56 protein-coding genes (2 of these 56 cut by a window edge) are annotated in these 57,671 nt (G+C 51.8%); 18 read left to right on the top strand and 38 right to left on the bottom strand.

Annotated features, from left to right (window positions below; all coding sequences use genetic code 11):
* A protein-coding gene (locus HQN87_RS12115) for a PucR family transcriptional regulator (RefSeq protein WP_173132921.1) crosses the window boundary here: on the bottom strand, positions 1-315 show its start. The gene continues 1,200 nt to the left of window position 1, outside the view; 315 of the gene's 1,515 nt are visible here — the first part of the coding sequence; the start codon lies at positions 313-315; its stop codon lies beyond the left edge, outside the window.
* 207 nt (positions 316-522) lie between these two features.
* Between HQN87_RS12115 and HQN87_RS12110 the strand changes: the two genes are divergently transcribed.
* Together HQN87_RS12110 and HQN87_RS12105 are read left to right on the top strand one after the other, a co-directional pair.
* Complete coding sequence (locus tag HQN87_RS12110) at positions 523-1,308, top strand: acetoacetate decarboxylase family protein (protein WP_173132918.1); 786 nt, start codon at positions 523-525, stop codon at positions 1,306-1,308.
* Between the two features lie 13 nt (positions 1,309-1,321).
* The gene (locus HQN87_RS12105) at positions 1,322-2,086 is read left to right on the top strand and encodes an SDR family NAD(P)-dependent oxidoreductase (RefSeq protein ID WP_173132915.1); all 765 of its coding nucleotides are present in this window, start codon (positions 1,322-1,324) and stop codon (positions 2,084-2,086) included.
* A gap of 148 nt (positions 2,087-2,234) precedes the next feature.
* Here the strand turns inward: HQN87_RS12105 and HQN87_RS12100 are convergent, their stop codons facing one another.
* The 5 genes from HQN87_RS12100 to HQN87_RS12080 are packed head-to-tail and all read right to left on the bottom strand — an operon-like array spanning position 2,235 to position 4,776.
* On the bottom strand, positions 2,235-2,852 hold the full coding sequence (locus tag HQN87_RS12100; protein ID WP_173132912.1) for an HAD family hydrolase: 618 nt from the start codon (positions 2,850-2,852) through the stop codon (positions 2,235-2,237).
* A gap of 30 nt (positions 2,853-2,882) precedes the next feature.
* The gene (locus HQN87_RS12095; protein WP_173132909.1) at positions 2,883-3,488 is read right to left on the bottom strand and encodes a class I SAM-dependent methyltransferase; all 606 of its coding nucleotides are present in this window, start codon (positions 3,486-3,488) and stop codon (positions 2,883-2,885) included.
* 22 nt (positions 3,489-3,510) lie between these two features.
* Entirely contained in the window at positions 3,511-4,143 is a 633-nt protein-coding gene (locus HQN87_RS12090; protein WP_173132906.1) for a pyridoxamine 5'-phosphate oxidase family protein, read from the bottom strand.
* A gap of 1 nt (position 4,144) precedes the next feature.
* Positions 4,145-4,537, bottom strand: a complete 393-nt coding sequence (locus HQN87_RS12085) for a VOC family protein (protein WP_173132903.1) — start codon at positions 4,535-4,537, stop codon at positions 4,145-4,147.
* A gap of 26 nt (positions 4,538-4,563) precedes the next feature.
* Complete coding sequence (locus HQN87_RS12080; protein WP_173132900.1) at positions 4,564-4,776, bottom strand: hypothetical protein; 213 nt, start codon at positions 4,774-4,776, stop codon at positions 4,564-4,566.
* A 197-nt stretch (positions 4,777-4,973) separates the two neighbouring features.
* Between HQN87_RS12080 and HQN87_RS12075 the strand changes: the two genes are divergently transcribed.
* A complete protein-coding gene (locus HQN87_RS12075; protein WP_173132897.1) occupies positions 4,974-5,345 on the top strand; it encodes an iron chaperone in 372 nt (123 codons plus the stop codon).
* A 65-nt stretch (positions 5,346-5,410) separates the two neighbouring features.
* Here HQN87_RS12075 and HQN87_RS12070 read toward each other — a convergent pair whose 3' ends face one another.
* The 10 genes from HQN87_RS12070 to HQN87_RS12025 all read right to left on the bottom strand — a co-directional run bounded on the left by HQN87_RS12070 (position 5,411) and on the right by HQN87_RS12025 (position 15,032).
* A complete protein-coding gene (locus tag HQN87_RS12070; protein WP_173132894.1) occupies positions 5,411-5,908 on the bottom strand; it encodes a YcxB family protein in 498 nt (165 codons plus the stop codon).
* Between the two features lie 74 nt (positions 5,909-5,982).
* Positions 5,983-6,906: a DUF7638 domain-containing protein gene (locus HQN87_RS12065; RefSeq protein WP_173132891.1), complete on the bottom strand. Its 924-nt coding sequence runs from the start codon at positions 6,904-6,906 to the stop codon at positions 5,983-5,985.
* 16 nt (positions 6,907-6,922) lie between these two features.
* Entirely contained in the window at positions 6,923-8,047 is a 1,125-nt protein-coding gene (locus HQN87_RS12060) for a PTS transporter subunit EIIC (protein WP_211720109.1), read from the bottom strand.
* 112 nt (positions 8,048-8,159) lie between these two features.
* Positions 8,160-9,716, bottom strand: coding sequence for an ABC-F family ATP-binding cassette domain-containing protein (locus HQN87_RS12055; RefSeq protein WP_173132886.1), 1,557 nt, complete (start codon positions 9,714-9,716; stop codon positions 8,160-8,162).
* Positions 9,717-9,831: 115 nt separating this feature from the next.
* The gene (locus HQN87_RS12050) at positions 9,832-10,230 is read right to left on the bottom strand and encodes a hypothetical protein (protein ID WP_246552779.1); all 399 of its coding nucleotides are present in this window, start codon (positions 10,228-10,230) and stop codon (positions 9,832-9,834) included.
* 40 nt (positions 10,231-10,270) lie between these two features.
* On the bottom strand, positions 10,271-10,798 hold the full coding sequence (locus tag HQN87_RS12045; protein WP_173132883.1) for a hypothetical protein: 528 nt from the start codon (positions 10,796-10,798) through the stop codon (positions 10,271-10,273).
* Positions 10,799-10,931: 133 nt separating this feature from the next.
* Entirely contained in the window at positions 10,932-11,744 is an 813-nt protein-coding gene (locus tag HQN87_RS12040; RefSeq protein WP_173132879.1) for an ABC transporter permease, read from the bottom strand.
* Positions 11,741-12,763 carry an ATP-binding cassette domain-containing protein gene (locus HQN87_RS12035; RefSeq protein WP_173132876.1) on the bottom strand — a complete coding sequence of 341 codons (1,023 nt, stop codon included), beginning with the start codon at positions 12,761-12,763 and terminating at the stop codon, positions 11,741-11,743. The genes HQN87_RS12040 and HQN87_RS12035 overlap by 4 nt, the downstream gene beginning before the upstream one ends.
* Positions 12,764-13,464: 701 nt before the next feature.
* Complete coding sequence (locus HQN87_RS12030) at positions 13,465-14,313, bottom strand: GNAT family N-acetyltransferase (protein ID WP_173132860.1); 849 nt, start codon at positions 14,311-14,313, stop codon at positions 13,465-13,467.
* 98 nt (positions 14,314-14,411) lie between these two features.
* On the bottom strand, positions 14,412-15,032 hold the full coding sequence (locus tag HQN87_RS12025) for an immunity protein Imm33 domain-containing protein (RefSeq protein WP_173132857.1): 621 nt from the start codon (positions 15,030-15,032) through the stop codon (positions 14,412-14,414).
* A gap of 428 nt (positions 15,033-15,460) precedes the next feature.
* On the opposite strand from HQN87_RS12025, the gene HQN87_RS12020 reads away from it, so the two are divergent.
* Positions 15,461-19,306, top strand: a complete 3,846-nt coding sequence (locus HQN87_RS12020) for an S-layer homology domain-containing protein (protein ID WP_173132854.1) — start codon at positions 15,461-15,463, stop codon at positions 19,304-19,306.
* 90 nt (positions 19,307-19,396) lie between these two features.
* Here the strand turns inward: HQN87_RS12020 and HQN87_RS12015 are convergent, their stop codons facing one another.
* From HQN87_RS12015 to HQN87_RS11985, 7 genes are all read right to left on the bottom strand, one after another.
* Complete coding sequence (locus HQN87_RS12015; RefSeq protein ID WP_173132851.1) at positions 19,397-20,278, bottom strand: AraC family transcriptional regulator; 882 nt, start codon at positions 20,276-20,278, stop codon at positions 19,397-19,399.
* 115 nt (positions 20,279-20,393) lie between these two features.
* The gene (locus HQN87_RS12010; protein WP_173132848.1) at positions 20,394-20,918 is read right to left on the bottom strand and encodes a DNA topology modulation protein; all 525 of its coding nucleotides are present in this window, start codon (positions 20,916-20,918) and stop codon (positions 20,394-20,396) included.
* 25 nt (positions 20,919-20,943) lie between these two features.
* Positions 20,944-21,297 carry a DMT family transporter gene (locus tag HQN87_RS12005; RefSeq protein WP_173132844.1) on the bottom strand — a complete coding sequence of 118 codons (354 nt, stop codon included), beginning with the start codon at positions 21,295-21,297 and terminating at the stop codon, positions 20,944-20,946.
* A 2-nt stretch (positions 21,298-21,299) separates the two neighbouring features.
* Complete coding sequence (locus tag HQN87_RS12000; RefSeq protein ID WP_173132841.1) at positions 21,300-21,623, bottom strand: DMT family transporter; 324 nt, start codon at positions 21,621-21,623, stop codon at positions 21,300-21,302.
* Between the two features lie 12 nt (positions 21,624-21,635).
* Complete coding sequence (locus HQN87_RS11995; RefSeq protein WP_173132838.1) at positions 21,636-22,169, bottom strand: TetR/AcrR family transcriptional regulator; 534 nt, start codon at positions 22,167-22,169, stop codon at positions 21,636-21,638.
* A 138-nt stretch (positions 22,170-22,307) separates the two neighbouring features.
* On the bottom strand, positions 22,308-23,444 hold the full coding sequence (locus tag HQN87_RS11990; protein WP_173132835.1) for an SGNH/GDSL hydrolase family protein: 1,137 nt from the start codon (positions 23,442-23,444) through the stop codon (positions 22,308-22,310).
* Positions 23,441-23,695 carry a hypothetical protein gene (locus HQN87_RS11985; RefSeq protein WP_173132832.1) on the bottom strand — a complete coding sequence of 85 codons (255 nt, stop codon included), beginning with the start codon at positions 23,693-23,695 and terminating at the stop codon, positions 23,441-23,443. The genes HQN87_RS11990 and HQN87_RS11985 overlap by 4 nt, the downstream gene beginning before the upstream one ends.
* A 178-nt stretch (positions 23,696-23,873) precedes the next feature.
* On the opposite strand from HQN87_RS11985, the gene HQN87_RS11980 reads away from it, so the two are divergent.
* Both HQN87_RS11980 and HQN87_RS11975 read left to right on the top strand, forming a co-directional pair.
* The gene (locus HQN87_RS11980) at positions 23,874-25,748 is read left to right on the top strand and encodes an LTA synthase family protein (protein ID WP_173132829.1); all 1,875 of its coding nucleotides are present in this window, start codon (positions 23,874-23,876) and stop codon (positions 25,746-25,748) included.
* Positions 25,749-25,885: 137 nt separating this feature from the next.
* Positions 25,886-26,683 (top strand): lipase family protein, encoded by a 798-nt coding sequence (locus HQN87_RS11975; RefSeq protein ID WP_173132826.1) that lies wholly within the window; start codon positions 25,886-25,888, stop codon positions 26,681-26,683.
* Between the two features lie 30 nt (positions 26,684-26,713).
* Here the strand turns inward: HQN87_RS11975 and HQN87_RS11970 are convergent, their stop codons facing one another.
* Complete coding sequence (locus HQN87_RS11970) at positions 26,714-28,483, bottom strand: glycoside hydrolase family 2 protein (protein WP_173132823.1); 1,770 nt, start codon at positions 28,481-28,483, stop codon at positions 26,714-26,716.
* A gap of 230 nt (positions 28,484-28,713) precedes the next feature.
* Here HQN87_RS11970 and HQN87_RS11965 point away from each other — a divergent pair, with 230 nt between their 5' ends.
* Positions 28,714-29,442 (top strand): SDR family oxidoreductase, encoded by a 729-nt coding sequence (locus HQN87_RS11965; RefSeq protein WP_173132820.1) that lies wholly within the window; start codon positions 28,714-28,716, stop codon positions 29,440-29,442.
* 20 nt (positions 29,443-29,462) lie between these two features.
* Complete coding sequence (locus HQN87_RS11960; RefSeq protein WP_173132817.1) at positions 29,463-29,903, top strand: MerR family transcriptional regulator; 441 nt, start codon at positions 29,463-29,465, stop codon at positions 29,901-29,903.
* A gap of 105 nt (positions 29,904-30,008) precedes the next feature.
* On the opposite strand, the gene HQN87_RS11955 is transcribed toward HQN87_RS11960, so the two are convergent.
* From HQN87_RS11955 to HQN87_RS11925, 7 genes are all read right to left on the bottom strand, one after another.
* Positions 30,009-30,959 carry an ArsR/SmtB family transcription factor gene (locus tag HQN87_RS11955; RefSeq protein ID WP_367272709.1) on the bottom strand — a complete coding sequence of 317 codons (951 nt, stop codon included), beginning with the start codon at positions 30,957-30,959 and terminating at the stop codon, positions 30,009-30,011.
* Positions 30,960-31,009: 50 nt separating this feature from the next.
* Positions 31,010-31,735: an MOSC domain-containing protein gene (locus HQN87_RS32975; protein ID WP_173132814.1), complete on the bottom strand. Its 726-nt coding sequence runs from the start codon at positions 31,733-31,735 to the stop codon at positions 31,010-31,012.
* 172 nt (positions 31,736-31,907) lie between these two features.
* Entirely contained in the window at positions 31,908-33,851 is a 1,944-nt protein-coding gene (locus HQN87_RS11945; RefSeq protein WP_173132811.1) for an FtsX-like permease family protein, read from the bottom strand.
* Entirely contained in the window at positions 33,848-34,603 is a 756-nt protein-coding gene (locus HQN87_RS11940; RefSeq protein WP_173132808.1) for an ABC transporter ATP-binding protein, read from the bottom strand. Before HQN87_RS11940 ends, HQN87_RS11945 begins: the two co-directional genes overlap by 4 nt.
* 99 nt (positions 34,604-34,702) lie before the next feature.
* Positions 34,703-35,707 (bottom strand): sensor histidine kinase, encoded by a 1,005-nt coding sequence (locus HQN87_RS11935; RefSeq protein ID WP_173132805.1) that lies wholly within the window; start codon positions 35,705-35,707, stop codon positions 34,703-34,705.
* A complete protein-coding gene (locus HQN87_RS11930; protein WP_173132802.1) occupies positions 35,704-36,393 on the bottom strand; it encodes a response regulator transcription factor in 690 nt (229 codons plus the stop codon). Before HQN87_RS11930 ends, HQN87_RS11935 begins: the two co-directional genes overlap by 4 nt.
* 102 nt (positions 36,394-36,495) lie before the next feature.
* A complete protein-coding gene (locus tag HQN87_RS11925) occupies positions 36,496-37,455 on the bottom strand; it encodes a LacI family DNA-binding transcriptional regulator (RefSeq protein WP_173133664.1) in 960 nt (319 codons plus the stop codon).
* A gap of 189 nt (positions 37,456-37,644) precedes the next feature.
* Here HQN87_RS11925 and HQN87_RS11920 point away from each other — a divergent pair, with 189 nt between their 5' ends.
* On the top strand, positions 37,645-38,193 hold the full coding sequence (locus tag HQN87_RS11920; RefSeq protein ID WP_367272716.1) for a DUF5677 domain-containing protein: 549 nt from the start codon (positions 37,645-37,647) through the stop codon (positions 38,191-38,193).
* Positions 38,194-38,238: 45 nt separating this feature from the next.
* Here HQN87_RS11920 and HQN87_RS11915 read toward each other — a convergent pair whose 3' ends face one another.
* Positions 38,239-38,979 (bottom strand): SDR family oxidoreductase, encoded by a 741-nt coding sequence (locus HQN87_RS11915; RefSeq protein WP_173132796.1) that lies wholly within the window; start codon positions 38,977-38,979, stop codon positions 38,239-38,241.
* Positions 38,980-39,140: 161 nt separating this feature from the next.
* Here HQN87_RS11915 and HQN87_RS11910 point away from each other — a divergent pair, with 161 nt between their 5' ends.
* From HQN87_RS11910 to HQN87_RS11895, 4 genes are all read left to right on the top strand, one after another.
* Positions 39,141-39,713 (top strand): TetR/AcrR family transcriptional regulator, encoded by a 573-nt coding sequence (locus HQN87_RS11910; RefSeq protein WP_173132793.1) that lies wholly within the window; start codon positions 39,141-39,143, stop codon positions 39,711-39,713.
* 100 nt (positions 39,714-39,813) lie between these two features.
* Positions 39,814-40,029 (top strand): DUF6199 family natural product biosynthesis protein, encoded by a 216-nt coding sequence (locus HQN87_RS11905; RefSeq protein ID WP_173132790.1) that lies wholly within the window; start codon positions 39,814-39,816, stop codon positions 40,027-40,029.
* Between the two features lie 83 nt (positions 40,030-40,112).
* Positions 40,113-40,694, top strand: coding sequence for a LysE family translocator (locus tag HQN87_RS11900; protein ID WP_173132787.1), 582 nt, complete (start codon positions 40,113-40,115; stop codon positions 40,692-40,694).
* A 16-nt stretch (positions 40,695-40,710) separates the two neighbouring features.
* Positions 40,711-41,484 (top strand): AraC family transcriptional regulator, encoded by a 774-nt coding sequence (locus HQN87_RS11895; protein ID WP_173132784.1) that lies wholly within the window; start codon positions 40,711-40,713, stop codon positions 41,482-41,484.
* Positions 41,485-41,602: 118 nt separating this feature from the next.
* On the opposite strand, the gene HQN87_RS11890 is transcribed toward HQN87_RS11895, so the two are convergent.
* The 3 genes from HQN87_RS11890 to HQN87_RS11880 all read right to left on the bottom strand — a co-directional run bounded on the left by HQN87_RS11890 (position 41,603) and on the right by HQN87_RS11880 (position 49,319).
* Complete coding sequence (locus tag HQN87_RS11890) at positions 41,603-47,143, bottom strand: DUF8202 domain-containing protein (protein WP_173132781.1); 5,541 nt, start codon at positions 47,141-47,143, stop codon at positions 41,603-41,605.
* Positions 47,144-47,907: 764 nt separating this feature from the next.
* Positions 47,908-48,597, bottom strand: a complete 690-nt coding sequence (locus tag HQN87_RS11885) for a hypothetical protein (RefSeq protein ID WP_173132778.1) — start codon at positions 48,595-48,597, stop codon at positions 47,908-47,910.
* 167 nt (positions 48,598-48,764) lie between these two features.
* Positions 48,765-49,319: a hypothetical protein gene (locus HQN87_RS11880; RefSeq protein WP_173132775.1), complete on the bottom strand. Its 555-nt coding sequence runs from the start codon at positions 49,317-49,319 to the stop codon at positions 48,765-48,767.
* Between the two features lie 243 nt (positions 49,320-49,562).
* Between HQN87_RS11880 and HQN87_RS11875 the strand changes: the two genes are divergently transcribed.
* The 4 genes from HQN87_RS11875 to HQN87_RS11860 all read left to right on the top strand — a co-directional run bounded on the left by HQN87_RS11875 (position 49,563) and on the right by HQN87_RS11860 (position 53,239).
* The gene (locus HQN87_RS11875; RefSeq protein ID WP_173132772.1) at positions 49,563-50,057 is read left to right on the top strand and encodes an RNA polymerase sigma factor; all 495 of its coding nucleotides are present in this window, start codon (positions 49,563-49,565) and stop codon (positions 50,055-50,057) included.
* Positions 50,058-51,053, top strand: a complete 996-nt coding sequence (locus HQN87_RS11870; RefSeq protein ID WP_173132770.1) for an anti sigma factor C-terminal domain-containing protein — start codon at positions 50,058-50,060, stop codon at positions 51,051-51,053.
* Between the two features lie 187 nt (positions 51,054-51,240).
* Entirely contained in the window at positions 51,241-51,885 is a 645-nt protein-coding gene (locus tag HQN87_RS11865) for a DEAD/DEAH box helicase family protein (protein WP_173132768.1), read from the top strand.
* A gap of 406 nt (positions 51,886-52,291) precedes the next feature.
* On the top strand, positions 52,292-53,239 hold the full coding sequence (locus HQN87_RS11860; protein ID WP_173132766.1) for a serine hydrolase domain-containing protein: 948 nt from the start codon (positions 52,292-52,294) through the stop codon (positions 53,237-53,239).
* An 850-nt stretch (positions 53,240-54,089) separates the two neighbouring features.
* Here HQN87_RS11860 and HQN87_RS11855 read toward each other — a convergent pair.
* A complete protein-coding gene (locus HQN87_RS11855) occupies positions 54,090-54,848 on the bottom strand; it encodes a CPBP family intramembrane glutamic endopeptidase (protein WP_173132764.1) in 759 nt (252 codons plus the stop codon).
* Between the two features lie 163 nt (positions 54,849-55,011).
* On the opposite strand from HQN87_RS11855, the gene HQN87_RS11850 reads away from it, so the two are divergent.
* Complete coding sequence (locus tag HQN87_RS11850) at positions 55,012-55,374, top strand: hypothetical protein (protein WP_173132762.1); 363 nt, start codon at positions 55,012-55,014, stop codon at positions 55,372-55,374.
* A gap of 119 nt (positions 55,375-55,493) precedes the next feature.
* Here HQN87_RS11850 and HQN87_RS11845 read toward each other — a convergent pair whose 3' ends face one another.
* Positions 55,494-57,488, bottom strand: coding sequence for a chemotaxis protein CheA (locus HQN87_RS11845; RefSeq protein WP_254075467.1), 1,995 nt, complete (start codon positions 57,486-57,488; stop codon positions 55,494-55,496).
* Positions 57,489-57,503: 15 nt separating this feature from the next.
* Positions 57,504-57,671, bottom strand: the end of a protein-coding gene (locus tag HQN87_RS11840) for a chemotaxis protein CheW (protein WP_173132760.1). It continues 258 nt past the right edge of the window; 168 of the gene's 426 nt are visible here — the last part of the coding sequence; its start codon lies off the right edge, out of view — the gene reads right to left on this strand; it ends in the stop codon at positions 57,504-57,506.

The raw sequence follows: 57,671 nt of genomic DNA, 5'->3' as shown, positions 1-57,671 counted from the left end.
GCCGGCGACACAGGCTTGAAGCATTCTGCCCTTGACCTGCTCCCGTTCAGCCTCTTCCAGGAACAACTCCCGGACCTGATTATACATCTCGAACACATCTTCTTCCGCTCCGAACTCAATCCGGTTCTGTCCGCTGTACATCTGCCGGGGCTGCCCGGAAGAAGGTTCCGCCGCATCATTGATCAGCATCAGACTGGCCTGCTCCATCCCTTCTGCGTGATCCGGTAACCGCGACCGGTTGCCCACATAGATAAATTCAGGCACGAAATGAGTCAGGCTCTTCGTAATCAGGATCGTATCCGTATAATCTGCCATTCCCTCTGTATTCCTCTGAATATGTACCGCTTGCTTGGCAAAAAGTCTGCTAATTTGTTCAAAGTTAACACTCATCGCTCTCACCTATTGCTTATTATAGTGCGCCGCGCACAAAATTCCCATTTATTTTTATATTTACCATATATATAATCAATGGAATGTTAATGTTACATTATTCTTGACCCTAAATCACAGGAGGCGCTTCCGATGAGCAGCTTTGTCAAAGATGTGAATGAGATTGCCATAAGAACCAATACACCAACGACCTTCTATAATGCCGAGACTTTAACCGTTTATTGGGAGACTTCTCCCGAGGTGATCCGCAGGATTCTGCCGGCACCGCTTACGCCGGGTCCACGGCCGCTTGTACATGCTTTTGTAGCCAACTATCCCCGCACCAGCTTCAGCGAGCCTTACCGTGAAGCCGCAGTCTTCGTCCTGGCAGCATACAACGGGCAGCCGGGCACCTACTGCCTGTCCATGCCGATCAGTGATGATATCGCTATGGGCCTGGGGCGTGAGATTTACGGCTTCCCAAAGAAGATGGCCGACATCAGTCTGCAGAAGGAGGATCAGCATATAGCAGGCAGCGTCTCCCGGCGGGGCACTGAATTCTTCCATGTAGAGGCTGCACTTAGTGGTAAAATGAATGCCGCAGACGGACAGCACATCATTTCCGAGCATTATGGTGACGGACTGCCTGTCTTCAATATGAAGTATTCCAAGTCTCCGGATGGCCACGGATTCGATCTTGGACCGCTGCTGATCCGGCAGACAGCCTCAATGGATATCAGTGTGCGCACAGCGGCAGAAGTTGATATTCACCTGCTGGATTCTCCGCATGATCCTTGGGCCGAACTGGAAGTCGTTCATATGCTGGGCGGCATCTACACCGTCAGTAATACCGTACTTGAGCGCGGTGAGGTCTTAACTGCCGTTGATCCAGTAAAGTTCCTTCCCTACTCCAACTTACGCTGGGATTGGTGGACCTAAAGGAGGTGTTGCAGTGAGAAATTTATTGGATTTGAGCGGAAAAGTAGCAGTAGTGACAGGAGCGGCCGGGGGGATTGGCGCGCAATTGTCCCAGGCTTTGGCCGGGCAAGGGGCGGACGTTGCCCTGCTCGATTTGAGCGTGGACGAGCTGGATACGACCAGACAGCAGATTGAATCCCAGGGCCGCCGGGCGCTTCCTCTGCGGTGCGACGTAGCCTGCGAGACGGAGATTGCAGCGGCAGTCGCAAGCATTCTGGAGTATTTTGGCCGATTGGATATTCTGGTGAATAATGCCGGAGTGGCCTCCGCAGGCTCTGTCGAGGAATTGGCGGAAGCCGAATGGGACCGGGTAATGGATATCAATGTTAAAAGTATTTTCCTTATGTCTAAAGCTGTGATCCCGGCGATGAAAGAACGCCAGCAGGGCCGCATTATCAACATGGCTTCCATCTGCGGGGTGAATGGCAGCAAACTGGCCGCCCTTCATGCCTATAATGCCTCCAAAGGCGCTGTTGTGAATCTGACCCGTGGCATGGGGGCTACTCTGGCTCCTTACGGAATTACAGTGAATGCTATTGGACCCAGCCTGTTCCCCAGCGTGATGACCCGCGGGCTCTATCAGGACAGCTTCCTGGAGCAGTACAATACCTTATGCCCCATGGGCCGCCCCGGCAACCCCGATGAATTGAACGGCGCCGCCCTCTACTTCGCCTCCGATGCTTCCAGTTACACAACGGGCCAGACGCTATATGTGGACGGGGGCTGGACAGCAATCTAATCCAGGCGTACCTATGTATACTATCCCCTGCGTATCCGCTGCTGTCTTCGCCAGACGCAATAAGGAGCTGTCTTCATAGCCATGAAATGGCTGTAAGACAGCTCCAGCTTTTTGCAGGAAGAGGTTATCCCTTATCCCAGGGGCGCTTTCAGAACAATTCCAATAACCCATCCAGCCGCTCAAGCACATAATCATGACTGCTTACCTCGCCGAATCCATAACCCGCATAGACAAACGGAATCCCCGCGAACCTAGCTGCCTTCATATCCCCTTCTGTATCGCCCACATAAACAGGACTAGTTAGATGATTCCTGTCCATGACCAGCTTGATATTCTCTCCCTTGCTGAGTCCGGTTCTCCCCGGATTCTCGTAGTCTGTGAAATAATTCTGCAATTGATGATACTCATAAAAGGCCTCAATGTACCCCGCCTGGCAGTTACTTACAATGAACAGCTTATATTGAGCCGATAATGCCTTAAGCACCTCTTCCAGCTGCCCGTATAACCTTCCGCCTTGCTTTGCCAGAACAAGACATTCCATATCACAACATTCATCCATAATCTTCTGCCGGATCTCCTCATCTGCATCAGGAAACAGCTTCCGGCCAACCTCCGGTACCGGCAGACCCATAATCCCCTGTAAATCTGCTATAGTTACTTCTTTTGCGGCTCCCTTGTAGCGGCTAATCACATGATTCCATCCTGCCACTACAGTCTCTGTCGGGTCCCATAACGTGCCATCCAGATCAAAGATAATACTGTCCATTGTGAAGTTCTCCTAACGTTAATCTCGTAGTTACTGCTGCGGCGCAGCCCAAATCAAATGTACCATATTCAGCGAATAACGCTCCGCTCTCTGGATCAACATCCCTGACTCCCGGACCAGTCCGAGGATATCCCTGGTATGATGGCATCCGTAGATACGGTAGAGCAGCGGATTCAGCGCCCGTTGCAGCGTAGACACCATGAAGTTAGAACCGATCCCATGCTCCATGAGCAGGATGGTTCCGTCCGGCTTACACCAGCGGTTAATCTTCTCCAGCATCCCAAGCGGGTTCTTATAGCTGCACATAGACAACGTTGATACCACCGTATCAAATGATTGCGCGGGGAAACTCATGTCTTCCATATCTGCACAGATACAATTGGCATCCAGATGATAATGTCTGGCGGCCTGCCGGGCCTTCTCCACCATTGCTCCGCTGAAATCCGCAGCCGTGATCCTAACTCCCCGGGGGTAGAACGGGAAGTTCGCCCCAGCCCCGACGGCAAGCTCAAGTACATCGCCCTTTGCATCACTGATAAGATTCCGGCGCCACCGCTGCTGCTGCGGATCTTCTCTTTTGCGGTCATAGTCCGTAGCCTGTCTGTCAAAAATCCGTATAAGCCTCTCTTGATCCATTCTTCACCGATCACTCCATTCCTTAATAGAGCCGTTTCTCATAACTCTCCTGTATGCCCTGCCGGACTACTTCCACCGTGAACTCAGGAGAATTCACATGATCCGCGATAATAGCCGGAGCAGACGGAAGCGCGGCTTCGGCGGGCCAAGTGGCCGGGTCCCAGGCCTGCGAGCGTTTGAAGGCTTTGGCACAGTGCATATAACATTCCTCCACCTTCACCCCGATGCCCAGCATAGGCCGTTTATCTCTGGCCTTCATTCGCTCCAGAATCGGCTCATCTCTGATTACATACGCTTGCCCGTTAATCCGCAGGGTCTCTTCAAGGCCGGGGATGATGAAGATTAGACCGATGTTCGGGTTAGCAAGAATATTCAGCAACGAGTCCATTCTGCGGTTGCCCGGCCGCTCCGGGATCACCAGATGCCCGTCATCCAGCACCAGCACCGAACCGGGGGCATCTCCGCGCGGAGAGACATCGCAAGAGCCGTGTTCATCTGCTGTGGACAGGAATAACAGCGGGGACATCGCTATGTAATCACGGCAATGCTGATCCAGATGCCGGATCGACTTGCGCTTCACCACTTCACTCGGATACCCCAGAAGCTCTCTAAGCTCCTGTTCCGACGTCAACAGTTCATTAAAGGGAGTATTCATCTCACACCCAAACCTCCATCCGTTCATCCAAGGTTGAAGTATGCAGCTCCAGCTGAATTCCATCCGGGTCCAGGAAATTCACCGACCAGCCGGTTCCCCGCTGAACAGGTCCTCTGACGATCTCAACTTGATGCTTGTTTAAAATAGCTACGGCTTCCTTGAAATCATCCTCTGCGATATAAAAAGCTACGTGGTCCATCCCGGCGAATCCGCCCGGCTGCTGCCCGGCCTCCGTCCGTTCCACCAGACATACCCAGGCGCTGCCCCACTCCAAATAAGCATCTAGTCGGCCGTGATGTCTAAGATTCATCCCCAGAATACCATGATAAAACTCCAGGGATGTCTTAAGATCGCGTACCTGGAGTGTGATGTGACTGAATCCGCTGACTTTCATATAAAGGCCCTCCTTAGCTAAGTAAATTACAGCCATCTGATAAATTTTTTATGCAGTACTTCGATCTGATGCCGCTCTGCCCATTCCGTGAGTGCCCGTATCCCCTGATCTTCTTGGTCGGTGAAGCGGAAACAGTAGGAATAAGGGACCAGCAGGCGCGCTTTGGGCTTCACGGCGATTACGGGCATGAAGTATCCTCTGATGAAAATCCGCTTCACATTCCGGGCTCTCCACCCCATCCCCCGCTTTCCTCATCCTGCAAGATCTTTAGATGTAACCTTATAATACAGGTAAATGATGGAATGAGGAAGCGGGGCGCCCTATACGATGACAGATCTGCGAAGCCTGCAATTGGGGTATTAAAGTTTTTGACTATCCTCTGGCTACAAGATATTATAGGTTGCATAAGGGCTGATACAGATCAGGAGGAACAATCATGGATGTGTTTGCAGAGTATTTAGCGAAGATAGATAACCCGGTCCATCAGGTAACGGTGGAGGAAGTACTCGCCTGGGTGTTGCAGGAGTTCCCGCAGCTCGAACCGAGAATTGGCTGGAACCAGCCGATGTTCACCGATCACGGAACCTATATTATTGGCTTCAGTGTAGCCAAAGGGCATATGGCTGTCGCCCCGGAGAAGGCAGGCATGGATCATTTCGCCGAGGTCCTGAAGCAAGGCGGGGTTGATCACACCAAGCTGCTGATCCGCATGAAATGGACGAATCCGGTGGATTACGGCCTGCTGAGACAGTTAATCGAGTACAACATTGCCGACAAGGCGGATTGCACAAGCTTTTGGCGGGTATAGCTGCGGTATTCATCCGCTCCCAGGTGCAGAAAAGGACATGCCATATGGCATGTCCTTCTTTTTCATCACCAAATCACGCCACTGACAATCTTGCGGTGATCTGACACATACGCTCTGAATTTATGCTCCTGTGCAGCATCCTCGAACGATTGCTTCGCAACGAACCAATACTCCTGTGGCCCATGGAACAGCAGATAGTAGCTCTGGTTCTCCCATACCCGGGTGAAAGAGCCCCATGTCATGACGGACGCGTCCTTCTCCGGACTGAAATTGATCCCCTCTGCATCGAAAAGATATTCAAATTCCTTATTGTACCTTGTATCTGCCGACAATATCTTCGGTAAAAGCAAGGTTCGCATCACGATTGACATTCCCATGGTCAGAACCAGCGTAATTGATATGCCGAGCAGAATGACCGATTGGTTCTGAGTATACAGAATCATGCACACCGCTATAAATACCGCTTGAACGCCAATGGACAGTATAGATTTCCACGAGTGGAAATATAATGCCCGCGCCACCTTGGAAATATGCCGTCCATAATGAAAGCTGATTGTCTCCATCCTGCCACCCTCTATCTCTTCACTTCATCACTTATAGTAGTATAGCATCCAGCGCGTAGAAAATCCTGGCCCGTTCACACTTCACGTGTCTCTTCAGGATGATACAGAATTCGCTGGTAATCCCAATCCTTCGTATCCATATCGCCCAGATACATCCGTTCATGCTCCGGCACAAGCTCATATTTGATTCGAAGCTGCTCCCGGTAGTATTCACCCGGATTCTCCAGATAAGCGTAATAGGCAGCCCGGCACGCTTCATGCGCCGTTTGCTCGCCGTTTAGCTGCTTGTGGAGGTTGTGCAGCTCTTTGAGCTTCTCTTCCGCATCCGCAGAGTATAGGGCTTCGCCTAATGTAACCTCGCCCAATTGCAGAATATGTACATTAACAGGTGTATCCATTGTCGTGAAGAAGGTCTTATCTGCAAAAAGCGTGTCCAGCTCCTCCAGCGTATATTCTGCTTCAGCAGGCAGGTTATAGACCGCTACCTTTCCGTCCTTGTATATCACAACATCGACCAGGTATACTGCCCCGCTATTCTTCATGAACAGGTGGACACTTTTGCCCTCCGTCGTCTGGTAGAACATTTCGCTGTTGACATAGAATTCCGTAGAGGAAGGTGAATGCGCAATCCGGCGCGCTTCACTCTGCTCCTGCTCCCGGTCCGAAATCTCATAGATATTCGTATGGTCCGGATTCAGCAGACTCACTGTTTCCTGAATATGCTGGTAATAGCTTGCAGCGTTGTAAGTCCACTTCGCTGACTCTACCGTATACGCACCCAGTCCATGAATGGACAGCTGCTTCCCGGAGGGAACTGCCGGCGTTAACCAGCCTGAATTTATTTTGCCGGATAAGCCCTTAAGATCTGTAAGCTCCCAGCAGTTGACCATGCCGTCTTCGTACACATCTACATTAATATAGAAGTAACTTCCTCCGTTATGGATGATTCCGGGAATGGAAGTCCCTTCCACCGTCTTGGTTCTTCTAATTGCTCTCATGTGTAATCCCCCTTAGCTAGGACTTGGCGAGTGGTTCGACGACTGGCTCCGGTCCAAGCTTCACGCACAGCGTCGCAATCAGCGCAATCAGGAAGCCGGTCGTACAGGCAATCAGGAAGCCGCCGAATCCGTCCCCCAGATAAGCCGGCAACGTCGCCAGGCCCGGAAAGGCGAATGAGATCGCAGCCGAGCCGAACATTCCGACCATCCCGCCTCCAATGGAGCCAGCGCAGCAGACGATGATCATCGGCTTGCGCAGAGGCAGGTTCACACCGAACATCGCAGGCTCAGTTACGCCGAACAATGCCGAAATCGACGCCGATAAGGACAGGGTACGGAACTTCTTGTCTTTGGCTTTGATGAATACCGCAAGTGCTGCCCCTGCCTGGGCGAAGGCCGCCGGTCCCATCAGTGCGAGGATCGTGTCTGAACCTCCGGTGCTGATATTGTTGATTGCCAGCGGCACCAGACTCCAGTGCAACCCGAATATAACCATCGGCTGAATAATCGCCCCAAGCACCATACCGGCCCCGACAGAACTGAGGTTATACACCGCACGATACCCGTCCGCAAGAGCATCCCCTGCCAGCGCTCCCATCGGCCCGAATACAAGCAGTGTCACCGCTGATACCACCACAATAGAGATAAGCGGAGTGAAGAACTCCCGGATGACCTCGGGCAATATTGTGACACAGAATCGTTCGACATAGACCAGCAGGCCTACCGCAAGGATGATGGGAATGGCACTCGCGGGATAATTAACCGGTGTGATGCTCATGCCCAGGAACTCGATGACTTCTTGGTTCGCAAACAGTGTCGTCAGGCTCGGATACAGCAGCACCCCGGCAATCACCACCGCTGTAAAAGGATTGGCCCCGAATTTACGGGCTGCTGTAAACGCCAGAAGCAGCGGAAGGTAATGGAACAGGCTGTCCGCCATCGCATTCAGCACCGTATAGGTGCCCTCCGTCTTGCTGACAATCTCCAGGGCTACCGCACCTGCAAGAAGCCCTTTCATGATGCCTGCCGCACTCAATATATTGACGATGGGAAGAAAAATTCCGGAAATCCCGTCAATGATCACATTGACAATATTTCTTTTGGATGGCTTCACGACTGTGTCCTCTTTCACTACGTTCATATGATCCCCCTGCATTCTTACTCACTCTTATGTAAATGACCCGTAAGAGTCACTTTTCGCAAAGTTCTCCTCCTACGGGTCAAACCTCAGACCGGCGTCAGTGCCGGCTGTCCTAGAATACTTTGGTTGTCCATGATTCGCAGTTCCAGGTATCTGTCACGATATCGCGGTAAAATTCAGGCTCGTGGGAAATCAGCAGGATACTGCCTTTATACGCCTTCAGTGCTCGCTGCAGCTCTTCCTTCGCATCTACGTCAAGATGGTTGGTAGGCTCATCCAGGACGAGCAGATTGCTCTCCCGGTTGATCAGCTTGCATAGACGCACCTTGGCTTTCTCGCCGCCGCTCAGGACCGCAATCTTGCTCTCAATATGCTTGGTCGTCAGGCCGCACTTGGCCAGCGCTGCACGAATCTCAAATTGGGAGTAGGACGGGAATTCGTTCCAGATCTCCTCAATACAGGTGTTGTAATTCGATTCCTTCATTTCCTGCTCGAAATACCCGATCTCCAGCAAATCCCCCAGTCTCGCCGTGCCTGAAATAGGCTGAATCTGGCCGAGAATACTGCGCAGCAGCGTGGTTTTACCGATACCGTTCGCACCGACGAGTGCGATTTTTTGTCCCCGCTCCATGCTTAGCTCCAGAGGACGCGACAACGGGGAATCATAGCCGATGACCAGATCCTTGGTTTCAAAAACCATTTTGCCGGAAGTCCGCCCCTGCTTGAAGTTGAACTGCGGCTTCGGCTTCTCCTTGGCGATCTCGATGACCTCCATCTTATCCAGCTTCTTCTGCCGGGACATCGCCATATTGCGGGTAGCTACGCTGGCCTTGTTGCGGGCCACGAAGTCCTTCAGATCGGCAATCTCCTGCTGCTGGCGCTTGAACGCGGATTCGAGCTGCGACTTCTTCGCTTCGTACACCTGCTGGAAATACTCATAATCGCCCACATAGCGCGACAGCGACTGGTTCTCCATATGGTAGATCAGGTTGATGACACTGTTCAGGAACGGAATGTCATGCGAGATCAGGATGAAGGCATTCTCATAATCCAGCAGGTAGCGCTTCAGCCAGTTGATATGCTGTTCATCCAGATAGTTCGTAGGCTCATCCAGCAGCAGAATGTCCGGCTTCTCCAGCAGCAGCTTGGCCAGCAAGACCTTGGTCCGCTGACCGCCGCTGAGATCGTTAACATCCTTGTCGAGACCAATGTCGGTCAGACCGAGCCCGCGTGCGGTTTCGTCGATTTTGGCATCAATCATATAGAAATCCTGGCTGGTCAGCATGTCCTGAATCGTTCCAACATCCTCCAGCAGCTGCTCCAGCTCCTCCGGGGAGACTTCGCCCATCTTGCCGTACATGTCGTTCATCTCTTGTTCCATATCGAACAGATATTGGAAGGCGCCGCGCAGCACATCCCGGATGGATTGTCCCTGCTGAAGCACTGCGTGCTGGTCCAGATAACCGGCGCGCATCCGCTTCGCCCATTCCACCTTGCCTTCATCCGGCTGCAGCTTGCCTGTGATGATATTCATGAAGGTTGATTTCCCTTCACCGTTGGCACCGATCAGGCCGATATGCTCGCCCTTCAGCAGACGGAAGGAGACATCGGTGAAAATGGCCCGGTCGCCGAAGCCGTGACTTAGCTTTTCTACATTTAATATACTCATGAAGTGAACACCTTTTCCTTTATTCTATATTCTCGTCATATTATAAAGGCTAACGCGCCACAACTCCAGACGGTTTGTAAAAAAAACAGAAAACACACTAAGGGAAAGGGTCAGCTTACGTCATACTCTCTCTTGGAACATACTGAACATCCTTAGCCACTACCCAGCCACTCATCCCGTATGAGGATAATAACTCGATATATTTGTAGTTCTCTTCGGTTAATATAATTTGCAATTCTTCAAGTGATTCATACCAGGTTGGCCAGCCATAGCTCCGGCTCTTAAGTAACATTTCCGAGTTGTCATCCATAAAATGTTGAACTGAAGATTGCTGGATACTCAGGATAATACTGCCCTTTAGGGGATGATCAAACTTATGGCTTAGTACATTTATAAAAATAACATTCATCTCTTCCACCATTCTCGAATCGTCATAGCGGGTATGTATGATAATTTGGTCATTCTGTAAATCGACTACGTAGGATAAAATCACACTATCGTGAATCATCGGCATTATTTATGGCCCCATTCCGTTATAGTTTCTCCTAGATATGCTAGCTAACCCATTCCTTGAATACAAGGATATGCAATATTGACACGGTCAGATTAAGCAGCAGTCCAAGTATAGCCCATTTATTTCGCGAAATAATCCCCAGCACACTAATGCTAATGGCGAATAACAGGAAGAAGTACACCAGATAGATTAAAGTGTCTGCGTAAAGTGCTAAGACTTCAGAGCCTGAATCATTTAACCAGATTCCGTCATACAGGCTCTTGTTCTTGCTGGTGGCATATATCAATAGACCGGCGATACAAACCGATGATGATAACACGGGAATGGCTGTTAAGCCTTTTATATTCTTCTTGTGTCTTCCTAACGTCACTGACCATAGACCATAAACTACAAACACTACGACAAGACAGACCAAGTACATCTGATAGAAATAAAACCCTTCTTCACGGTCCCCGGTTCCCCCGCCATCTGGACCTGAAGCGTATAAGAACAGATTAGTAATGACTAGAATGAAATTTAGGATTGCATATTTGATTGTGCTGCTTCCTATGCCCTCATACTTTTTCATGATTACTTCCTTTCTTGCGCTGGTTGGTCCTCAGAAATAAACTTCAATACATAACCCATCATTTCCTCTAAAAAGCAAAAAGACGTTAACCAGATGTACCGCTACATCCGTTAACGTCTTCTAGTGATGCGAATTAAGTCCGGCGCATATAAGCACGCACTGTAATTGGAGCAAAGACCGCCACAATCACGGCGGCACCGATGAGGGAGTAGACCAGATCGCTGCCTACCGTTCCATGGTTGACCAGTTCACGGACAGCGGTGACCAGATGAGAAATGGGATTGGCATTCACGAACCATTGAAGCCAGTTCGGCATGGTATCGACAGGAACAAAGGCATTGGAGAGGAAGGTGAGCGGGAATAAAACGATCATCGAGATTCCCTGGACACTGGAAGCTGTGCGGGCAATCACACCGAAGAATGCAAAGATCCAGCTAATCGCCCAGGAGCATCCGATCACAAGAACGGCTGCAAGGGCAACGCCGCCGATGTCGCCTTCAGGCCGCAAGCCCATGATGTAACCCATCACGAAGGTAAGTACCGTAGCAATGGTGTAACGGATGGTATCTGCTAACAGCGCACCCGCCAGAGGGGCAATCCGGGCAATCGGCAGGGATTTGAAGCGGTCGAATACCCCTTTTTCCATATCCTCCCGCAGCTGGACACCGGTGACGACAGAGGTCGTGATTACGGTCTGAACCAGGATTCCTGGAATGATGACCGGCAGATAACTTGCCACATCACCGGCAATCGCCCCGCCGAAGATATACGTGAACATCAAGGTGAAAATGATCGGCTGAAACGTGACGTCAAACAATTGTTCCGGCGTACGCCGGATCTTGAGCAGTCCTCTATACGCCATTGTTAATGAATTGCGTACCGCCTGACCGAAGCTGGTATGATTGTTCAGCTTACGCTCTACACCCGGTTTAATGTAAGTACTCATGCCAGCACCCTCTCCTTATTCTGTGCGCTATCTTCGGCATTCCCAGCCTCTTCCTTCACTCCATGACCGGTCAGGGTCAGGAATACTTCATCCAGCGTCGGCTTCTGCACGCTCATCTCAAGCAGCGGAATATCTGCCTCGCGAAGCGCAATCAAGAGGTCGGTTACCCGGTCTACATTCCCCATCGGAGCGGTGATTTTGGCCGCCTCTGCTGACAGGTTCGACCTGACCTGCAATACCTGCTCGATAATTCGGCGGGCATTCCCCATATCCTGCGGGTTCACCACCTTCAGGTGCAGCGAGGAGTTGCCTACCGAACCCTTCAGCTCATCGACTGTCCCTTCCGCAACCACCTTACCCGTATCAATAACAGCAATCCGGTCTGCCAGTTGATCCGCCTCTTCGAGATATTGTGTGGTCAGCAGCACCGTTGATCCCGTCTTCACCAGCCTGCGGATCGTCTCCCACATCTGATTACGTGTGCGGGGGTCAAGCCCTGTTGTCGGTTCATCCAGAAAAATCAGTGGCGGCTGCGCAATCAGGCTTGCCGCCAGATCGAGCCGCCGGCGCATTCCGCCGGAGAAATTCTTCAACGGACGTTTCGCCGCTTCCGTCAGGCCAAATTCCTCCAGCAGCTCTGAAGCTTTGCTGCGCGATTCTGCGCGTCCCAGGCCATGCAGCCTGGAGAAGATGATCAGATTCTCAGTCGCGCTAAGCGACTCATCCACCGACGCATATTGACCCGTGACTCCGATTAACTGCCGCACGATCTGCGGTTCTTTGGCCACATCATGTCCGAAGATGCGCGCCGAACCTGCGTCAGGCCGAAGCAGGGTGGCGAGCATACGGATGACCGTCGTCTTCCCGGCTCCATTCGGACCCAGCACCCCGTAGATCATTCCTGTGCCAACCCTCAGATCCACACCATCCACCGCACGGTTGCTGCCGTAGATTTTGACAAGACCTTGCGCTTCAATGGCATAACTGCCGCCCGGCTGCGCTGTTTGCGTTTGTTTCATGATTCATCCTCCTAGAACAACTGAATGTATTAGGATGGTAACCGACTTTTTTAAACTGAATATAAACTTACTGTTCACAGCAAAAATCCGATCCCATGGGATCGGACTGGAGAAGTACGCTTGCAGGCGTAGCTGTGTAATCTTTTTACTTATTCATAACCGCCTTCGGCTGGCGGCAGCTCTTGGTAAGCCTCTTTACCGGCCACGATATCCGCGATGAAGGTCCGCAGCTCCAGCAGTTGCTCTGCATCTTCCGTAAGCTCTCATTGCTCACCGGACCAGGCCAGATTCCGGGTGACTTACTCACCTCCATAAGGACAACTTTTACAATGAACAGCAGGTTGATAGAGCATCCGAACTACAGAAGTGAATTCCACAAATGCGGTAATGTATGAAGATGCGTTCGAAGTGAACATTCAGTGATAGTTGTATTCTATACATTTAAAAACAGTGAACAGGAAGGTTATCCTCTTCTAGTTGTAGCCTGTACAACTAAATCTGCCTGAATGGGCGAAACCCACTTAGAGATGGCAGTTTAATTGCACGAAATACAGGTAAACGGATATTAGGCGGGTTATCTGGCGATTTAGTTGTATAGAGTACATTTAAGCCTACCATGCGCACCTTAATCGGGGCACGGCAGACCCTCATGCGATGGGTTACTGTATTTTTCACTATTTTAACTCTGATGATCCACGGGTTTAGGTAGTATAGTTGTAGCTGGCTAAATATTTAGCAATGACTTCCTTACTCTCATGCCACCACAGAATTGGGAGTTCGCCTACTTTCGCCATCCCTAACTTCCCAGCTAGATGATTGGAGCCAGTATTGCCGGTATCACAGTCCCAGTACGTCGTTAGCTTCCGCTGACGGGCAAGCTCTATGAATTCTTGACATAGTCTAAAGGCCAAGCCTTGATTCCGGTAATCCTTCTGCGTGATAATGTCCGGTTCAATATAGCCGCCTCCTACATAGAAAGTGTTACAAGCGCTTACAAATCCGCCTTCATTCAAATAACAATAACCAAAGGCTTTGTCCAGATAGGTCTCCGCAGAATCCCACAGCAAGCGATAGCTATCATCCATCTCCTGATTATAGCGTTCAAACAACTGCTCATCTATTCTAGTTAATATAAATTCTCCAGAATCCTCCTGGATTTCAACAGGAAGTGCAGCATCGCCGTTCATAATATAATGTGTTCTGTTCAGCTCCACTGTGTTTTCTTTCAGCGCATCCAGCAGCACAAGCCAGTGACTGGAAGAGAAGTACAAATCATAGAAATTCGCATGATTGGCCGGATTGGCTAAGAAAACAATTAAGCTTTGATTGAACAAATGATCATCTTCCTGTCCAAACAGATAATATTTCCCGCCGCGGCTTGCGACAATTCCTGCAGTCGGCTGGTCTATATTATTCACAAATATTCTACCAGGCTGATTAAGATCCATAACCCCCTGCACAAATACAAAGATGAAATCACCATCTTTATGAGTTAAAAGATGCCTAATCTCGTTGTACCTGCTTGCATGTAATTCTATCGTTCTCCTCATTCCTCTCAGCCTAACTATCCGTTATGTATAGCTGCGGTTCGCACAGCACTAAGGCCGGGGCCACAGTCACCTGTGTCCGCCAGCCCAGTATATCATGCCTACCGCCAATTCTTCACCTCTACCCATTCTGCATCCGGGCCGCTTCGTTCAAATGCCGTGCCCACGGCTCCCTTAAAAGGCTCCAGCAGGCTAGGGTCCCGGTCAATCAGATCATACACATTCATGATCGCCGTGTTCTTGGGGTCGCTTAAGTAGGCGCGATCTTCTTCCCCGGTGAATAGCCGCCAGCCGCTATCCTGCTCCCGGGTAGCGGCTTCACGGTACATCCAGCGTACCCCGCTGCCCGGCAGCATACATTTTCTGGTGACCATGGCCGCCTTCTCCCCTACTTCGACCCACGCCGGATCTCCTTGTCTAAGGATGGACTGGGCGATATGCCTGGGCTCGAATTCCACGGTATCTCCCGGCTGCAGCGACTGTATAACTCCGGGTGCATTGGTCAGAATCCCCGTATATCGTCCGGTAACCGGATCTTGTCCCATGATCTCCACCCACATCCGTTCAGCACGCGGCTGCCCTTCAAGCGCATTCGTCAGCATAAAATGCAACCTAACCATTCTCCCTATCTCCTGCGCTTCCCGTTCTTGTCTGGAGGGAATAAAAAACGACTCAGGATGCAATCGGCTCGTCTCTTCTACATCTTCCAAAGTCCATTCCATGCGGCATACCTCCTGGTCTGTTGTACTAGACTACCATTACCCTAATATGTGCGGGACTATTCAGTGAAGCCTGGGAACCAGATTCCGAGCGGTTTGCGGCCATTGTTTACATACTTAATCTTTTAAATTAATACTACCGGCAACCTGCCACCCTATAATTAACCTCATGTAAGAATTAGCTATATAGATTGAACTTGAAAAATATCCTAAAAGGGAAAAGTGGCGGAGGAGAATTTTGGCACTGTAGGAGCGATAGCGTCCGCCTTTGTCTGCGGATTTCCACCGCGATGAGCGGGTTAAATCAAGAAATCTGTAGACAACAGCGGCCGGAGGGCCAAACATTCTCTGGAGTCACGACAATCCCATAATAGAATAAATACAAGTTAATCTATATAGTCCATTTCGGTAGAATCAGAGGAGCGAAGCACATGCACAGTAAGAAGAATCACCGAAGGTTCAAACGGATAGGGAATAGAATAACCCTGTTCCTCCTATTCCTCTCAGTCGCAGTAAGCACCCTGCAGCCGGCAGGCTTCATTGCAGCTGACCATCCTGTTCCCGGTGCCGTAGTTATCGAAGATTTCGAGCATGACCTGAACGATAATGTACTGGTCCAAAAAAGAAACTTCTCCGGTGCCATGAGCCTGGAGTCCGCTCCCAAGCATGTCCGTTCAGGCCAGAATTCCGTACGTCTGGACTATGACTACATTGGTGTCAAAGAAAATCCCTCCTATGTCTATGTAGGTCCATCCGCCCCGGTCCCCATTACCGGCCTTCCCAAAAAGATTGGCATGTGGATCTATGGTAATAACGACGGACATCTCATCTTCAGCAAGTTCAGAGACGGCAAAGGCAAATCCTTTGAGGTGGAATATCTGGATGAGAACGTCGGCGTGGACTGGACCGGCTGGAAATACATTGAGGGTGACATCCCTCAAGACAAGACAGGGCCAATCCAGCTGGAAATCTATATGCGGATCGAACAGTCCATTGTAGACAAAAAAAATAAAGGTACCGTATGGGTCGACGATGTGCGCCTGATCTATGAGCAGGACCCTAATGAAGATATGGGCGTCCCGGCCCTGGAGATCGTGTCCCCCAGGGATGCAGCCGTAGTCCAGACGCGCACTCCGCGTATAGAGCTGATGGCCACCGATGACCAATCTGGGATTGACCCCGGCTCCGTAGAGCTGAAGCTAGATGGACATCCCGTAACCACCGAGTATGCAGCGGATACAGGCAGCATATCCTACCAGCCCTCCGCTCCGCTGGCAGGGGGATATCACACCGTGCAGGCTGCTGTATATGACAGATCCGGTAACCCCGCCGAACGCAGCAGTTCTTTTGTCATTCCCGAGGGTATTCAATATCAGCTGAGCGCCCCGTCCGAAGTCCTCAGCAATACCACATTCCAATTGAAGCTTCAGATTAAGCAAGCTGCTGATCTGGAGGCTGCGTATGCCAAGCTTCAATACGATCCGCAGACCTTGGATATCGCTTCGGCTGAGCCTGCCGTTGATCCGGCACTCGTTACTCGAAATGAGATCAACTCTGTACAAGGTGAATATCAAGTGCAGCTGTCCGGATTGAACCCTCATTCCTTACCGGATGACGGGACCGCCGTGGTATTGAATATGACGGTTAAGCCCAGTGCCAAAATGGAGCGCGGTGAGGTATTCAAATCCATCGCGATGAGCGACGGCAGCTTACGGATGACTGCTGGAGAAGCGGTGTACGCGCTGGCAGCCCCCCATCCATACACGATCGGTTTTCCTTACACACTTACTGTACAAGGCAGCTCACTCCATACGATAAGTACTTTGCGTGTTACGGATGCTTCAGGCGCGCCCGCCGAAGGAGTCTCTGTAATCGTACCCGATCCGCTTGAGCCGCAATCCTTCGCTGAGGTGAGATCTGGAGAGTCAGGAGTATACACCAATGCTGATTCCGCTTCGGACAAGCTCGCTTCCGCTATACAGGGCGAACGATTCTTCACAACCGGAGTGACCAATGGGGACTATACCGCCATTCTGCTGCCGGATGGCAAAAGAACCGGCTGGATTCCCACTGCTGATATTCAGGTGAGCCTCTTGAAGGAAGCTTGGGGCCTGACGGATGCAAAGGGTGAAATCCATACCGGCCTGACGACTTTGGCCTTGACGAGCCTCAGACTCCAGGCTGTGAACGGGGATAAGGTCAGCAAGGAGTTCAAGCTGTCTGTAGTGCCGCAGCTTGGGTCAGATCAGCCGGAATATGTCAGAACCTATGTTACACAGGATATGAAGTCCACGCGGAGCATTGTCTGGAGAACGGCCCCCCGTGTGGCTGGCGGAGTGATTCAATATGCGAAGGCCAGTGAATTCAAGGGCTTTGACCAGCCGAATATCATGGAGCAGGCCGCTGAACCGCAGCTGCTGTTAGCCCCTGACCGTGTCAATGAGACCTTGTTCCACAAAGGCTTGCTGCAACAGCTGTCACCGGGTACGGAATATATTTACCGTGTAGGAACCCCGGGGCTGTGGAGTGAACAGCATACATTTACAACGGAGGCAGAAAGTCAGAAGTCTTTCTCCTTCTTGTTTGTAACGGATTCGCACACCAATAATGAAGAAGCCCTGCATATCCACCAGGATTTAATGAGCAGTGCCTTCACCCATTACCCGGATGCCCGCTTTGTTATGCATGGCGGCGATATCGTCGATGATGGCGGCGTAATGAACGAATGGGAGCAGGATATGAAGGCCTCCCAGCTCTACAGCGGCGACGTTCCCTCCGCCTATGCCATAGGGAATCATGATATCAAAAACGGCGGAAAGGACGTATTTACCAAGGCGCTGGGATTGCCGGGCAACGGAATGGCAGGACAAGAGCATTTGAACTATTCCTATGATTATGAGGATACTCATTTCGTTGTACTTAACTCGGAAACCGATGAGGCAGAGATGCAGAAACAGGCAGTATGGCTGCGGGAGAATCTGAAGGCCAGCTCTGCGCAATGGACGGTCGCTATGTTCCACCGGCCTGCTTATCATACGGAGGACGGGCGCGGCCCGGAGCTGGTTACCCGGTATTTGGCCCCGGTCCTGGAGGAGTTTGGCGTAGATCTGGTGCTGGTGGGCCATGATCATGCCCTGGCCTGGACCTATCCCATGAAGAAGGGCCAGCCTATGAAGGATGGCAGCCAAGGTACCGTCTATCTGTCCGGAGGGTCCTCCGGCTGGAAATTCTACGATGCAGTCAAGTTCGATTACCTGGAGTATCTGTACGATGACAATTTCCCGGTGTATTCCGCGATCACGATCAGCAAGGACCAGATTGTCATCGAAGCCAGAAAGACGGATGGCGAGAAGCTGCAAGCTTTGACCATTAAAAAAACGGACACAGTAACACCTCAGCCTGAGCCTGGTACCAGCCCGACTCCGAGCCCGACTCCTAGTCCGACTCCAAGCCCAAGCCCAGAACCGAGTCCGCAGCCGAGTGCTACGCCAACTCCAGATTCAGGCTCCGCACCGGGCAATGGATCAGGTACGAAGCCGGGACCGGTGGCAAGCCCGCCCCCTGCGCCAGCAGCTACGGCTGCACCCGCCGTAACACCGGCACCTGCCGCGACACCTACATCTGCTATCTTCGCAGAGGGAGTACAGCCCGGTGTCTTAAAGGATGCACTTAAGGCCAGAATTGCCGGGGGCCAAGCAGATCATTCCGCGCCTGTGCTGAAGGATATTGCAGGTCTGTGGAGCACCCGTGCGATATCAGCATTCTATCAGCTGAAGCTGATTAACGGTTATGAGGACGGCACCTTCCGGCCGAATCACAGCATCACCCGTGCGGAATTCGCCACGGTCATTACCAAAGCCTTTGGACTGATGAGATCGGACGCTTCACCGCAAACCTTAAGTGACATGAAAGCTCATTGGGCCCGTGAGGCCATAGCCACACTTGCTTCCAGGGGAATGATTACCGGTTACCCGGATGGCACCTTCCGGCCGGACCGGACCATCAGCCGGGCTGAGATGATTATGATTCTATCCAGAGTCGTTAACTTCAGCAGCGCCGCAACGGTTGAAGCGGGCCTTAGCTTCAGCGATGCCCAGGCTTCCTGGAACAAGGAGCAGATTGCCCAAGCCGCCGCAATCGGTCTAATTAACGGGCGCGGCCAGGGCCGGTTCGCCCCGGACCAGTCCGCGACCCGGGCAGAGGCTGTAACCCTGATCATGAATGCCCTTTGTCTGGACCCGGAGATCCGAGTCTTAATGGATCAATTAACTAAATAATCGCGCAGCAAAACACCCTCTGGAATGGAGATTGGAATGAACCTTGTGGTTCATCCAATGACCTTCTGGAGGGTGTTTTTGTTGATACTTTTATGAGCGCTCCGCTTCCTTCACGGGAATCCATATTTCACTTCTATAGGCTGGTGAGGTGGTATCCTTGCTCTCATTCCAGAGAATCTCCGGCCCCTCCACCTGCTCGTAATGCGAAGAAGGGAACCATTCCGAATAGATCCGGCCCCAGATATTCTGGAGCGTATCCGGGAAGGGTCCCACCGCTTCAAATACAGCCCAGGTGGACGCCGGGACTTCAAGCACGGCATAGGAAGGCGGACTTGTCAGAGTGGTCGCAACCCCAATATAATGATCAAGCTCTCCCTGCTCCTCCATCCGTCCTGCGGAGAAATTCACCGATGCGCTGAGCATCCCGGCCGGAACGATATTCGACAGCTGCTTCAGCTCTGTGATCATCTCCATGTTCAGACTCTGCCACATAGCGGCGATCTCCGGGTTCACTCCGCTGAACTGGATCGGCACCCTTTTCTTCAATCCAACAATGCGAAACGCCGCTTTCTCTTCCATACGATAATTCATTTCACTGCCTCCTCTGATTGTTAACTGAAACGTCATTCGAGGAAAGGACTTCAGCGGTGTCCCTGCACTTCGGGCTTCCGAAGGCGTCACCCCATGAACCTGCTGGAATGCCTTGGTGAAGGCATCCGGTGAGCTGTAACCCACCTCCAGGGCAATATCAATGATCCGCTTCCGGCTGTGCTGGAGCTTGAATGCAGCCAGGGTCAGACGTCTGCGCCGGATATATTCCGACAGCGGAATCCCGGCCAGGAAGGAGAACATCCGCGTGAAATGATACTCCGAGCATAACGCCAGCCTCGCCGCCTCCCGGGCATCCACCTCTTCCTCCAGATGCTCTTCAATATACGCGAGTGCAGCATTCATATTTTCGAGCAGGTTCATCATCTCCCATCCTTTCCTCACCATCAGATTAACAGCAATTCAGCAGCCGGATCCGACAGTTCCTGCACCAGATTAACGGGTGCCCGCTTCCTCGATACTCTTAACGGTCTTCCGTCTATCCAGACCTTCCGGCATCCGCGAAGCTCTTGACTAACTCCTTGACCTGCCGTCTGCTGGTTACAATAATTACTTCCTGGTGAGACCCGGTCTGCCGGAGTCTCTCCATAGTGCTGCTGCGGCTTCGTGTCTTGTAGTTCCATACCCATCTCACGAATGCCCAGTCCAGCTTCTCTGGGCAGCCTTCGTTCATATCTGGTCTAGACTGGTTGTGATACATCACTCGACGCTTTATAATCCGGTACATACATAAGAGTCTGGGCAGATCCAGCAAAATAATCACATCCGCACGCTTAAGCCTGATATCCATCGTCCTTGAATAATTGCCATCCATAATCCATTGCCCTTGGTCCGTGTATTGCCGCACAAGTTCCTCCCATTCCCCATTCGGCTTAGGAATCCAGCCCGGGTTCCAGAAATGGGCATCTAAATGCACGACGGGAAGATCTAGCAACCCGCCAAGCTGCCGCGCCAGGGTAGACTTGCCTGACCCGCCTGATCCGAGAATTAGAATCCGGTTCATAAGTTCTCCTTTTGCTGTTTTCCTGTTATTTCGCGGGTGATTTCTCCGCTTCCTGCCGGGAAGGACTGGAAGAATTCAGCAGGACCAGCCCCCCGATGATGATGAGCAGACTGATGCCGGTAAGCAGGTTGAACGGATCATTCCAGATCAGGATGCCGATGAGTGCCGTCAGAGCCGTACCAGCTCCCGACCAGATCGCATAAGCGAGGCTTAACGGAATGGTTCGGAGACTGATAGATAAGCTGTAGAACGCGAGTCCCATGCCAATCACCACGCCGATGGATGGCAGCAGGCTGCTGAATCCGTCAGAGAGCTTGAGCATCGTCGTTCCGAAGATTTCCGAGAGAATGGCGACACTTAATGCAAGATAACTTTTCATGGTTATTCCCCCGTTGAAAGCTTCAGGAGCACTACACCGCCAATGATGAGCACTAATCCTGCCACTTTTTTGACATTCAGATGTTCTTTATAGACTAGGACGCCAACCATGGCGGTTAACGCCGTTCCCACCCCTGACCAGATGGCATAAGCTGTCCCAAGAGGGATCTCCTTCAGTGCCAGGGACAGATTGAAGAACGCCAGCCCCATGCCCGCAACCACCGCAATCGAGGGAAGCAGCTTCTTGAACCCGTTCGAGGCCTTCAGCATAGAACTGCCGAAGACTTCGCTGACAATGGCTAATGATAACAACACATAAGAATTCAATGGGGTTGCCTCCTAATCAATCATTTCCAGTAATTTATGAATAACCTTGCCGCGCATTTCATCACCGATCTCCCCGATTCCGAACACCTCCGACAACCACAGGCCGTCCACCGCCAGCCGGACAATCGAGGACATTACGGGATCAATACCATCATTCTCTATGTTCTGTTGCCAGACCGAGTACTGTTCCCTTAGTTCATCCAGCAGAACCCCGTTGGTAAAAAGTGCTGCGTTAAGCGCAACATTCATATCCTGCCCATCCTTATCAGCATCTACGGTAGACTGTAAATAAGCACGGCTCCATTTCCCTTGAATCCGTGTATCCTGGTCCGCTCTCTTCTGAACATCGGCTGCGAAATCACTCGTTATGCCCGAGACCATACTTTGGATTAATGCGTCCTTATTCGGAAAATGGTGCAGCAGACCGCCCTTGCTTACCCCCGCTTCGGCGGCGACCGCTTCTAGCGTGAGCTTCTCAATCCCGTTCTGCTTCACAACCGTTGAAGCTGCAGCCAGGATCAGGCTGCGTTTGGAATTACTGTTCATTTGACTCACCTCTGAATTAACTATACCGTCCGGACGGTTTGCTTGTCAAATGCTTTACAGCAAAAACGCCCATCAGCCGATGAGCGTCCCTGCCTCTTCATATAGAAGGTATCTGCTTGAAGGTATCTGCCGCAGCATCTAGGAACCTGACAATAGTCCCCGGATGTAGCCGCTTAATTCCTGTGCTGTCTGCTGATGGGCAAGCAGCCCCGGATGGGTTCTCGCTCCTATAGTCTCACTTGTCGTATCCGGCAACTGGAACACAGACACGTTCCTATCGCCTGTGGACTTAATATATGTATCCACAGCACGGTAAATGGCCGGCATCAGCGAGAGGCCCAGCATTCCATATACCCACACGATATGCGCGTCGGGGTTACAGGTCCTCAGCTTGCCCACGAACTTCGTCACCGCAGACTCGAAGGCAGCCAGATCCTCTTCATGATAACTTCCGTCTTCCTTCAGCCGCTGCTTATATCTCTGTCCGGTAGTCTCATCCTGCCATTCCGGCGAATGAAAAGCGCCGTCATCATTGGTGCCCAGGTTGACAACGACCACATCCGGCTGCCAGGAGCCGAAATCATTCTTCTGATGCGCTCCAAGTGCTTCATTGTGGTGTCCGGTGAGCAGGCCGCAGACCTGCTCATAGATGTCAGGAATATTGCCCTGCGGGTTGTTATCCCAGCTGGAGAGCACGCCCCACCCGCTCTGTGAAACCACACGGTAGTCAGCCTGGACCGCCTCTGCGGTCATTGCTGTATAATTGTGGACTCCGCTGAACCAGGCCGGTATCCAGTCTTCCTCCGCCTTGGCTCCGATCACGCCTTCACCGGAGGTGATGCTATCCCCGACGAACTCAATCCGGTAAGGCTTGTCTTCGACAGGCAGGAACCCGCCGTCTGTGCGGACCGCATGGAACTGCAAATAGCAGCCCGGGTCACCGCTCATCGCCTGAACTTCTTTTACCAGCCGGATATTCTTCACACGCTCAGGGTTCATTCCTCTGAATACACAGATCCAGTGCCTTCCGGCATTCAGCATTTGTCTGCTTACCGGAACGTTGTTGATCAATATACTGATCCAGGACTCGTGATGATCATAGCCGGATTCCGCCTCCATCCACAATTCGGACGCCCGGACATTCAGCTCAACCGCGCTTCCGGTCCAGAATAAAGTCAGCGGGGCCAGCTCCCCCGTCGTACGCCCATGAATCTTCAGCTGTCCGATCTCAGCCAGTGGCTGTACCTGTAATTGCCGATGGGAGACGCTGCTCATTCCAATCCCTCCTGTCTGGTGGCAATGGTGAAGCTGCGGACCTTCATCCACTTCCCGCCCACCCATTCGTCGATGGTGCCCTTCCTAGTTCGGACACAGAACTTATGCGCCGTGCCCCGGTCGAAGCCCGTTGCCTCATATAACAGATCATCGCCCTGCTGTCCCTTGAAGTACACCTGCTTCAGACCGAGTCTGTTCAATAGTTCAAGCTTTACACTTTCTGTATATTGGCGTGAGAATTCTTTTGACATTAATGTTCCTCCTGCTGGGGTTATCCTCTATTATTCTTCCCGGATCTTCTTTGAGAATAACGTATATCTAGTGAATTTACACCTTATTTTTCACCATACCGCCTTGATATCCGGTTGATTTCAAGCTCGGCCATGTAATAGAATTAATGGATTATATAGAAAAGGATGCGCATACGCAATGCCTGACAAGGAATCACGTTCCCTTCGAAAAAGATCGATTCTGTTCTTCTCTCTGATCATGCTCGTCAAGAGCTATTTCGCCTGGTATTACTTATTCGAGGACGGCCCGACCTGGACCACCTGGCTGAAGGAAATCCCCTTCGTGCTGCTGCTGTTCTGCCTTATCGAATGGTTCGCCACGAGGCGCAAAGTCGCCATTTATCTGCTCGTCAATCTGCTCATTACCGTCCTGTTCTTCTCTCTTATTGTCTATCATAATCATTTTGGAATGATTGCTACGTCTCAGGTCTTCGGCCAGGTCAAGCAGGTGGGTGCCGTCAAAAAAAGTATATTCGCCGTAGTGCATCCGCAATATATGCTTATATTTGTTGACATCATCATCATTGGCTTCATTATGCTCAGAAGGAAGAAAGCGCTGGCCTGGAAGCACTCCATGTCCCGCCGCAGCAACCGCAAGGCCCTGGCTGTCCTGTTCTGTATTTCACTCGTCATGTGTATGATGAATATCTTTCCGAACAAGGCCAGTATGAATGAGAATGTCAAGGCGGAGCAGATGGGGATTCTCAATTATGAAGCCTATGCCGCCCTGCTCGGTCAACCTGAGGAAGAGCCTATGGACCGTGCGGAGATCTCCCAGGCCAGCATTGATAAGACCAAGGGGATTCAGCCTGCTCATGATCCGGTCCTGTTCGGAGCCGCCAAGGGGAAGAATCTGATCATCCTCCAGATGGAGTCGCTGCAGAACTTCCTGATCAACCTGCGGGTCGACGGAACAGAGATCACTCCGAATCTGAATAAGCTAGCCGCCGGAAGCTACTATTTCCCCCGTTTCTTTCAGCAGGTGGGACAGGGCAATACCTCGGATGCCGAATTTATCGTCAACACCTCCTATTATGTTCCGCCGGATGGCCCGGCAACGGAGATGTACGCTCCGAAGGAGCTGCCCAGCCTGCCTAAGCTGCTGGAGGCCCAAGGTTATGCTACCGCAACCTTTCATACCAATAATGTGGAATTCTGGAACCGCGGGGAGCTGTACAACGCACTCGGCTTCGACCGTTATTATGACAAGACTTATTTCGGTGAAGAGGATGCTGTCTTCTACGGCTCTTCGGATGAAGTCCTGTACAGCAAAACCTCTGCCGAGCTTGCACAGATGGATCAGCATGAACAGCCCTTCTATGCCCATGTGATCTCGATGTCATCGCATAATCCGTTCTCCATCCCGGAGAGCAAATACAAGATGACCTTGCCGGAGCGTTACGAGGGTACACTTGTCGGTGACTATATCCGGGCCGAGAACTATGCGGATTACGCGCTGGGCCAATTCATTGACGAGCTCAAGAGCAGCGGGGTGTGGGATAACAGTGTGGTTGTCCTCTACGGCGATCACCGGGGTCTTCCTATATTCTCGCTGAAAGAGGCCGACAAGGTCCTGCTGGAGGAGATTCTGGACCATGAATATAATGAACGCGATCTGATTAATATCCCGCTTATGATCTCTGCCACCGGCATTACGGCACCAAGCGTGAAGGAGCAGCTTGGCGGGCAGGTTGACATTCTCCCTACCGCAGCCAACTTGCTCGGCGTGCCGCTGGATAATCATATTCATTTCGGACAGGATTTGTTGAACCAGACGAAGTATAACCTGCTGCCGCAGCGCTATTATCTGCCGACAGGATCATTCGTCAATAACGAAGAACTCTTCTTGTCCGGCAGCGGGTTCGAGGACGGCCAGCATTATACCTTAACCGGTGACGGGACGGGACTGCTGCAATCGACAGAGGATGAATTCACCCGGGCGCTGGAGCTGCTGCGCATGTCGGACAGTTATGTAACCCAGCTGCCGGACCGGGAAGTGCAAGACAAGAACTGAATAGTCACGAAGCCAAGCCCGGTTCATGAGACTTATCTCTGAATCGGGCTTGTTCATGCATAAATTGCGGCTGTCCCCATAGGCACCAATCCCCCCTTCTGATCATACACAGATAGAAAAGAAGGGCGGGATGCGGGATGAGCAGCATGAGAAATGAAGAGGAATGGGCCATCTTTCTGGCGGCTGTCTGTGGACAGACTTATACCCAATTTGCCAATGCGGACGGTTCATTCGTTGTTCCGGCAGGCTTCTCGGTCGTTCACAGCTTCCAGGCGAAGTCCATGGGTAATGTCTGGGAGCTGTTCGGCTTCATTCTGGAATCTCCGCAGGAGATTATCATTGCCTGGCGCGGAAGCATCTCGACCAATGACTGGCTCTCTAACATGAATGCCGGCCAAAAAAAATACCCGTATATTCCGGAACCCTGCCTGACCCATAGGGGGTTCACAGACCTCTATGCGTCGGCACGGGATGATATTCTTGCCGTACTCAGTACCCTGTCCCCGGAGAAGACGCTGTATGTCACCGGCCACAGCCTCGGCGGGGCGCTTGCGACCCTGTGTGTGCTGGATCTCGCTGCCAATTCTTCCTACAGCTCCCCCTACCTCTACACCTATGGATCGCCCCGTGTGGGGGACCCGGCTTTTGCCAAAGCCTTCAGCTTATATGTCCGCAGCAGCTACCGCTATGCCAATATCTTCGACGTCACCACCTATGTTCCGCCCACCGTCTACAAGCTGCCCAGGCAGGAGACCAAATACTATTACGCCCATGTTCAGATGCTGAAATCCTTGTCCTTCCAGAACGGGACGGTGGAGCTGAACCATGTCATCCGAAGCTATTTCGCTGTACTGGCGAAGACGCGGCCGGAATTCACAGCAGCCTTATGCTCCGGGAACCCCGGCTTCTGCCCGGTGCTTGAGTTAGTCACCTAATTCGCCGCTTGTTAAGCTACAATGTTACGATTATTCCGTTAGCTGCAAATTGGCCTTGCGAATCTCGTCCAGCGGAATTTTCGGTGTCCGGTCTGCCGTTAAGAGTCCGTTCACTTCCTGCTGGACATCCGTAATCTGTGTGTAGCAATATCCGCAGATATAAGGGGTGTCCTTAATGGCCTGGGTGATTGAGCGGAAACGCTCCATAAAGGCCTCCGTGCTGCCCACCTGCTCTCCATATCCCCAGCCGTCACCGGAATCAAAGGCAATGCCGCCGAATTCACTGACGATCACCGGCTGCCCCCGGTAGGCATAGCCTTGGGCCATCACGTACTTCCAGTTATTGAACGAGAATTCCCCGCCAAGCACGCTTCCTGCGTCTGCATAACGCTTATGCAAGGCGTCACCGCTCTCCTCATAATCATGCAGGGTAATAATATCGCTGATGGTATGCTCCCAGCCGTCATTCACAATAACCGGACGGTTCGGGTCAATCGACTTGGTGAGATGGTAGATCGCCTCCGTGAATTTCTGCTGCCGCTTATTCGTGTAGACCTCCGGAATGCCCCACGATTCATTAAAAGGCACCCAGGTGATCACCGAAGGATGATTATATTGCTGCCGGACAATCTCTGTCCATTCGTTCGTGAAGTTCTCCACCGCTTCGTCATTGAACTCAAAGGTCGCCGCCATCTCCGACCAGACCAGCAGCCCCTTCACATCGCACCAGTACAGGAAGCGGGCATCCTCGATCTTCATATGCTTGCGGACACCGTTGTAGCCCATCGCCAGAACCGCGTCGATATCGGCAATCAGCGCCTCCTCCGAAGGCGGGGTCAGATGGCTCTCCGGCCAGTATCCCTGGTCCAGAATCAGCCGCTGATACACCGGGGTATTGTTAAGCAGCACCTTGCCTTGTTCGATGGATATTTTGCGGAGTCCGAAGTACGAATACACCCGGTCAATAACCAGATCATCCTGGTACAGAATGAACTCCACCCCGTACAGCATTGGCGACGCAGGCGACCAGGACTGCAGCTTCCACGGGCCATGCGCTTCATGCGTCAGCTCCACATCCAGCTGCAGCCAGGCCCGGTCTGCCTGTAGTGAGACCTGCTTGAAGGTCTGCTCCCCCGTGCTAATCCGGGTCTCCAGGCGGAGATTAGGCGCAGCCACGTGGGTCTGATATTCAAAACGGACAGAGCGGGTATCGAGATCCGGCGTGATTTTGACAGATTTGAGATACGAGGGTGATACATACTCTACCCACACACTTTGCCAGATGCCTGTCGTCTGCACATAGAAGCACTCGAAGTTCTCCTCTACCCAGCGCTGCTTGCCCCGTGGCTGTGTGCAGCTCTGGCTGTCTTCCGCCTTGACGACCAGCCGGTTCGGCACGCCTGGAGCAGTGTTCAGATAATCGGTAATATCCAGCGAAAAAGCCGCATAACCGCCCTTATGCCCTCCCGCGTACCTGCCGTTCACCCACACCTTCGCGTTGTAATCTACCGCCTGGAAATTCAGCAGCACCCGCTTCTGTCCCAAATCAGCAGGCAGCTGAAGCTCCCTCTCATACCATACATAAGGATGGAAGACCGTCTCCCCGATCCCGCTGGCCTGCGTCTCATAGGTGAACGGCACCTGAATTTTCAAATCCCCCTTAAGCTGCTCATTCCATCTCTCCCGTTCACCAACGTTGTCATCGTCAAACCGGAAATCCCATTCCCCATCTAAGCTCTGCCAGGCGTCACGGACGAACTGCGGCCGCGGATAATCCTTGATATAGTGCTGAGTGGTCATCGAACTGCACACGCTCCTTATGAACAATAATTTTGTTTTAATACAATAAATATGTACTAGTTATTGCAGAATCTGCTGAAATGTCAATGCCCGTTACTCCATGAGTTAGTGGACAATGAAGTCTGCCGACATCCCCTTAAAATTAGTTACTTGACTTTGAGCATACTCCAAGTAGTAAGTTCATGACAGGTGGCCACCGTAATTCGAAACAGGAAAAGGGGAAATACGCAATGACACAACCAACAACCGTACTGATCACAGGTGCAAATAAAGGGATCGGCTATGAAACGGCCCGGCAGCTCGGAGCCCTCGGCCATAGAATTCTGATCGGCTCACGGGATGAGCAGCGGGGTAGCGAAGCGGCAGCCGCTTTGGCACAGGAGAGCATTGATGCCCATTTCATCCATATTGATCTGCAGGATCAAGACAGTATTGCTGCAGCAGCGCAGACTATTGCCAGGGATTACTCCGGCCTTGATGTTCTAATCAACAATGCAGGCATTTCCCTTGGGGGCGGTACTGCTCCCAGTCAATTGCCGATGAGTGACCTCAGAGCAACGTTCGAGACCAACTTTTTCGGTACCCTTTCCGTAACGAGAGCTATGCTTCCGCTGCTCTTGCAGTCTCCGGCAGGCCGGATTGTCAACATGTCCAGCGGCCTGGGTTCCTTGAGCTTCAACAGCGATCCCGGTCATGAGCATGCTGAATTTAATCTACTTGCCTACAATAGCTCCAAAGCTGCAGTTAACATGACTACGATCACTTTTGCCAAAGAATTCAAAGATACTCCGCTTAAAATCAATTCAGGTGATCCCGGCTTTACCGCGACCGATCTCAACGGCTTCACCGGCCTGCGCACCGTGGAGCAAGGGGCTGGCATCGCCGTACGTCTGGCTACACTGGATGCAGATGGCCCGACAGGAGGATTTTTTGATGAGAATGGAGAAGTTCCTTGGTAACCTAATTCAAGGAGGCTCCCATGGATCTCACCACACAGAACATTCCAGACACCGTCACTTCCATCAGCCAGGCTGCGGAGCTGACCGGCTTAACCGAGGATACGATACGCTATTATGAGCGGATTGGTCTGCTTCCCTATGCTGACCGTAAACCCAATGGCCATAGGCACTACAGTAAGGACCAGATTCTGGGCATCCGTTTCCTGATGCGCCTGAAGGCTACCGGAATGACGCTCGAGCAGATGCGGCATTATCTGGAGCTGACCCGTCAGGGTGATGGCACGTTATCTGAACGGTACACTATACTAGAAGCGCACAATGATACAATCGCCCATGAGATCGCAAGGCTTCAAGAGACGCAAGAAGTCATCCGCTATAAACTCCGCCACTTCCGTGAACTGGCGGAGAATCCGAATACCGATGCTTATGACTGTGAGGAACCGGGAAGCAGCGGGCAATAGACAGGCGCGCGAACGGAGTCCAACCCCTGAGGGCAGGGTACATTTCAATAAAAAGACCCGATTTCCACAACTGCGTGGAGTTCGGGTCTTTTTACATGTACATGCTTATATAGGGTTCACACTATAAAAAATCTTCATCACCAGATCCTGCTCATAATCGCCGAACTTCTTGCCGAACAGGTTGATCCCGCCCTTGAACTTCGCGTTCTCCTTCACACCCAGCCGCAGATCGACATGGCTCTGCTCAGTAAGCTTCAACAGGCCCAGATGGACGGCAGAAATCTCCTGATGGTCGATGGTGCTGCGGGTATTATCTACGCTCCAGGTCTTAAGAGCGCCGAACTGTGTGCCCGTATCAATCCACCAGGAAGGATTCAGCTTCCCGCGTCTGCCGCCGAAGTCGCCGGGCGAGGTCCAGGTGCCCACCTCTACATTGTTGATCCACAGCGTAATATCCGAAGGCCAGTCATTCTCATAATTCGGCGCCTCCGAGCAGATCTCCATCGAGAACTGAATCTGGCGGATCTCTGCGCCCTGCGGAATCTCCAGCGGATAGCGGTACTCCAGATAGCCCTTACGCAGCCAGAGAAGCTGGGCGTACACCCGGTCCGGGTGGAAAAAGCCTGCCGGAGAGTCCCCGGCAATAATCGGCCCGGTCTCACTGACCATGCCGCAGGTAGGCGCCACTTCACAGGCGGTGAAATTGCCGATCGGCATGGCAATCTCATAGCAGTACTCGCCGTGGTCCGCTGACGCAAGGCGCTCCGGGACATTGATAATGATCCTGATATCATCATAGATCCGGCTGCAGACCTTCATCGCTCCGCGTGAAGCAGGCAGCAGCTCCGTCTCAATCAGCCCCGCCTGCTCCAGCACCTTCACATTCGAGGCCGACGTGGAGACCGGGATCTCCAGCGCCTCGGCCAGCTCCGCTACATTCATTCTCCGGCTGTTGAGCAGCGCAAGCATTCGCAGCCTAAGCTCCGTAGAGAGCGCATGTGTCACCTTCACCAGCTCATCAGCATTGTCCATGGATAATTCCAGAATATCAATCACTCCGTTTGGCTCTCATATTAAATCCTGCACCGAATACAACATTCCCCGCCTCAGTCCTCCAGCACAACCACCGGATCGCCCAGCCGGACCTCACCGGTCCGGATAATAGAAGCATATAATCCAAACTTCAGATTAAGCTCCTTGTGAACCTGCTTGAGCAGAGAGCTGTCCCGCTCCAGGGTATCGGGGTGGGTTGTTATCATAACACAGCGCTCACAATAGCTGTCCACCTGCAGCTCCGCGCTGCCTATCGACAGGCGGCGGCCGAGCCACGCCTCTTCCCCAAGTGAATCCTCACGGACCTCCACCACGAAGTTGCCCCGGAAGCGGCGCTGATCGACTGGCTTGCCCCATAACGCTTCCAGCTTCTTCAGGCTCTTGTCGGTCACGAGCAGAATACTGGCCCCGTCTACGGATAGCAGCTCCGGATGCTTCGCCTCCGGGTGAGGCGCCTTGAACGCAGACATCGTAATCTCTGTAGAGGTCAGACTCTGTATTTCCTTAAGCAGCTCTGTATCCCAGCCGAATACCCGGCCATCCGCAGCCGTGACACGAATATCTTCGCCGGTATATTCCGCCTTATAGGACATCAGCTTCGGTATCTTTCTGGCAGTGATATACTGCGACCAGTCCTGTTTGGTCATATCATAGAACGAACAATATCTGTCTCCCTGAACCCCGTAGGATTCTATCCGGCAGGCTTCCAGCTCTTCCCCCGCCAAGGATTTCACCGGATAACGGTTAATCGCCCGGATGGCTCCAACTGTAACTGACACGCGCTCGCACCTCTTCTGTTTATAATATGAAGTCTCGGCCCTGCTCTGATTCTATTATCATCCCTTTGCTCTGTACAGATTCGACACAACTCTGCTTATTTCCTGTCACCACATAGAGCCAAAAAGGACAGCCCCAAGGCTATCCTCTCTGTTCCATATCCTTATAGGTTAATCATAACGATTCCCGGATTACCCGCTTGTAATACAGCACGGACAAAAGACCGAAGATGGAGTATAACACAGTATATACCGCCATAACTACGAACATCGGGGTAAGCATCTCGGTGCCGAAGAAGAACCAGCCGGACTTCACGGCGAAGTAGCTGTGGCACAGGCCGACAACAAGCGGGATGCCGAAATTGAATAATTGTTTGAACTGAATACCGCGCAGGAGATCTCCCTGAGTGAAACCCAGCTTGCGCAGAATCGTATATCCGTCCTTCTCCTCCTCACTTTCATCCATCTGCTTGAAATAGAGAATGCAGCCGGAGGTAATCAGGAAGGTCAGGCCCAGGAATCCGACAATGAACATAATTAAGCCCATGTTGGTACGCTGGTTAATTTCATACTCATACTGCGCGAAGCTTGGGAACTCCGGCTTCTGTTCCAGATAGATGTTATATGCTTCTTTGACTTGTGAATGATCCTTCAGCATAATCCCGCGGTAATTCCAGCTGCCAGGTTTGTTGTTCTGCAAATTCGGGTCCTGATGCGCTGTCAGCTCCTGGAAGACCGACTCATCCACCACGAACACCCCGATCACCCCGCCGCCATAATAATACGGTAATACGGGCTTTTCAGACAACTCGCTAAGTTGCTGTTTAATGACGCCGTCCTTTGTGTAAAAGTCCACTTCACCGCTGTCTCTGAGCTTCAGCATGGATTGCAGCGCATGGGTGTAACCTGTAATCATGACTTCACCCGGCTGTACATCTTTCCCTTCCAGACTGCTGTCGCTGATCACCGTAGCTTCGAGACTGGTATCATTGTCCGGGAATTTACTGCTCTCCAGGACTTCCCCAAGATCCAGCTTCACCCGGATTGTAGGAATCTCGAGCACCGTGTACCCAATCTTTTTCTGATCCAGTGCCTGAACGAAGTTAGCCCCCGCATCCTTCATAACAAAGCCGAAATCATGCGGCGAGCTTTCTTTGGCTGATGTCTCTACTGAGTAGTAGGAAATATAGCTCAGAGAGAGCAGGCCGATGGCCAGTGCGGAGACCGTGGTGATGACGGTCAGCAGCAGGGCGTTGGATTTCATCCGGAACATAATCGAAGAGAGCGACAATACCTCGTTAATGGACAGGTAGCCTTTTTTGCGCTTGCGGATGACATTGAAGATGAAGCTGACCGAACCTTTATAGAACAGATAAGTACCGGCTATGACCAGCGCCAAAATGATAATCATCGCCAGCATCAGTCCGTTCATGCCTGTGAACTTCCCGCTGAACAGCTGGCTGGATACATAATATCCGGCAGCAATGAAGCCAATGCCGAGCAGCCCCATAATAATCTCCCACAGCGGCATTTTCTTAACCAGCCCTTGTGTCGTGGACGTTGTCTTGAACAGCGAGAGGATACTCTGCGCCCGGATGAAGGTGTAATTCATAATCATAATCAGCACATACACCACTGCGAACACCAGGACCGTGCGCTGGAACGCCTCCGGGGAGAAGCGCAGCTTCGCCAGCTTGTCGATCTCCAGAATTTTGAACAGAATCATCAGGATCAGCCGTGACATGACGAACCCTGCCCCGATGCCGATGAAGAGCGATCCGAAGTACAGAATCAGATTCTCGGCGCTCAGCAGGGCGAAGATTCTCGTCTTGGTCAGTCCGATCAGCTGGAACAGCCCGATCTCCTTGCTGCGGCGCTTGATGAAGATCGTATTCGCGTACAGCAGGAAGATGGCGACAATGGCGACCAGCAGGACGGAAGAAGCGCCGATGGCGGCCCCGCCTTTCATGGATTCGCCAACCTCATCCATCGCCGGATCAAACTGCAGCGTCACGAAGGAGAAGTACAGGGCCACACTGAAGATCAGAGCAAAGACGTAGAGATAATAGTTCTTGATATTCTTTTTGAGATTCCGCAGGATGATATAATTCAGACTCATTGCGTGACACCGCCAAGGACTCCCTGGGTACTGATAATATCATTGAAGAAGGACTGGCGGGATTCATCGCCCTTGTTCAGCTGTGTGTAGATCTGCCCGTCACGGATGAATACCACCCGGCTGCAGTAGCTTGCGGCAACCGCATCATGCGTAACCATGACGATGGTAGCCTGGCGTTTGCTGTTCATCGCGGCTAGCTTATTCAGAAGGTCGGAAGCCGACTTGGAATCCAGCGCCCCCGTAGGCTCATCGGCAAAAATAATACTCGGATCATGCACGAACGCCCGCGCCGCAGAGGTCCGCTGCTTCTGCCCGCCGGAGATTTCCGCCGGATATTTGTCCTTCAGCTCATGGATGCCCAGCTCCCCGGATACCTGGTCGAACTTCTGATGAGCCTCTTTCTTCGACATGCCAGTGATCGAGAGCGGCAGCATGATATTCTCCTTGACGGTCAGCGTATCCAGCAGGTTGTAATCCTGAAAAATAAAGCCGAGGTGATGCTTACGGAACTCCGCCAGCTGCTTCTCCTTCATCCCGGTGAATTCCTTGCCCTCAATTTCTATCGTCCCTTTGCTGACCCGGTCAATCGAGGACAGCACGTTGAGGAGTGTTGTTTTACCGGACCCGGAAGGTCCCATGATCCCCACGAATTCTCCTTTATTCACCTGGAGATCAATTCCCTTTAACACTTCCTGTTTATTAAATTTGTTGCCGTAGGTTTTATAGATTTTGTTAGCCTGCATAATCACCATTTGGTTCCCCACTCCTTTTCTATAGCTCTATCATAAGCGGGTGGAGGTTCATTTTCCTGCGCTTCGCCGAACAAATGGAAGAAGCATGTGACACTATTGTCACATGCCGGTCAATCGCTGAAAGTCGTTCTCTCTTGGAAAAGTCAGCGTAAACACACTACCCTGCCCGGGGGTGGATGCGGCGTGAAGCCGGATCTGCAGCGGCTCCGCAACCTGCCGGGTCAGATACAGCCCCATTCCGGTGGCCGCACTCTCCTGGCGTACACGCGAGGAGGTGAACCCTTTATCATAGATCCGCGGCAGATCCCTGGGGTCAATGCCCTGTCCGCTGTCTTCTATGACCAGTACGACATGACCGTCTGCTTCACTGCTTCTAATGAGGATATCTGAGTCTTCGCTGTATTTCACGGCGTTCGTCAGGAGCTGCCTGAGCATGAAGGCCAGCCATTTGCCGTCTGTCAGCACTTCTTCCGCCGCAAGGTCCACGTCAAACCCGATTCCCTTCGAGATGCACCAGGATTTCAGCGCCCGGATCTCCTTATTGAGGATAGGCGCGAGACTTACCTTCTCAATGAACAGGTCATTGCGGATAAAAGGAATCCGCTTCTGATGCAGCTGCTGGTCCAGCAGATGGTGAATCCGCAGCCATTCGTACATCAGCTGCCGCTGCAGTGTCTCATCCGTCAGACGTTCAATCATGAGCTGCATCGCGGTCAGCGGGGTTTTGACCTCGTGAATCCAGGAGAGCAGCTCGTCCTTCTCCGACTCCAGCAGCTGATAATTGACGGAGGATTCACGCTTGTAGCGGTCCGTCTGGGCGCTCACCGCCTCCAGCACAATCTGCTCCATCGGACTTCCCGGCTCCACAACCGCTTGAAGGTCGTAGATCTGATCCCAGGCTTCCAGGCTTCTATAGAACCGGGTCTCCCGGGGGTATCTCAGGAAGACGAAGGCCAGGAAGAGCAGCGTGTTCAGCATTACGATATACAGGACCGGCAGCAAGGGAATCGAGGAATCCACATAGGCCACGAAGATAATGATCGCTTGCAGAACGGCCAGCAGCAGCAGCCAGCTTCGCTTCTCGGTGATGTATTTCCTTATCATTCTGCCGCCTCTTCGGTCGCTATATACCCTTGCCCGACCTTGGTCTCAATGAAAGACTCCAGCCCCAGCGGTTCCAGCTTTTTGCGCAGCCGGTTCACGTTCACGGTCAGGGTATTATCGCTGACAAAATGCTCGTTGTCCCACAGGCTCTTGATGATCTCCTCACGCTCCACGATACGGTTCTTGTGCTCAAGCAGTATTTTGAGGATCAGCATCTCATTCTTCGTCAGCAGGGCCACGCCCTCGCTGGCCGTGACCGTATTCTTCACGAACTCAATCGCTGCTCCGCGCCAGGTCTTCAGCTCCGTTCCATCCTTGCTGTAATTATAGACCCGGCGGAGCGTAGCCTGAATCTTGGCAATCAGCACTTCAAAGTGGAAGGGCTTCTGGATGAAGTCATCCGCTCCAAGCTGCATGGACATTACCATATCACTCGGATGATCGCGGGAGGAGAGGAAGATAATCGGCACGTTGGAGTGGCTGCGCAGAATCCGGCACCAGTGGAAGCCGTCGAACTGCGGCAGCTGAATATCTATCACCACCAGATCCGGCTTCACCTCCGTGAATTCCTGCAGGACCTTGCCGAAATTCGTAATCCCGTACACCTCATAAGACCACTGGGCCAGCCTTTCCTTAATCTCCCCAAACAGGGTGATGTCGTCTTCGATCAGCATAATTTTGAACAATAGGGACTCTCCTTCAGCAGTATTGCTATTCATTAATCCAATTGGATAATTATACTTCACATTGATGAATTGACAAAGGCTTGGGCAAGCTCTAGCCCTCACTCATACGGTCTGCCGCTCAATCAGGTTCAAATGAATCTCTTCATGGGCCTGGCTTCCGTCCACCGCCTGCAGCAAAGCCCTCCGTCCGATCTCCACCAGCGGGATCTCGAAGGTCGTGATGTGCATCATTCTGGCGATCGGCTGATTGTCGAACCCTACAATAGCAAGCTGACCCGGCACCTCAATCCCATTCTCCCGGCAAAAGGACAGAATTCCCGCCGCCACCTGATCACTGGTAACCAGCAGTGCAGTGGGAGGGTCGTCCATCTTCAGAATCCGCTGCATAATCCATTCCCCGTCTTCCAGCTGCACACAATCATAGAACATATAGTCATGGTTATAGGCTTCATTCCGGTTCATATAGAAGTCCCGGTAGGCCGATTCCCTTAAATTGCTGTTAGGACTGGACTGTCTGGCCAGGCAATAGCCGATCTTATAATGACCTTTGCCCCGCAAATAGGTAAGCGCACGGGTAAAGCTCTGATAATGATCCATAAAAATGGAGGACACCTGATGTCCCCTGCCGTCCTCCAGGACAATTATAGGCCCATACTGCACATACTCGTCAACAATCTCCCAGCTGCAGGTCCGCGAACAGATAATCAGCGCATCAATTTGCTTCAGCTTCAGCATCATCAGTGCATCCAGCTCCCGCTCTGCTTCATAGTTGGACTGAATCAGCACCAGCTTATAATTATCCTTGATAGCCTCATCCGCTATTCCTTCCACGACCATCCCGAAATACGGCCGCGTGATATAGGGAACGACCACCCCTATCAGATTCGTCCTGCCCCTGCTTAGATGTACTGCATTAATATTACGTTCATAATCAGCCGTCTCCATGGCCTGCAGAACAGCTTCCCTCTTCGCCTTGCTTACATAAGGATGGCCGTTAAGAACACGGGACACCGTTGTGACCGAGACTCCGGCCAGCTTCGCAATATCTTTGATATTCGCCATAATTCCACCTTCCCATGCTTGCTGCATATCCCTTATACTCCTGTTAATTTTACCTCAAACCGCCGGAATGCGTTACATTCAGACCACAAATAAAGCGTTTGACATGGAAGGCGTTTCATAGATTACAGTGGAGTTAGAGACCCGTCCGGCAGCCGAATGACGGTAAGAGGGAAGGAAGAGGTGAGTGGAATGCACGAGGAAGAGCTACTGATGTCCAGTGCGGGAACAGATGGGGAACCTGCGGTTACGTATGAGGAGATGATCTGCCTGCTGGAGGCCTGCCTGATTGAACAGCCTTTTCCGCAAAATCTGATGTCCCATATCGCATATTACTTCATCAGCCGTTTCCGCCAGTCGATGCCCGCACTGCGCCTGCTGCTGAATTCCGGCTACCCGGCAGAAGCCGGCAACATTCTGCGTATGCTGGTTGAATATACAATCACCTTAAAATTCATAGCGAATCAACCGGATATACGTGCATCCCGGTTTATAGAAGAGGCCAGCATCATTCCGCTACATCCGGAATTTGAAATGCTGGCCATGGCTGAAGAAACGAAAATGCTGGATTGGTTCCACTCCATCTACCTGCCCTATTCAAGCGCTATTACGATGCATTCGAGCCGGGAGCTTGATGAGTTATTTGTGCCAGGCTGCCATGAAGACTGTGACACTATGGATTTGCTCGCCTTATCCTGTGATTTGGCTGTGGTCCTGCTGGACTGTATCCGTTCGCTCTGATTTTGTCCGGTGATCTTCCTCTATTTCATTCCTCATAGACTCCTTTTAAGGCAGGATCGTCGGTCTGACCACAATCTCATTCACACTGGTATCCTCAGGTTCATTAATCGCATATACAATTGCTCTGGCAATACTGTAAGGAGATATTGCCATGCTGTTCATCTGGCCCGCCATCGCCCGGATTTCCGGACTGCTGATCGTATGGGCCAGCTCTGTATCCGTCATCCCCGGCGAGATAATGGTCGAGCGAATGTGTGAAGTTGGGGATTCTTCCTGCCGCAATCCCTCGGAGATGGCGCGGACGGCATATTTGGTGGCGCTGTATACCGCAGATGATGGACTTACGCTATAACCTGCTACCGAGGACAGGTTGATGATATGCCCCGACTGCTGCTCCCTCATAACCGGCAGAACGGCAGCGATGCCATACAGCACACCTTTGATGTTGACATCAATCATCTGATCCCATTCGTGTACCTTCAGCTCCTGCAGCATGGATGCGGGCATTACTCCGGCGTTATTCACCAGTACATCGATCCGTCCGTATTGCTGCAGGGCGAACCTTGCCAGCTTCTCCAGGTCCTCCGCAGAAGTTACATCGGTCTGCAGATATACCGCATCACCGCCTTCCTGCACAATTTCACTGACGATGGTCTGCAGGCGCTCTGTTCTTCTGGCTGCCAAGACGAGCCTTGCGCCTGTTTGAGCCAGCAGCCGGGCTGCAGCTTCACCTATACCGCTTGAAGCTCCCGTAATGATGATTACCTTGGATGGTTTGTTATTCACTTGTGACCTCTCCTTTTATTCAACTCGTGTTGATTATCTGACTGGTGTTGATTATTATTATATAGAGATGAGATGGCTATTCAATCGCTAATGTAAGCGGAAATGTCCTATATGCAACAAGCGCAGGCCATGTGTTCATTAACTGGAGGAGGTTCATCATCATGGGTACCGGAATCAAGACAGACAGACGGATTCTGAGAACAAGAGAAGCGATTAACAGAGCCTTTCTGGAGCTTTTTGCCGAGAAGGAGCTGGAACAAATCACAATTAACGAGATCGCGGAACGGGCGAATGTAAACCGGGGGACCGTCTATCTCCACTACACCGACAAATATGATCTGCTCAACAGATGCATTGAGGAACACCTGGGCACAATGTTCCTATCCTGCAATATGACCCGCACTCCGGATGGAGATGTTGGACTCATCCGCGAAATGAAGCCGGTATTTCGCTATTTCGAACAGAACTTCCTGTTCTTCTCCGCTATGCTTGCCAACCAGAGAACCACAATCTTCCGTGAACGCCTGCTGGAGATTGTCTCATCGAATGTAATTCATAAGCTGGAGATGGAGAAGTCTGTTCCTGAAGAAATGGATAAGCAGCTCATTGCCCATTTCATGGCTTCAGCTTTCGTGGGTACTGTCGAGTGGTGGATTCAGAACCGGATGCCGCATACTCCGGAAGAGATGGCGCAGCAGGTGCGGAGGTTGTTTGAGGGGAATACAATATTGTGAAACCTCCCCTAAGCCAAGTAACGTATTAGATACTAACGGCTAAACATTTGAATCTACTGAGGAGCTGATTATCATCGAAGCTTTTACCGGAATCTTCGTCTTGTTATTCGGAATAGCAATCAACTTATTTGCCTTATATGTGCGCAGACACCCTACCTTCACCTGGCAGATGAGTGAGGGCTGGAAAACGAAAGGAGATAGTGAACCCAGTGACGCCTACATCAGCTCCATGCGCTTCAGAGGGGCAGTGGCCTTATGGATGGGATCATTCGTCATGGTGATGGGGATATTGACAATATGGAGTGCTCTCGGCTAATGGAATAGCGAGCTGCAATAATGTACTATAGCCATTCCCGCTCCCGGTGTATATTCATGGAACTACTTACACCGGAGGTCATCATGAATATCCTTTCTTTTATAATCTATTGTGTTGTGGTTACCTTCACACCCGGCCCGACCAATATTGTGATCCTCTCCTCTGTGCAGCACTATGGGGCCAGGAAAACAATGGGATACGTCGGCGGAGCCACACTCGCGTTCGGATTGCTTCTTGCCGCATCCGCTCTGCTGAACCGCCTGCTGGCGGGCATTCTCCCGCATCTTCTCGGCGTCATGCAGCTCATCGGCAGCCTGTATATGCTCTACCTTGCTTATCAGGTGTACAGGATGGGCCGTTCTGAAGCCGCGGGCCGGCAGGCCTCCGGCTTCCTCTCCGGGCTGGTGATGCAATTCGCCAATCCGAAGGTGCTACTGTTCACACTGACTGTGATCCCAAGTTATGTTATGCCCTATTATAGCTCACCCGCAGCAGCCTTCCTCTTCGTCATAGTTATTACTGTGATCGGTTTCCTGGCCTTTACTGCCTGGGTCATATTCGGCTCCGTATTCAAGAGCTTACTGCAGCGGCATCAGCGGATAATGAATAATCTAATGGCTCTTTTTCTAGTATACTCTGCTGTAATGGTATCCGGTATTATATAGAGCGGCGGTGATTCAAGTGGAGCAATTCAATTATAAAAAGTCAGCAGAGATCCTCGCCTTATCGGCCAGCATGACAGATTTCACCTACAAAAAGCATTGCCATGAAGAATACGCCGTAGGCGTTACCCTGCGCGGCATTCAGCAATATACACTGGACGGCAGCTTCCAGGCTTCGCACAGGAACGGGGTTATGCTGTTTAACCCGGAGCAGATTCATGACGGCAGCTCTTACGACCGGGCAGGCATTGACTACGTCATGCTGTATATCAAGCCTGACCTGATGGCTGAGCTTCTGGGCCAACAGGAACTGCACTTCACCACTCCGATCGTCTATGACAGGGAGCTGGCACATTGCATCTGTAACCTCAGTCACGCTGTCCAGAGCGGGGCCGACGAGTCACTTAGCAGCGAACTGCTTATCCGGCTCGCCAACCGCTTGTCCCATACGGAAATACAGACGCCGCGGCGGATTAACAATGCTTTTGTCAACAAAGCCAAAGAAATGATGTACTGCAGCCTGGACCAGGTACTGAAGCTCGACGACCTCGCGCGGGAGTTCAACCTATCCAAATACCAGTTCATCCGCGAGTTCAAAGCCCATACCGGAACCTCACCCTATCAATTCTTCCTGAACTGCAAGGTCGAACACGCCAAGCAATTCATCGAGAAGAACAGGGACATCTATTCCGCTGTAGCAGACTACGGCTTCACAGACCTGACCCATCTGAACCGTCATTTCAAAAGTGTCTTCGGCATCACGGCTTATGAATATATGTTGCAGTTGGGCTAACAGGCACGGTCATTTGATGCATTTCGTTATCCACGATAGGAACACAAACAAGAAAGGGCCGCCCTCGTCATTCTCATGACTTGGACAGCCCTTCCTTTGTAAGCCTACAACTGTATACCTACTGCTTGATAATCATCTCGCCGCCTTCCGGCCGGCTTGTGTAGCTGTGATCCTGGGATGCCTCCTCAATCTGATGGAACGCCCAGTGGATCGTCGGCACATCGGACCATAATGGAACGGTCTCCCCGTACAGCGGTCCTCTTTCCAAAATACGGTTAAATACAGTAACTCCCTCGGCACGGGTCAAGGCTTTGTCCGGCTGGAATCTGCCATTCGTCATGCCTTCCATATAACCGGCCTCTTTCGTTTGGCCGATTGCCTTCTCTGCCCAATGGCCAAGGGCGTCGTTATAGCTGTGTTCTCCTGTACCTGAGAGTGCTTTCCAGCGCACAATGATGACTGCCATTTCCGCTCTGGTGATGCCCTGCTCCGGTCTGAAGCTTCCATCTGTCATGCCCTTCATCAGTCCGGCACCTGTGACCTGACGGATGGCTTCTGCTGCCCAGTGGCTGCCTGAGACATCCGAGTATTGGACTGCGTTTGCACCTTGCAGCTCCAGCACCCGGTATAGAATCATGGCGACCTGCGCTCTGGTCAGCGCGTTCTCCGGCTTGAATGTTCCGTCCGGCATACCGACCATATAAGCGCGATGGCTTCCGGCAGCCCCGTTATCCAGATTAAGAATAGTGAAGGTGCTGAACTTCCCGATGGTGAAGGACAATCCCAGTTTGTTGTCGCCATACGCTACAACGGCGGGCTTCACCAGTTCCCGTTCCCCATCGCTGTGTTCAATGAACACGGCCAGCTTCGACAGATAAGCTTCTCTTGCACGTGCCTCTGCCGGTACATGACTGCTGTTCAATGGCAATGTGATGGTTACGGGACGGCTTGTCATATTGGTTTCAATCGTCATGGGACGATCTACCACATAGACATTGCCGTTGTTCAGTACCTTGCGGACCAACTCCTCGGTTCTGGCCCGTTCTTCAACCTGCTTACGCTCGCTTTCCTGTTTGACAGGAATGAGGTGGAAATACAGATTCGGGTACAGGCCGCTAAGCGAGGCATTCGGAATAGTAATCATTCCGTTGTCCGTATAGATTTCCAGGTTTAGACCGGCATCTTGTACAGCTTTCACTGCCGCATCCGGCAACTCCACCCGGACATCTTTTACAATATCCTGTTTGTCCGGAATGACAATACGAACGCTTGTCGAGCGGGCAGCTAATGTCTTTTCAACCGCTTCAAGAGCTTTAGCCGTGGTAAACGTCACTTTATCACTCTTGCTGCCATCGTTATTTGTCGTTCTTTCAATTTCAGTTTTTGCAACAATTCCATAACCTGTGGCCTCGACATCTACCGTTATTCTCTCTACTACCGGTAGGGCCGGTGTAGGTGTATTAGAAGGGACATATGGCGTCTGGGAAGGCTGATTAGGCTCAAGAGGCGCGGATTGGCGTCTCACGGTAACCGTGTACGTTTTGTCGCTGCCATCCGTTTCCCGAACTACGATGGTTACAGTATTATCGCCTACATTCAGAGTCACCGCAGCACTTGCTTGCCCCGTCCCGGCAACCTGGCCGTTAACCGTAATGGCTGCGCCCGGATGAGCAGCTGCCAATGTCAGCTGAAGCTCGGAGACATTGTACTCCACGTTAAGACTGTATTCGTATACGCTCGCCGTTACACTTGGCTGAATCATGCCAGAGGATGGCGTAATATTCACCAATCCGCTCTTTGCAACCAATGCCCCGTAAGCCGCTTGCAATGCTTCTAATGCCGCGTCCACCTCTGCCTGCGTGGCAGTTGCGCTTCCCAGCACCGTTTGCGCAGTGGTCAGTATGGACTCGTAGCTCGCCCAGCTTGCTGGCGTATAGGTCTCCTTGTCCAGAATAGCGGACAAGTCCACTTCTGCTTGCAGCTTACTCTTGTCCACGACTGGTACCACAGGAACCTCCACCAGTGCTTCACGCGCTGCCGTCAGCTCCGCCAGTGCCGTGTCCACTTCGGTCTGCGTTGCAGTCGCGCTACCTAGCACTGCTTGCGCGGTCGTCAGCTTGGACTCGTAACTCGTCCAGCTTCCCGTCGTGTAGTCTTCCTCGTCCAACGTGGAAGACAAGTTCACTTCCGCTTGCAGCTTGCTCTTGTCCACCACTGGTTTCAGCACCAGCGCTTCTCGCGCTGCCGTCAGCTCCGCCAGTGCGGTGTCCACTTCGGTCTGCGTCGCAGTCGCGCTTCCCAGCACCGCTTGCGCAGTCGTCAGCTTGGACTCGTAGCTCGTCCAGCTTCCAGTCGTGTAGGCTTCCTCTTCCAGCGTGGAAGACAAGTTCACTTCCGCTTGCAGCTTGCTCTTGTCTGGTTTGAGCACCAGCGCTTCACGCGCTGCCGTCAGCTCCGCCAGTGCCGTGTCCACTTCGGTCTGCGTTGCAGTCGCGCTTCCAAGCACCGCTTGCGCGGTGGTCAGCTTGGACTCGTAGCTCGTCCAGCTTCCCGTTGTGTAGTCTTCCTCGTCCAACGTGGAAGACCGATCCACTTCCGCTTGCAGCTTGCTCTTGTCCACCACTGGTTTCAGCACCAGTGCTTCACGCGCTGCCGTCAGCTCCGCCAGTGCTGTGTCCACTTCGGTCTGCGTTGCAGTCGCGCTTCCCAGCACCGCTTGCGCGGTCGTCAGCTTGGACTCGTAGCTCGTCCAGCTTCCAGTTGTGTAGTCTTCCTCGTCCAGCCCGGAAGACAGATCCACTTCCGCTTGCAGCTTGCTCTTGTCCACGACTGGCTTCAGCACCAGCGCTTCACGCGCTGCCGTCAGCTCCGCCAGCGCTGTGTCCACTTCGGTCTGCGTCGCAGTCGCGCTTCCCAGTACCGCTTGCGCAGTGGTTAGCTTGGACTCATAGCTCGTCCAGCTTCCAGTTGTGTAGTCTTCCTCATCCAATGTGGAAGACCGATCCACTTCCGCTTGCAGCTTGCTCTTGTCCACGACTGGCTTCAGCACCAGCGCTTCACGCGCTGCCGTCAGCTCCGCCAGTGCTGTGTCCACTTCGGTCTGCGTCGCAGTCGCGCTTCCCAGCACTGCTTGCGCGGTGGTCAGCTTGGACTCGTAACTCGTCCAGCTTCCAGTCGTGTAGTCTTCCTCATCCAATGTGGAAGACCGATCCACTTCCGCTTGCAGCTTGCTCTTGTCCACCACTGGCTTCAGCACCAGCGCTTCACGCGCTGCCGTCAGCTCCGCCAGTGCCGTGTCCACTTCGGTCTGCGTTGCAGTCGCGCTTCCAAGCACCGCTTGCGCGGTGGTCAGCTTGGACTCGTAGCTCGTCCAGCTTCCCGTTGTGTAGTCTTCCTCATCCAACGTGGAAGACCGATCCACTTCCGCTTGCAGCTTGCTCTTGTCTACTACGGAAATCGTTTTGGAGGCCATGTTGGTTTTTCCGTTTTTGGCTGAAGTCACTTCTACCGTGTATTTGCCATACGGCAGTGCCTCTTCCGGCTCAAAACTCCATGTGCCATCCGCTTTTACAGTTACTGTCGGGGTTCCGATGGTATGCCCGTCCTGATCTTTGATAATAGCCGTTACCGTAGCTCCGGGATCTGTCGTTCCCTGGAACTCCGGCGTGGTATCGGTTACCATCTCACCGCCAGGAGCTGTAATGACAAGTGTCGGCACCGGGACGTTGACCGTAATTCCCTTGGTGGCAACCGCAGACTTGACGCCCTTGGTGGCTGTCGCCTCAATAGTGTACTCACCATCTTGTAAGTTGGCGCCCGGGGTGAATGACCACTTCCCGTCCGCTTCCACAACGGCATTTCCGCCTGCGCCAGTCACAATATGACCGTCTTTATCCTTGATTACAATCGCAACGGCAGAACCCGGCTCGGCTTCCCCTGTAATCTCAGGCTTAGGCGCAGTGACCAAGCTCCCCGCAGGCTGGATGATTTGGAGCGAGTCAATGAACTGATCCTTTGGACTCACCGTGAACGGCTTCGCAGGAGCTCCGTAAGTGCTTTTGAGCGAACCCGTGCCATTATAGTCCACGTTCACAGTCTTCCCTTTAACATCCGTTCCCTCAGGCAGCGTCAAAATCAGCTTCTTAGGATCGGCAGGGTCCACTCTGTAGGTGATGCTCCCGGTAGGTACGGCTGTGTCCGCGATCTTAACACTGAAACCAGCCAAATTACCCGTTGCCATCTCCTGGTCGAAGGTGAGTACGATCTCATGCCCGCCAGCCGCAACCTGTTCGAGCAAGCCCTCTTGTAGTTCAGGAGCCTCCGCTGCAAAAGTGAAGAATTGTCCATCCTTCAACGTTACTTTCACAGCATAGTGAGGTACGTTGCCGAGTGTGATTGGACTTAATTCGTATTCAGTAGCTTGTGCGAAGTCGGTGTCCGTATCGCTCACCAGCAGCTTGACCGTTTCCGGGGCAGCCGTTGCCGGAATGGCAATCTCAACCTCTCCCACACTTCCGTTATTCTGAACCTTCCAGATCCGTTCGGCCTGATACCAATCCGGCGAGCCAAGCTGTCCGGTGAACTTAACCGGTTTGCCGTTATCCCCCCAGATCAGATATTGTCCGTTTGCAAGTACAGCTGTATTTCCACTGTTTGCTTCAGCAAGCCCAGCCAGACCAATCGCCACTTGTGTATCTTTATTAATGCTTCGGCTCTGCTTCTGGTCCAACTCTTCCAGATTGTCTTTGCCGAGGCCCGCCACATTGTGATGATACGCCGCATTGGCTGTTTTGCTCCACAGAAGTGTACCGTCTGTACCAACATAATCATGGTTTAAAGTGATCCCGTATTTTACAGCCAGATACGTCTCAATCTTCGCTGCATCAGCACTTGTGATGGTGTCATACAAAATAATTTCCGCCACTTCCGCATTTAGACCTGACCAGTTATACTGGGCGGGCGCGTTAGTCGCTCCAATGGAAGGAGTGAATGAGAAGGGAGTGAACGAACCTCCTGACACATTTGTGCTTTTTCCATCAATGGCGGCGGTATGACCCGGTTCCCCTATCTGATAATTCACAAGCTGGTGTCTGTCACGAACCGTGGAAGGAACATAACTATACACATTTGTCAAACCCGGACCGGTACTGACGTTATTAGCGTAGCCGCCCATAACGATTACACCGTTGGAACTCTTCTGATCCGAGCTGCCTACGAGTACACCTGCGCTTCCCGACTCCGGCCATTTGTACACCGTGTACCCTGAGCGGAAGGTAATCGCTTTGTCACCCAGCAGCTTTGCTGAAGGATTATAATGATATGCGCTTAAAGGATTCGCAAATTTCACACTCGGATTGAAGTTCACTCCGCTTTCGTTGTACTGCGGAACTTTCGCTCCATTAGGAAGATCCAGCGTGAATCCTACAGGGTTCGGAGAACGATCCTCCCAGTCTGTTAATCCTCCATTTACAGCCGATGCGCCATCATCCGCCTTCAGCCATAAAACCGGCGCCTGCATACCTCCGCCCGGAGTTCCGCTGGCCGCCTGCACCTTCGCTGGCGCAACTGCCGCTGAGAATCCGCTCGCCACCAGCGTCAGCGACAGCAAGGCCTTCAACGGCCTGTTCCACCATCCTTTACGTTGTGCATGTAAATCCATCTTTCACCTTCCGCCCCTTCTGTAGTCCTTGTTTACAGCTCGAGGAGATCAAAGGCAGACGGTTCCTTTTGGGTAAATCGCTATCTCGAGCTCCAAACAGAACTCTTTATTGTTGAAATACAAGTCTGGCAAATATAACTCTGCTAATCTCTGAATCCTTACAGCAAGCTCAGCTTTCTTCCGTCAAAAACAGTGCCATCCTCTTGTTAGAAACAGCACTCCAAGATCGCTCTCACGAATCCCTCCTTTGGCCTGCCGGTTAAGAACTGCTGACAGTATGTCAGACTGCTCAAGGGGAGAAAGCTAACGGTCAAACATAGCATTCCTTACGCCAGTTCCCGGACCTAAGCTATCTCTGGCACACAGATCTGTGCCTTTAACCATGTTAATCAAAGGATGTGAACAAAATCTGAACAGATTTCGACAAAACGCTGGAATTCCTTACCTTTTTTTCAAGTTACAGCTCCATATTGTCTTCATTAAAATGCAAATCCAAGATTCCACATCCTTTTCTATGTGCTGATTCCGCAGTATTTGCATGTTCGGTATAATCTCTGTATCCCGCCGGAAAAGCGGTCCTTTAATAGACAAAGACTCCGGCAAACCGTACAGGTACGGGAGCCGGAGTCTTCGTCTGCTTTTCAAACGAGTGTTACACATTACCCCCTTATCAGCTGGATGAAGGAGAGGTACTGCCATGAATGCAACCTATTATGATCAAGCCGGATTTTCCAAAAAGAATGTTGTAGTTCATGTGAGATATATCATTGCATTCGCCGGGTGGAATCAATCGAGCCGCTGTCCCGGATATCTGTAATGACTTTGGAGACGATGATCTCCCTGTTCTCATCCAAGCCTTCAATCTCAAACGGAACACCCGCTGTAGCCGGTTGAAAAGCCAGCCAAATCGTCCGGTCTGGCCCCGCCTGAATCAGCTTCGCTTCGGATTTATCTATCCCGGCTTCCTTCTGCTGAACCACAATATGCTGAATGGACGGGTCCAGCACCTCACCGAACAGCATGGGAAAAGGCGTGGAGATTTGCTCCAGCTCAGGCACCCTCATGTAGTTGATCGCCGAAGCGGAAGGATCTTTGCTCATTCCATAGCCTGCTCCCCAGACCCATTTCCAGCCGAGCCAGGTTTTGCGGACATATTCTACTTGAAGATCACTGCCTTCCTGCCGGCCCGCACGGGCAAGAAACACTAGCTTCCCTCTGGCAACAGGCTCCTGATGAATGACGGTCATAGAGTCGGAATGGCGGAATAACTCAACCGCTTCCTCCGGACTTGCGCCAAGCGGGATTTGGAGTGTCTGCTTCAGTCCGAGGGAGTGCGACATCCGCTGGTCAGACCATCCGCCGGGTCTTTCATACATATACAATAATAGATAGAGTACCGCTACAGAAGCTAGAATCACCCCGGCAGCTATCCCCCATCTCCGTGTAGTTTTCATGAATAGATGCATCCCCTGTCCCAAGTGTTTGCGCTTACAACCTCTTCCATCTACTATAGAATATTTCCGGGCAGATTACAAAAAAGCCAGCAGACAAGGTCCTGAAAGGCCCCAGTCTACTGGCTTATGTCGTTCCTATCTATTATATTGATACGAAGCAATTTATATTATTTAACTTCAGTAGCTCCGGTAACTTTACCTTCCAGGACTGCTGTTGCCTTCACATCTTCGCTGGAGAAGTACAGGTTGCCGTCAATGGTAGCATCCTTATACAGGTTGAATCCGTTAGCTTCTACATAAACGTCACCTTTGATCGTGCCGCCTTGAACGCGGAAGTTCTCGCTCTGTACGGTTACTTTCGGTGCTGTAAGGGTGTAAGTAGCTGTAACCTTGTGGTCTGCATCCTGTGCGTACAGGGCAAGCTTACGGTAGATTGGCTTAGCTGTATCATTCTTGTCATGGAATTCGCCTGCTACCACTACATCCTTGTCAACGGTAAGATCGTTCAGCACGGCAACAATCCAGGTTCCCTTGTCGCTAACTGCTGTAGTGAAGGCATCTGCCTGGTTCACGATGGAAGCTGAAGTTACAGCATCCGCTTGCTCAGTGGTAGCCGGTGCTGTAGTAGCTGCTCCACCTGTAGTCTCGTTATTTTTGGCTCCGCAACCCGACAACAATGCTACCGATACCCCTGCTACTACTAATACTTTGAATAATTTCATTTTAACTCCCCCTGTTTCTTTTAGTTAACTTTATTATATATTAAAATTTTATGAATACAACGTGATAATTTTCACGAATTTGTGTCTTTTTTCACAAAGATTCAGTTTAGTAGTCTCATATATAGAAATTCACTGCTGAAGCTGTTGCCGGTATTGAACATTTATAATTAAGGAATACAGATTGTACCGGCTGCTGTAAACTTTTCACGGAGCTTGGCGTTGTATAAGGGAAGGGGGCAAGACATGGCCAAAGACACCATACATCACTTTCTGCAGCAAGCGGGAACTTTGCTATACCGGTATTTGAGGAAACGCGGACTTGCCCGCGAGGACGCTGAAGATATCGTTCAGGACACCTGTTACAAATATCTGGTCTATCAGGACGGGATCGGCTCCAAGCAGGTTATGGGCTGGATGTTCCGGGTCGCGACGAATCAGTTCTATGACCTTAAGCGAAAAGACAAACGCCATCCTACGGTTGATGCTGACGATATTCAGCTTCTTTCCTTGACCCATCTGCCGGAGATCCAGCTGCTGAGGCGGGAAACCGCACAGAATATCCGCGACACCCTTGCTGTACTCTCTGAGCAGCATCAGGAACTGCTAATTCTCAAATATGAGCTGAATCTGACCTATAAGGAGCTCTCCTCCCTGTACGGTATGAATGAGAACACGCTCAAGACTCATGTCACACGCGCCAAAAACCAATTCATCAAACATTATAAGGAGGGCATTTAAATGGAACAGAATCAGGAGCAGGACCCGTTCATTCTCGGAGGGAAAAAGACTCAGCAGCTCATCAGAAAAGCCAGACTCCGCTCCACCCTGAAAACCATTGGAATCATTGTGGTTGTGACCCCGGTTATACTTGCCGTTATCTGGTATGGCCTCTACCACTTGAGACTGAACCAGGGAGACAAGGTACTATCTGAAACTCTCTGGAAAAACGAGATCAGCGCCCCTAATGTTCATCTCAGCAACCAGTCATTGAAATTGGATAGCTTCGGAGGTGAAACGTACAATCAGACTTACAAATGGCTAGGCAGCCAACCTTATATTTGGGAGACCATCGAGGAATCATACAATTTATGGGGCCGCTCCACCGGAAGATATGGCGCATTTGGAGCGATTTCGCCGCCGGAAAAGCTGCGCTCTTCCTCCTCAACCCCCCGTTACAACTCAGCCACCGGTGACCGGGAAATGGTCTTTTATCATCCTGAGATCCAGTATGATTCGTATGAGGACAGCATCCGTCTGCTGAAGCAGCTCGGTGACGATACTTTGGTGGAGCTGGCCTTGTCTTTTGACCATGCCTACACGCTGGAGGAGACGCAGAAGCTTCTACCTGCCGGGCTGCAGCCTGTCTGGTTATGGACGGATGCCTATACTCCCTCTTATAAAAAATACCTGAAAGAAACGCGCCAGACCATCGCAGCTGATTCGATGATCATCTACGGATTCCATGGAGAGCAGTTTGCCCCCTATGGCGGTGTGGACTCCTTCATTAACAGTGTCGAACAGCTGCGGAAGCACGGCAAAAACTTCACCTGGGAAGCAGATCAGGTTCATGAGAGCCTAGCCGGGGATAATGATATTCTGGAACCGGGCGATATTACAATTATTGGTGTAGTCGTAACCGGTACTGCTAAACAGCTGGAAGCTCTGCAGAATCAGGCTTATATTAAAGGCTCCACCTTCGGTGTCGTCTCTAATGCAATAGCGATTCCTAACTAAGCTGCGGCTATTAGAGATCTCTCGTCAAGGCGAAGCATGAATTGGACATCCATTCGTTAGACTGAGATAATACAGGGAAATCCATCAAAGGTGGTGTATGCAGATGCCGGCAACCTGGACATGTCATGCAAACAGAATCAGAGTATCCCCTACTGTTAACTAATCATTTTTACAGGGGGAATGAACAGTGAGAATTTCTGAGCGGTTATTGAAGCAATATCTGAAGCATGTGTACTGGATCTGTGGAGGACCCTGCGGGGGTAAAAGCACTATGGCAGAGCTGATATCAACCAGGCGGGGAATGATTTTCTATTCTTCCGATGAGCATGCGTTTGAATATAAGCAGCTGGCTAATCCGCAGGACCATCCGGCTATTCTAAGGTATTTCGTAGACTGGGAATGGTATTTCCTCGGTCAAGGCAACGACAGGAATCAGTGGCTGGTCTCTGCGGCGGAGGAAAGCATCGAATTCATCCTGCTGGAGCTGCTGCAGATGGGTAACAGCAAGCCGATAATAGTCGATACGGATATAGCCCCGGAGTTCCTGAAGAGTATAGCCGATAATAGGCAGATCGTGTACTTATATGCGGAGGATGAATTGATTCGCCGGGATTACTTCAACCGGGATCATCTGCGGGGAATGCTGGATCTTTTCCCTACCCTGTCAGACCCGGAACGCGCCAAGCGCGAGACACTGGACGGAATCATTGCGAATACCCGTAAATCTCTACAGCAAGCAAGACAGCAGCATGTCCAGTATTATATAAGAAATGCCCGGACCACCAAAGAAGAGATGCTCACCAAGATTGAGGCGCATTTCGGATTAGCATAATTGCAGGTTTGTCCCCCCTTCAAGTGCCATTCCCATATGAAGAGGGGATTTGTTCATTAGGCGTTTGGCAAGGCGTAACGGACCGAGGCGTACGTATTCCGGATGAAAGTCACCCCTTGGGCAAAGGAACGGACCCCATGGAGCTTATTCTTGGAATTTCTACTCTTAAACCTCATGTAGAGAGACGATAAGGTCCACTCTGTCCGTTACACCGCAAAACGTGGTGTTTTCCGGGGAATAGGGTCTCTCAGGTCCGTTAGGAGCAAACTCGGCCGGGCGCCGCAGTTCCGTGGTTCGGAACCTCCGGGATTCAACCCTATTCACAGAGTTAAATCTGATATCTACAAGAACCGCACGGCCACCGTTCAAGCGGTGGCTGTGTATATTACCGAAAGGATAATTCCCTATGAACCTGTCCACACTATCGGCCGCACTTGCGCCGCTGAAGCTGCGAAGCTGTCTGATTCAGCAGCATGGCAAGCTGATCTTCGAGCATTACCGGGATCAGCAGACGGCCTCCGAGCTGGCGAAGATCAATTCCTGCACCAAAAGCATACTTTCCGCGCTAATCTGCATCGCCATGGACCAAGGTCTGCTTCCCGGCCCTGCGGCGCCGCTCGGCGAATTCTTCCCGCAGGTCCGGCGTGATGCTGATCCACGCAAGCAGGACATTACACTCGAACAGCTGCTAACGATGTCCGCTGGCTTCCGCTGGACCGAGTTCGGCGGTGCCAACTCCTTCCCGAAGATGACCCGTTCGCCCCATTGGGTGAATTATGTGCTGGAGCAACCGCTCGCAGATGAACCGGGCACCCGGATGGAATACAATTCGGGGATTTCGCAGTTGCTATCGTCGATTCTGGTACAAGCCACAGGACAGAGCACAGCAAGCTATGCCGAACAGGTTCTATTCGGACCGCTTGGCATCCGGGACTATGACTGGGAATCGGACCCCCAGGGCATCCATACTGGCGGCTTCGGGCTGAAGCTGCGTCCTGTAGACCTGCTGAATTTCGGACAGCTCTATTTGCAGCAGGGGATATGGAAGGATTCGCAGATTATCTCCGGCAGTCGGGCTGCACGTTCAGTACAGCCAGTCATGCACACGGAGCCTCCCCGTCACGGAGGGTATGGCTGGCATTGGTGGACAGATGCCCTGTCCTGCAGCTCAGCAGCCGGAGAATCCAGTCTGGTAGACTACTATTACGCCCGCGGGTATGCCGGACAATTCATATATGTAGTGCCGGAGCTTCAGCTTGTCACTGTGCTGACCCAGGATAACAAGCGCGGGAAGAATAATCCTCCGGCAGATGTGTTCCGTGACTATATCGTACCTTTACTGGGATCTATTTAAGCTTGCGCCTGATTGATGTGGGACTCCCGGGCAAGTCCCGGGGGTCCATTATGTATATACGCACGAATCCCCGCTGCCTGATTGCTTAAGGCACGGGGATTCATGTGTTGTTTACCGTATTCAATTCAATCATTTCCTCCAAGTAACAAAAGCCATATCCCTGACATGGTGTTTGTTCAATTATTCATGTTTCCGTGTTGCCCGTTCGCTCCTGTCCGGAGTGTTGCTCCATGTCCTGCATATGGGGTGAATTCCCGCGTACACGATTTCACGAAAAACGTTTTCACGGACGCTTTTCCTACTGTGAAGAATCGTATTCGTACGCTTCGCTAACCTTTTTCATTGGAATCACGCTCTTTCTTCCGCAAGATCATCTCTTGCTTGAATGAATAGCATTTGGTTCTTCTTCAAAAAAGATTAACTTCCTGGGTTCCCGCATACCCACGATCTGCCAGAAGATGTTATCATCCACCCTCTTGATCAGCAGCCGATTCCGGCACGCTTCGCTAACGCTAGTACATCGGGATTCTCTCCTTTCCTTCATTCATTGCTAAATTTAGGAATGAGGCAATCACCTGCGGGTCCACCTGTGAACACTTGCTGTGGTTCCCTGTGGTGATGTCTACATTATACCCCAGGCAGATTCAAATTTAAACTTTCAAAAACCTGCATATTCCCGTAGAATACACGAAATTTCAGGATGCCCATGAATAACATACCTCTCTCGAAAAATTACTCCGGTTACAGATTATTTGCTTCCAATAGCTGCGTTTTCAAATGTATGCGCTCTCATTGTCAGGTATAAAAACGGCCAGTCAGAGGATTCACTCTCCGTTCTGGCCGGTAAAGTCTACATGGTACGATTATGATTCCTATGTCTGCGGGTCAGCACCATCAACAGATAAATACCATAGATGAGATACAGGATATTCAGGACAGATACGATCAGCACCTCATGCTCCAGGTTCTCATTGCTGACCATCGCAAGCGCATCGTAGAGAAAGTGAAAAGCGATGAGAGGAATAATATTGTGGCCTGCCTCGATCAGCAAGGCAAGTACACAGCCCAGCAGCAGGGCATTGATCACCTGGAGAAGCGTATGTATGAGATCATTTCCGCCAAGCGCATTAGCCATATGTAGAATTCCAAAGAAAAGAGAAGAGAACACAATATAGAATAACGGACCTTTGAATCTAAGGTTATGTCTGATAATTCCTCTGAAAATAGATTCCTCGGTGTACCCTACCAGGAGGGTCATAATTACAATACTGATGACTTCGGGAGCCGTCAGCTCCAGATTGATGCCGTTCATAAGCGGCTGGGCCACCGCAAGAATCAGCAGGGGGATGTAGAACAACACCGCTCTGGACGGCTTGGCCTCCAGCTTGCGGAAGCCGAAGCTCAGGAGCGAGGAATCCTTTCTTTTCATATATACAGTAACAATAATCGCCATCACCAGGAAGGCGCAGGCCTGGGCATTCCGTATCCCCATATCGCCGAACTCCTGAATTGTGGCTACAGCGGAAGCGATGGATACAGCCAGGGTCAGGACCACTCCCCATAACAGCGAGTAGATAACCGGATGTCCTTTTGCAGCGGTGTTCTTCATATTTCGTCTCCTTTATAGTGGATTAACCTGTTGCCCCATTTGGACAATATTGGATTCATTCTAAACGATGCTGTGAAAATATACTATAATAATCTTCCAGTGGGCAAGGCATCGCCTGCGTGCTATAATCTCTGAATCCCCCAATAAGAATGGAACAATCACAATGAATAATCCGATTAAAATCTTCAAAGTAACCGTGCAGCTGGAGAAAGATGAATGCGGGTTCGAGGTCAGCCATTGGCGGCTGCTGGTGGAAACGAGCCGCTATTATGAGATCAAGCCGGAGAGCGGTCCGGTCAAGCGGATATACAAAGAGAAACTGAATACGGTAATGGATGACACCAAATCCTATACAGACGGTTATCTGGCTTGTTCAGCTTTCTGTATCGAAGACCGTATTGATGATATGCACACTGAAATGCTCCATACGCTACAGCTTAAGATCAAGGCTTATATGGAAGAGCTGCATTTAAACCAGCAGGCCCTTGAGCTGCAGTTCAAGAGTCCCAAAAGACGCCTGAAGTAGACGGCATCTCCTTCCGTCACTAGTGGAACCATAAAACCGGAGGGGCCGCAGCAATCTGCGGCCCCTCCGGTTTTGTTATGACACCCGTTATTCACCTCATGTTCCCGGCGGCAAAGAAATCAATGGCTGACCAGATAGGAGGCATCCAGAATCAGGGCCACCCGCCCGTTGCCCAGGATCGTTGCCCCGGACAGATGGTTCATCGTCCCCAGATACGCACCCATTGACTTGATGACCACCTCCTGATTGCCGATAATCTCATCGACGGCAAAGGCGGCAATTCTATCAACGGATCTTACGATTACCAGCGGGATGGTCTTGGAGCGGCGCTCTGTACGGGGATAATGCAGCTTGTCCCGGAGCCAGGAGAGCGGCACAATCCGCCCGTGGTTGATAATCGCCTGTTCCCCTTGGACAACCTGAATCTCCTCGGGGGAGATCCGCACAATCTCAGCCACGTTGTACATTGGCAGAATCAGCACGCGCCTGGACACATTGACCAGCAGGCCCTTGATAATAGCCAGCGTAAGCGGCAGACGGATAATAAACACTGTGCCTGCACCCGGCTCTGTCTCAATATCTATAATCCCGTTGAGGCGTCCAATCTGACTGCGTACAATATCCATCCCCACGCCGCGGCCCGACACTTCACTGACTTCAGAAGCGGTGGAGAAGCCGGGCTCGAAGATCAGGCTCACGGCCTCCTGTGCCGTTAAGTATCCCGCCTGTTCTTCAGTGATGATCCCTTTGCTTAGCGCAGAGGCTTTGATTTTAGCGGCATCAATGCCCTGACCGTCATCCTCCAGACGAATAACGACCTGATTCTCCTCATGAAAAGAGGTCAGCGTAATCCGGCCTTTCGGGGATTTGCCCTGCTGCGTCCGGACCTCCGGGCTCTCGATCCCGTGATCGGCGCTGTTGCGGATCAAATGGATTAACGGATCGCTTAGCTCCTCGATAATGATCCGGTCCAGCTCAGTCTCGCCTCCCTGAATCTGCAGTTCAATGTCCTTCCCCAGCTTCTGGGCCAGATCCCTGACCAGACGCGGAAACCGGTTGAACAGCTGATCAATCGGCAGCATCCGGGTCTTCATCACGCCTTCCTGCAGCTCCTTGATAATACCGCCCATGTGATCCGATACAGAGCCAATATCAGGCAGAACCTTGGCCGGATCATTCCGTTGTCCCGTAGCGCTGAGGTTGGCCAGGGAAGTCTGCTCAATGAGCAGCTCTCCCACCAGATTCATCAAGTGGTCCAGCCGCTCGACACTCACCCGGACCGTCGCCTGTGCCCCATGGGACCGTTCTTTGCCTTGGGAAGAGCCTTGAGACTCAGCCTGCACCGGTTCTGCCGCGGCCTGTGTGTTCGCTCCTGCCGGAGATACAGGCAGGAACGGCGCGATAACCATACTCACCACATCCGTCTCACCCGTAAGCTGTTCGGATACCTGCTCAATCTCCTTAGACGCCGCTGCCACTACAGCAAACTGGCTGTAGCGTACATCTTCATCGGCTCCAGGCGCTGGCGGCGGTGCTAATGCAATAGCGATCACCGGCCCGCAGACCTCTTCAATACGCTGCAGCAGGATGTAATGCCGGGCCGCCTTCATCAGGCATTCTTCTTTCAGGGTCACCGTAAGGGACACTAGCGCATAACCCGCTGCGACAGCTTCTTCCGCCTGAAGCCTCTCCGCTTCATTCAAGACCGGAAGCCGCACCGGCTGCGCTTCGGCCGGCTTATTAATCAATGCCTTGATCTCCGCAACCACCGCGCTGCAATCCGTGAAATCCCCACCGCTGACATATTGGCTGCGCAGCAGCTTCATGGCGTCCAGCGCCCGGAAAAGCGTGTCGATCAGAATGCCGGTAATCTCCGGCTTCTTCTCCCTCACCCATTCCAGCGCATATTCCACCTCATGCGTGAGATCGCTCATCTCGCGGAAGCCCATCGTCGATGCCGATCCTTTGATCGTATGGGCTGCCCGGAATATCGTCTGGATCAGCTCCGCGGTCGGACTATGCTCCAGAGCGAGCAGCGACTGGTCGATCCGCTCCAACTGCTCATTCAGCTCTTCTATAAATATATCGCGGTAGGCAGACAGTTCCATCATCATTGCTTGTTCCCCTTTTCACCCGCCCAATATTTCTTCGAGCTTCAAAATACCAACCAGCTGGTCATCCCGTTGACCCACTCCGTGGAACACCGCATCACGTCCCCGGCTATGTCCGCCTGTGGGGGGATGGATTTCGCCATACGTCGTCACTTTGTTCACCTTGTCCACAATGAGTCCGACGAA

The sequence above is a fragment of the Paenibacillus tritici genome (assembly GCF_013204885.1).
In the GTDB taxonomy this organism is placed as follows: Bacteria; Bacillota; Bacilli; order Paenibacillales; family Paenibacillaceae; genus Paenibacillus_AQ; species Paenibacillus_AQ tritici.
The sequence above is the reverse complement of the archived record's forward strand: the minus strand, read 5'-3'. Positions and strand labels throughout refer to the sequence as shown.

Excerpts from the sequence above, each read along its gene's own strand:
- HQN87_RS12110 (WP_173132918.1), top strand. The coding sequence starts at position 523 with ATGAGCAGCTTTGTCAAAGATGTGAATGAGATTGCCATAAGAACCAAT.
- HQN87_RS12100 (WP_173132912.1), bottom strand. The coding sequence starts at position 2,852 with ATGGACAGTATTATCTTTGATCTGGATGGCACGTTATGGGACCCGACA.
- HQN87_RS12095 (WP_173132909.1), bottom strand. The coding sequence starts at position 3,488 with ATGGATCAAGAGAGGCTTATACGGATTTTTGACAGACAGGCTACGGAC.
- HQN87_RS12090 (WP_173132906.1), bottom strand. The coding sequence starts at position 4,143 with ATGAATACTCCCTTTAATGAACTGTTGACGTCGGAACAGGAGCTTAGA.
- HQN87_RS12085 (WP_173132903.1), bottom strand. The coding sequence starts at position 4,537 with ATGAAAGTCAGCGGATTCAGTCACATCACACTCCAGGTACGCGATCTT.
- HQN87_RS12080 (WP_173132900.1), bottom strand. The coding sequence starts at position 4,776 with ATGGGGTGGAGAGCCCGGAATGTGAAGCGGATTTTCATCAGAGGATAC.
- HQN87_RS12075 (WP_173132897.1), top strand. The coding sequence starts at position 4,974 with ATGGATGTGTTTGCAGAGTATTTAGCGAAGATAGATAACCCGGTCCAT.
- HQN87_RS12070 (WP_173132894.1), bottom strand. The coding sequence starts at position 5,908 with ATGGAGACAATCAGCTTTCATTATGGACGGCATATTTCCAAGGTGGCG.
- HQN87_RS12065 (WP_173132891.1), bottom strand. The coding sequence starts at position 6,906 with ATGAGAGCAATTAGAAGAACCAAGACGGTGGAAGGGACTTCCATTCCC.
- HQN87_RS12060 (WP_211720109.1), bottom strand. The coding sequence starts at position 8,047 with ATGAACGTAGTGAAAGAGGACACAGTCGTGAAGCCATCCAAAAGAAAT.
- HQN87_RS12055 (WP_173132886.1), bottom strand. The coding sequence starts at position 9,716 with ATGAGTATATTAAATGTAGAAAAGCTAAGTCACGGCTTCGGCGACCGG.
- HQN87_RS12050 (WP_246552779.1), bottom strand. The coding sequence starts at position 10,230 with ATGCCGATGATTCACGATAGTGTGATTTTATCCTACGTAGTCGATTTA.
- HQN87_RS12045 (WP_173132883.1), bottom strand. The coding sequence starts at position 10,798 with ATGAAAAAGTATGAGGGCATAGGAAGCAGCACAATCAAATATGCAATC.
- HQN87_RS12040 (WP_173132879.1), bottom strand. The coding sequence starts at position 11,744 with ATGAGTACTTACATTAAACCGGGTGTAGAGCGTAAGCTGAACAATCAT.
- HQN87_RS12035 (WP_173132876.1), bottom strand. The coding sequence starts at position 12,763 with ATGAAACAAACGCAAACAGCGCAGCCGGGCGGCAGTTATGCCATTGAA.
- HQN87_RS12030 (WP_173132860.1), bottom strand. The coding sequence starts at position 14,313 with ATGAGGAGAACGATAGAATTACATGCAAGCAGGTACAACGAGATTAGG.
- HQN87_RS12025 (WP_173132857.1), bottom strand. The coding sequence starts at position 15,032 with ATGGAATGGACTTTGGAAGATGTAGAAGAGACGAGCCGATTGCATCCT.
- HQN87_RS12020 (WP_173132854.1), top strand. The coding sequence starts at position 15,461 with ATGCACAGTAAGAAGAATCACCGAAGGTTCAAACGGATAGGGAATAGA.
- HQN87_RS12015 (WP_173132851.1), bottom strand. The coding sequence starts at position 20,278 with ATGAACCTGCTCGAAAATATGAATGCTGCACTCGCGTATATTGAAGAG.
- HQN87_RS12010 (WP_173132848.1), bottom strand. The coding sequence starts at position 20,918 with ATGAACCGGATTCTAATTCTCGGATCAGGCGGGTCAGGCAAGTCTACC.
- HQN87_RS12005 (WP_173132844.1), bottom strand. The coding sequence starts at position 21,297 with ATGAAAAGTTATCTTGCATTAAGTGTCGCCATTCTCTCGGAAATCTTC.
- HQN87_RS11995 (WP_173132838.1), bottom strand. The coding sequence starts at position 22,169 with ATGAACAGTAATTCCAAACGCAGCCTGATCCTGGCTGCAGCTTCAACG.
- HQN87_RS11990 (WP_173132835.1), bottom strand. The coding sequence starts at position 23,444 with ATGAGCAGCGTCTCCCATCGGCAATTACAGGTACAGCCACTGGCTGAG.
- HQN87_RS11985 (WP_173132832.1), bottom strand. The coding sequence starts at position 23,695 with ATGTCAAAAGAATTCTCACGCCAATATACAGAAAGTGTAAAGCTTGAA.
- HQN87_RS11980 (WP_173132829.1), top strand. The coding sequence starts at position 23,874 with ATGCCTGACAAGGAATCACGTTCCCTTCGAAAAAGATCGATTCTGTTC.
- HQN87_RS11975 (WP_173132826.1), top strand. The coding sequence starts at position 25,886 with ATGAGCAGCATGAGAAATGAAGAGGAATGGGCCATCTTTCTGGCGGCT.
- HQN87_RS11970 (WP_173132823.1), bottom strand. The coding sequence starts at position 28,483 with ATGACCACTCAGCACTATATCAAGGATTATCCGCGGCCGCAGTTCGTC.
- HQN87_RS11965 (WP_173132820.1), top strand. The coding sequence starts at position 28,714 with ATGACACAACCAACAACCGTACTGATCACAGGTGCAAATAAAGGGATC.
- HQN87_RS11960 (WP_173132817.1), top strand. The coding sequence starts at position 29,463 with ATGGATCTCACCACACAGAACATTCCAGACACCGTCACTTCCATCAGC.
- HQN87_RS11945 (WP_173132811.1), bottom strand. The coding sequence starts at position 33,851 with ATGAGTCTGAATTATATCATCCTGCGGAATCTCAAAAAGAATATCAAG.
- HQN87_RS11940 (WP_173132808.1), bottom strand. The coding sequence starts at position 34,603 with ATGGTGATTATGCAGGCTAACAAAATCTATAAAACCTACGGCAACAAA.
- HQN87_RS11935 (WP_173132805.1), bottom strand. The coding sequence starts at position 35,707 with ATGATAAGGAAATACATCACCGAGAAGCGAAGCTGGCTGCTGCTGCTG.
- HQN87_RS11925 (WP_173133664.1), bottom strand. The coding sequence starts at position 37,455 with ATGGCGAATATCAAAGATATTGCGAAGCTGGCCGGAGTCTCGGTCACA.
- HQN87_RS11920 (WP_367272716.1), top strand. The coding sequence starts at position 37,645 with ATGCACGAGGAAGAGCTACTGATGTCCAGTGCGGGAACAGATGGGGAA.
- HQN87_RS11910 (WP_173132793.1), top strand. The coding sequence starts at position 39,141 with ATGGGTACCGGAATCAAGACAGACAGACGGATTCTGAGAACAAGAGAA.
- HQN87_RS11900 (WP_173132787.1), top strand. The coding sequence starts at position 40,113 with ATGAATATCCTTTCTTTTATAATCTATTGTGTTGTGGTTACCTTCACA.
- HQN87_RS11890 (WP_173132781.1), bottom strand. The coding sequence starts at position 47,143 with ATGGATTTACATGCACAACGTAAAGGATGGTGGAACAGGCCGTTGAAG.
- HQN87_RS11885 (WP_173132778.1), bottom strand. The coding sequence starts at position 48,597 with ATGAAAACTACACGGAGATGGGGGATAGCTGCCGGGGTGATTCTAGCT.
- HQN87_RS11880 (WP_173132775.1), bottom strand. The coding sequence starts at position 49,319 with ATGAAATTATTCAAAGTATTAGTAGTAGCAGGGGTATCGGTAGCATTG.
- HQN87_RS11875 (WP_173132772.1), top strand. The coding sequence starts at position 49,563 with ATGGCCAAAGACACCATACATCACTTTCTGCAGCAAGCGGGAACTTTG.
- HQN87_RS11870 (WP_173132770.1), top strand. The coding sequence starts at position 50,058 with ATGGAACAGAATCAGGAGCAGGACCCGTTCATTCTCGGAGGGAAAAAG.
- HQN87_RS11860 (WP_173132766.1), top strand. The coding sequence starts at position 52,292 with ATGAACCTGTCCACACTATCGGCCGCACTTGCGCCGCTGAAGCTGCGA.
- HQN87_RS11855 (WP_173132764.1), bottom strand. The coding sequence starts at position 54,848 with ATGAAGAACACCGCTGCAAAAGGACATCCGGTTATCTACTCGCTGTTA.
- HQN87_RS11850 (WP_173132762.1), top strand. The coding sequence starts at position 55,012 with ATGAATAATCCGATTAAAATCTTCAAAGTAACCGTGCAGCTGGAGAAA.
- HQN87_RS11845 (WP_254075467.1), bottom strand. The coding sequence starts at position 57,488 with ATGATGATGGAACTGTCTGCCTACCGCGATATATTTATAGAAGAGCTG.